This window comes from Arthrobacter sp. ERGS1:01 (assembly GCF_001281315.1).
In the GTDB taxonomy this organism is placed as follows: domain Bacteria; phylum Actinomycetota; class Actinomycetes; order Actinomycetales; family Micrococcaceae; genus Specibacter.
On sequence record NZ_CP012477.1, the window covers coordinates 342,727 to 399,609 of the forward strand.

At 67.0% G+C, this 56,883-nt stretch carries 52 protein-coding genes, 1 tRNA gene and 1 other RNA gene (2 of these 54 cut by a window edge); 26 read left to right on the top strand and 28 right to left on the bottom strand.

The annotated features are described in order from the left end of the window. Positions 1-476, top strand: partial view of a helix-turn-helix transcriptional regulator gene (locus AL755_RS01585; protein WP_054009423.1) — the 3' portion only. It extends 358 nt beyond the left edge of the window; the window shows 476 of its 834 coding nt (coding positions 359-834); its start codon lies beyond the left edge, outside the window; the stop codon is at positions 474-476. A gap of 80 nt (positions 477-556) precedes the next feature. Here AL755_RS01585 and recR read toward each other — a convergent pair whose 3' ends face one another. The 3 genes from recR to ffs form a co-directional block, all read right to left on the bottom strand. Then, positions 557-1,156, bottom strand: a complete 600-nt coding sequence (gene recR / locus AL755_RS01590) for a recombination mediator RecR (protein ID WP_054009424.1) — start codon at positions 1,154-1,156, stop codon at positions 557-559. A gap of 48 nt (positions 1,157-1,204) precedes the next feature. Then, positions 1,205-4,576, bottom strand: a complete 3,372-nt coding sequence (locus AL755_RS01595; protein WP_082368799.1) for a DNA polymerase III subunit gamma and tau — start codon at positions 4,574-4,576, stop codon at positions 1,205-1,207. Between the two features lie 70 nt (positions 4,577-4,646). Beyond that, positions 4,647-4,742, bottom strand: an RNA gene (gene ffs / locus AL755_RS22110) — signal recognition particle sRNA small type. A gap of 178 nt (positions 4,743-4,920) precedes the next feature. On the opposite strand from ffs, the gene AL755_RS01600 reads away from it, so the two are divergent. The 3 genes from AL755_RS01600 (at position 4,921) to AL755_RS01610 (ending at position 6,099) form a co-directional block, all read left to right on the top strand. After that, on the top strand, positions 4,921-5,133 hold the full coding sequence (locus AL755_RS01600) for a hypothetical protein (protein ID WP_054009426.1): 213 nt from the start codon (positions 4,921-4,923) through the stop codon (positions 5,131-5,133). 303 nt (positions 5,134-5,436) lie between these two features. Continuing rightward, positions 5,437-5,524, top strand: a tRNA-Ser gene (locus AL755_RS01605). A 95-nt stretch (positions 5,525-5,619) separates the two neighbouring features. Then, on the top strand, positions 5,620-6,099 hold the full coding sequence (locus AL755_RS01610; protein ID WP_054009427.1) for a glutathione peroxidase: 480 nt from the start codon (positions 5,620-5,622) through the stop codon (positions 6,097-6,099). Between the two features lie 43 nt (positions 6,100-6,142). Here AL755_RS01610 and AL755_RS01615 read toward each other — a convergent pair whose 3' ends face one another. Next, the gene (locus AL755_RS01615) at positions 6,143-7,030 is read right to left on the bottom strand and encodes a hypothetical protein (protein WP_054009428.1); all 888 of its coding nucleotides are present in this window, start codon (positions 7,028-7,030) and stop codon (positions 6,143-6,145) included. Positions 7,031-7,152: 122 nt separating this feature from the next. On the opposite strand from AL755_RS01615, the gene AL755_RS01620 reads away from it, so the two are divergent. Both AL755_RS01620 and AL755_RS01625 read left to right on the top strand, forming a co-directional pair. Next, positions 7,153-7,452 carry a type II toxin-antitoxin system VapB family antitoxin gene (locus AL755_RS01620; protein WP_054009429.1) on the top strand — a complete coding sequence of 100 codons (300 nt, stop codon included), beginning with the start codon at positions 7,153-7,155 and terminating at the stop codon, positions 7,450-7,452. Then, on the top strand, positions 7,445-8,263 hold the full coding sequence (locus AL755_RS01625) for a LytR C-terminal domain-containing protein (protein ID WP_082368800.1): 819 nt from the start codon (positions 7,445-7,447) through the stop codon (positions 8,261-8,263). Before AL755_RS01620 ends, AL755_RS01625 begins: the two co-directional genes overlap by 8 nt. Before the next feature lie 5 nt (positions 8,264-8,268). Here AL755_RS01625 and AL755_RS01630 read toward each other — a convergent pair whose 3' ends face one another. The 7 genes from AL755_RS01630 to AL755_RS01660 all read right to left on the bottom strand — a co-directional run bounded on the left by AL755_RS01630 (position 8,269) and on the right by AL755_RS01660 (position 15,209). After that, the gene (locus AL755_RS01630; RefSeq protein ID WP_054009431.1) at positions 8,269-8,895 is read right to left on the bottom strand and encodes a TetR/AcrR family transcriptional regulator; all 627 of its coding nucleotides are present in this window, start codon (positions 8,893-8,895) and stop codon (positions 8,269-8,271) included. A 45-nt stretch (positions 8,896-8,940) separates the two neighbouring features. Then, the gene (locus AL755_RS01635) at positions 8,941-10,203 is read right to left on the bottom strand and encodes a type II toxin-antitoxin system HipA family toxin (protein ID WP_054009432.1); all 1,263 of its coding nucleotides are present in this window, start codon (positions 10,201-10,203) and stop codon (positions 8,941-8,943) included. Positions 10,204-10,227: 24 nt separating this feature from the next. Beyond that, positions 10,228-10,434, bottom strand: coding sequence for a helix-turn-helix domain-containing protein (locus tag AL755_RS01640; RefSeq protein WP_054009433.1), 207 nt, complete (start codon positions 10,432-10,434; stop codon positions 10,228-10,230). A gap of 286 nt (positions 10,435-10,720) precedes the next feature. After that, the gene (kynU, locus tag AL755_RS01645; RefSeq protein WP_054009434.1) at positions 10,721-11,986 is read right to left on the bottom strand and encodes a kynureninase; all 1,266 of its coding nucleotides are present in this window, start codon (positions 11,984-11,986) and stop codon (positions 10,721-10,723) included. A 155-nt stretch (positions 11,987-12,141) separates the two neighbouring features. Then, positions 12,142-12,924 (bottom strand): carbon-nitrogen hydrolase family protein, encoded by a 783-nt coding sequence (locus AL755_RS01650; protein WP_054009435.1) that lies wholly within the window; start codon positions 12,922-12,924, stop codon positions 12,142-12,144. Positions 12,925-12,978: 54 nt separating this feature from the next. Continuing rightward, positions 12,979-14,322 (bottom strand): APC family permease, encoded by a 1,344-nt coding sequence (locus AL755_RS01655; RefSeq protein WP_054009436.1) that lies wholly within the window; start codon positions 14,320-14,322, stop codon positions 12,979-12,981. Then, positions 14,319-15,209, bottom strand: coding sequence for a carbon-nitrogen hydrolase family protein (locus AL755_RS01660; protein ID WP_082368801.1), 891 nt, complete (start codon positions 15,207-15,209; stop codon positions 14,319-14,321). Before AL755_RS01660 ends, AL755_RS01655 begins: the two co-directional genes overlap by 4 nt. Before the next feature lie 96 nt (positions 15,210-15,305). Here AL755_RS01660 and AL755_RS01665 point away from each other — a divergent pair, with 96 nt between their 5' ends. Then, on the top strand, positions 15,306-16,058 hold the full coding sequence (locus tag AL755_RS01665) for a FadR/GntR family transcriptional regulator (protein WP_082368856.1): 753 nt from the start codon (positions 15,306-15,308) through the stop codon (positions 16,056-16,058). A 31-nt stretch (positions 16,059-16,089) separates the two neighbouring features. On the opposite strand, the gene AL755_RS01670 is transcribed toward AL755_RS01665, so the two are convergent. Both AL755_RS01670 and AL755_RS01675 read right to left on the bottom strand, forming a co-directional pair. Continuing rightward, positions 16,090-17,460, bottom strand: a complete 1,371-nt coding sequence (locus AL755_RS01670) for an FAD-binding oxidoreductase (RefSeq protein WP_054009734.1) — start codon at positions 17,458-17,460, stop codon at positions 16,090-16,092. Between the two features lie 41 nt (positions 17,461-17,501). Further along, positions 17,502-18,854: an APC family permease gene (locus AL755_RS01675; RefSeq protein WP_054009437.1), complete on the bottom strand. Its 1,353-nt coding sequence runs from the start codon at positions 18,852-18,854 to the stop codon at positions 17,502-17,504. Positions 18,855-18,926: 72 nt separating this feature from the next. On the opposite strand from AL755_RS01675, the gene AL755_RS01680 reads away from it, so the two are divergent. Continuing rightward, positions 18,927-19,379 carry an OsmC family protein gene (locus tag AL755_RS01680; protein WP_054009438.1) on the top strand — a complete coding sequence of 151 codons (453 nt, stop codon included), beginning with the start codon at positions 18,927-18,929 and terminating at the stop codon, positions 19,377-19,379. A gap of 175 nt (positions 19,380-19,554) precedes the next feature. Further along, positions 19,555-20,814, top strand: coding sequence for an amidohydrolase (locus tag AL755_RS01685; protein ID WP_107503777.1), 1,260 nt, complete (start codon positions 19,555-19,557; stop codon positions 20,812-20,814). A gap of 310 nt (positions 20,815-21,124) precedes the next feature. Here the strand turns inward: AL755_RS01685 and AL755_RS01690 are convergent, their stop codons facing one another. Next, positions 21,125-21,970: a hypothetical protein gene (locus tag AL755_RS01690; RefSeq protein ID WP_054009440.1), complete on the bottom strand. Its 846-nt coding sequence runs from the start codon at positions 21,968-21,970 to the stop codon at positions 21,125-21,127. A gap of 146 nt (positions 21,971-22,116) precedes the next feature. On the opposite strand from AL755_RS01690, the gene AL755_RS01695 reads away from it, so the two are divergent. Next, positions 22,117-23,370 (top strand): alpha-L-fucosidase, encoded by a 1,254-nt coding sequence (locus AL755_RS01695; protein WP_054009441.1) that lies wholly within the window; start codon positions 22,117-22,119, stop codon positions 23,368-23,370. Here the strand turns inward: AL755_RS01695 and AL755_RS01700 are convergent. The 3 genes from AL755_RS01700 to AL755_RS01710 all read right to left on the bottom strand — a co-directional run bounded on the left by AL755_RS01700 (position 23,367) and on the right by AL755_RS01710 (position 26,398). Further along, complete coding sequence (locus tag AL755_RS01700; RefSeq protein WP_054009442.1) at positions 23,367-23,855, bottom strand: hypothetical protein; 489 nt, start codon at positions 23,853-23,855, stop codon at positions 23,367-23,369. The two genes, AL755_RS01695 and AL755_RS01700, sit on opposite strands and share 4 nt — an antisense overlap. 84 nt (positions 23,856-23,939) lie before the next feature. Beyond that, positions 23,940-25,577, bottom strand: a complete 1,638-nt coding sequence (locus tag AL755_RS01705) for an ABC-F family ATP-binding cassette domain-containing protein (protein ID WP_054009443.1) — start codon at positions 25,575-25,577, stop codon at positions 23,940-23,942. A 134-nt stretch (positions 25,578-25,711) separates the two neighbouring features. Further along, complete coding sequence (locus AL755_RS01710; RefSeq protein ID WP_237762449.1) at positions 25,712-26,398, bottom strand: NADPH-dependent F420 reductase; 687 nt, start codon at positions 26,396-26,398, stop codon at positions 25,712-25,714. 107 nt (positions 26,399-26,505) lie between these two features. Here AL755_RS01710 and AL755_RS01715 point away from each other — a divergent pair, with 107 nt between their 5' ends. After that, a complete protein-coding gene (locus tag AL755_RS01715) occupies positions 26,506-27,012 on the top strand; it encodes a MarR family winged helix-turn-helix transcriptional regulator (RefSeq protein WP_054009444.1) in 507 nt (168 codons plus the stop codon). Here the strand turns inward: AL755_RS01715 and AL755_RS01720 are convergent. After that, entirely contained in the window at positions 27,009-27,680 is a 672-nt protein-coding gene (locus AL755_RS01720; protein ID WP_054009445.1) for a GntR family transcriptional regulator, read from the bottom strand. The two genes, AL755_RS01715 and AL755_RS01720, sit on opposite strands and share 4 nt — an antisense overlap. Positions 27,681-27,809: 129 nt before the next feature. On the opposite strand from AL755_RS01720, the gene AL755_RS01725 reads away from it, so the two are divergent. Next, a complete protein-coding gene (locus tag AL755_RS01725) occupies positions 27,810-28,817 on the top strand; it encodes a 1-aminocyclopropane-1-carboxylate deaminase (protein WP_054009446.1) in 1,008 nt (335 codons plus the stop codon). A gap of 107 nt (positions 28,818-28,924) precedes the next feature. Here the strand turns inward: AL755_RS01725 and AL755_RS01730 are convergent, their stop codons facing one another. Beyond that, entirely contained in the window at positions 28,925-29,932 is a 1,008-nt protein-coding gene (locus tag AL755_RS01730; protein WP_054009447.1) for a sugar-binding transcriptional regulator, read from the bottom strand. 209 nt (positions 29,933-30,141) lie between these two features. Here AL755_RS01730 and AL755_RS01735 point away from each other — a divergent pair, with 209 nt between their 5' ends. From AL755_RS01735 to AL755_RS01750, 5 genes are all read left to right on the top strand, one after another. Next, positions 30,142-31,920, top strand: a complete 1,779-nt coding sequence (locus tag AL755_RS01735) for an ABC transporter ATP-binding protein (protein ID WP_054009448.1) — start codon at positions 30,142-30,144, stop codon at positions 31,918-31,920. Next, positions 31,920-33,665 carry an ABC transporter ATP-binding protein gene (locus tag AL755_RS01740; RefSeq protein ID WP_054009449.1) on the top strand — a complete coding sequence of 582 codons (1,746 nt, stop codon included), beginning with the start codon at positions 31,920-31,922 and terminating at the stop codon, positions 33,663-33,665. The genes AL755_RS01735 and AL755_RS01740 overlap by 1 nt, the downstream gene beginning before the upstream one ends. A 111-nt stretch (positions 33,666-33,776) precedes the next feature. Next, the gene (locus AL755_RS23570) at positions 33,777-33,920 is read left to right on the top strand and encodes a hypothetical protein (RefSeq protein WP_192841606.1); all 144 of its coding nucleotides are present in this window, start codon (positions 33,777-33,779) and stop codon (positions 33,918-33,920) included. Positions 33,921-34,017: 97 nt separating this feature from the next. Continuing rightward, entirely contained in the window at positions 34,018-35,049 is a 1,032-nt protein-coding gene (locus AL755_RS01745; RefSeq protein WP_054009450.1) for an LLM class flavin-dependent oxidoreductase, read from the top strand. Between the two features lie 301 nt (positions 35,050-35,350). After that, positions 35,351-36,976 carry a ribonuclease J gene (locus tag AL755_RS01750; protein ID WP_192841595.1) on the top strand — a complete coding sequence of 542 codons (1,626 nt, stop codon included), beginning with the start codon at positions 35,351-35,353 and terminating at the stop codon, positions 36,974-36,976. A gap of 229 nt (positions 36,977-37,205) precedes the next feature. Here AL755_RS01750 and AL755_RS01755 read toward each other — a convergent pair whose 3' ends face one another. The 5 genes from AL755_RS01755 to AL755_RS01775 all read right to left on the bottom strand — a co-directional run bounded on the left by AL755_RS01755 (position 37,206) and on the right by AL755_RS01775 (position 41,836). Next, positions 37,206-37,589, bottom strand: coding sequence for an RNA-binding S4 domain-containing protein (locus tag AL755_RS01755; RefSeq protein WP_192841596.1), 384 nt, complete (start codon positions 37,587-37,589; stop codon positions 37,206-37,208). 112 nt (positions 37,590-37,701) lie between these two features. Then, a complete protein-coding gene (locus tag AL755_RS01760; RefSeq protein ID WP_054009452.1) occupies positions 37,702-38,703 on the bottom strand; it encodes a sugar phosphate isomerase/epimerase family protein in 1,002 nt (333 codons plus the stop codon). Further along, complete coding sequence (locus tag AL755_RS01765; RefSeq protein WP_082368803.1) at positions 38,700-39,980, bottom strand: Gfo/Idh/MocA family protein; 1,281 nt, start codon at positions 39,978-39,980, stop codon at positions 38,700-38,702. Before AL755_RS01765 ends, AL755_RS01760 begins: the two co-directional genes overlap by 4 nt. A gap of 10 nt (positions 39,981-39,990) precedes the next feature. After that, positions 39,991-41,097: a Gfo/Idh/MocA family protein gene (locus AL755_RS01770; protein ID WP_054009453.1), complete on the bottom strand. Its 1,107-nt coding sequence runs from the start codon at positions 41,095-41,097 to the stop codon at positions 39,991-39,993. Between the two features lie 4 nt (positions 41,098-41,101). Next, positions 41,102-41,836, bottom strand: coding sequence for a sugar phosphate isomerase/epimerase family protein (locus AL755_RS01775; RefSeq protein WP_054009454.1), 735 nt, complete (start codon positions 41,834-41,836; stop codon positions 41,102-41,104). A 138-nt stretch (positions 41,837-41,974) separates the two neighbouring features. On the opposite strand from AL755_RS01775, the gene AL755_RS01780 reads away from it, so the two are divergent. From AL755_RS01780 to AL755_RS24430, 9 genes are all read left to right on the top strand, one after another. Beyond that, on the top strand, positions 41,975-43,234 hold the full coding sequence (locus tag AL755_RS01780; RefSeq protein ID WP_082368804.1) for an ROK family protein: 1,260 nt from the start codon (positions 41,975-41,977) through the stop codon (positions 43,232-43,234). After that, the gene (locus tag AL755_RS01785) at positions 43,231-44,313 is read left to right on the top strand and encodes a LacI family DNA-binding transcriptional regulator (protein WP_082368805.1); all 1,083 of its coding nucleotides are present in this window, start codon (positions 43,231-43,233) and stop codon (positions 44,311-44,313) included. Before AL755_RS01780 ends, AL755_RS01785 begins: the two co-directional genes overlap by 4 nt. A gap of 344 nt (positions 44,314-44,657) precedes the next feature. Next, complete coding sequence (locus tag AL755_RS01790; protein WP_054009455.1) at positions 44,658-45,965, top strand: ABC transporter substrate-binding protein; 1,308 nt, start codon at positions 44,658-44,660, stop codon at positions 45,963-45,965. A gap of 134 nt (positions 45,966-46,099) precedes the next feature. Further along, entirely contained in the window at positions 46,100-47,074 is a 975-nt protein-coding gene (locus AL755_RS01795) for a carbohydrate ABC transporter permease (RefSeq protein WP_054009456.1), read from the top strand. Beyond that, a complete protein-coding gene (locus AL755_RS01800) occupies positions 47,067-47,906 on the top strand; it encodes a carbohydrate ABC transporter permease (RefSeq protein WP_054009457.1) in 840 nt (279 codons plus the stop codon). The genes AL755_RS01795 and AL755_RS01800 overlap by 8 nt, the downstream gene beginning before the upstream one ends. 248 nt (positions 47,907-48,154) lie before the next feature. Then, on the top strand, positions 48,155-49,258 hold the full coding sequence (locus AL755_RS01805) for a Gfo/Idh/MocA family protein (protein WP_054009738.1): 1,104 nt from the start codon (positions 48,155-48,157) through the stop codon (positions 49,256-49,258). Positions 49,259-49,260: 2 nt separating this feature from the next. Then, positions 49,261-50,004: a ThuA domain-containing protein gene (locus tag AL755_RS01810; protein WP_054009458.1), complete on the top strand. Its 744-nt coding sequence runs from the start codon at positions 49,261-49,263 to the stop codon at positions 50,002-50,004. A 15-nt stretch (positions 50,005-50,019) separates the two neighbouring features. Further along, entirely contained in the window at positions 50,020-50,946 is a 927-nt protein-coding gene (locus AL755_RS01815) for a TolB family protein (protein ID WP_054009459.1), read from the top strand. A 74-nt stretch (positions 50,947-51,020) separates the two neighbouring features. Next, positions 51,021-52,366, top strand: a protein-coding gene (locus AL755_RS24430; RefSeq protein ID WP_445290182.1) for an IS3 family transposase whose coding sequence is annotated in 2 segments (ribosomal slippage) — positions 51,021-51,483 and positions 51,483-52,366 — 1,347 coding nt in all. Because the reading frame shifts where the segments join, the coding sequence is not laid out codon by codon here. A gap of 52 nt (positions 52,367-52,418) precedes the next feature. On the opposite strand, the gene AL755_RS01830 is transcribed toward AL755_RS24430, so the two are convergent. The 4 genes from AL755_RS01830 to aceA all read right to left on the bottom strand — a co-directional run. Then, on the bottom strand, positions 52,419-53,513 hold the full coding sequence (locus AL755_RS01830; protein WP_054009460.1) for a S1C family serine protease: 1,095 nt from the start codon (positions 53,511-53,513) through the stop codon (positions 52,419-52,421). Positions 53,514-53,593: 80 nt separating this feature from the next. Then, positions 53,594-54,298: a DsbA family oxidoreductase gene (locus AL755_RS01835; RefSeq protein WP_054009739.1), complete on the bottom strand. Its 705-nt coding sequence runs from the start codon at positions 54,296-54,298 to the stop codon at positions 53,594-53,596. 222 nt (positions 54,299-54,520) lie between these two features. Continuing rightward, on the bottom strand, positions 54,521-56,170 hold the full coding sequence (aceB, locus tag AL755_RS01840) for a malate synthase A (protein ID WP_054009461.1): 1,650 nt from the start codon (positions 56,168-56,170) through the stop codon (positions 54,521-54,523). A gap of 105 nt (positions 56,171-56,275) precedes the next feature. Then, positions 56,276-56,883, bottom strand: partial view of an isocitrate lyase gene (gene aceA / locus AL755_RS01845; protein ID WP_054009462.1) — the end only. The gene runs 715 nt beyond the window's last position; the window shows 608 of its 1,323 coding nt (coding positions 716-1,323); its start codon lies off the right edge, out of view; the stop codon is at positions 56,276-56,278.

Sequence of the window (56,883 nt, forward strand, 5' to 3'; positions counted from 1 at the left end):
TCCCGGCATTTGCCGTGGCCCCTGATTGGGGGATCGCCGGCTGGAACAACGCCTACGAGTTGCTGTACTCACGGATTGCCCACGTGGGCCCGGAGGAGCGGAACCTGTTGTGGCTGATCTTCACTGATCCGCAACTGCGCCGGATGCTGCCCGATTGGGAGGAGACGTCACGGCATTTCGTGGCCGAGTTCCGCGCCGAGGCCGGCCCCCGGCTGGGCTCCGCGGCACATACGGCGCTGGTGGCCAGACTGGAGGCCGCCAGCCCGGAGTTCGCCAGGATTTGGGCGGACCGGGACGTGGAGGGATTCGCCTCGCGGCGCCGCGTGTTCCGGCACCCTGCCGTGGGCGAACTCGTTTTTGAACAGCACCGGCTGGTGCCCTCGGATGCGCCGGAGCTGCACTTCGTGCTGTACGCGCCGACACCGGGCACCCCCACCCGGGAGCGCTTCGCCGAGCTCGCCGCCGGAACGGGATAGGCGCCGGCCCCACGCACACCGAACGTACAGCAGATGCCAATCCGCCGCGGCGGCATCGACATCTGCCGTACGTTCGATTTCTACGTCAGAGCGTTGCGGCGGCCCTCGAAGGCACGGCCCAGCGTGACCTCATCGGCGTACTCCAGGTCTCCGCCCACGGGCAGGCCTGAAGCCAGACGGGTCACGGCAATGCCGAGCGTCTTGAGCATGCGCGAAAGGTACGTCGCCGTCGCCTCGCCCTCAAGGTTGGGGTCGGTGGCGATGATGATTTCGGTGATTTGGCTGTCGTTGAGCCGTGTCAGCAGTTCGCGGATGCGCAGCTGCTCCGGGCCGATCCCGGCGATCGGATTGATGGAGCCGCCCAGCACGTGATAGCGGCCCCGGAAAGCACGGGTCCGCTCCACGGCCAGCACGTCCTTCGACTCCTCCACCACGCAAATCACGGTGGGGTCGCGGCGTTCGTCGCGGCAGATGTTGCACAGCTCCGCCTCGGTCACGTTGCCGCACACGGTGCAGAACTTCACACGTTCCTTGACCGTGACAATGGCGCGGACCAGCCGCTGCATGTCCTCGGTGTCCGCCTCCAAAATATGGAAGGCGAGCCGTTGGGCGGACTTGGGGCCGATCCCCGGCAGGCGCCCCAGCTCATCGATGAGCTCTTGAACTGCTCCCTCGTACACGGTGGCTCATTTCTGTTGTTTCAAAAAAGCGGTGGATGGCGGGCGCTGTCAGCTGCCGCCGTTGAGCGGGCGTTCCTCGATCAGCGCCCCGCCCAAAATACGTTCGACGGCGGCCTGGCCCACCACGCCCGATTCCTCGAGCGTGACGTCATCCGGGCTCGGCACGTCTTCAACGTAGGGGGTGTCGGCGGCGCGGGCCGGCGACTGGGCGCGTCCGGCCTTCGCCTCCGGGCTGTTGGCCAGGCGCTGGTACATGCTCATCTTGCCGCCGGGCGCCTCACTCGCGGCTGGCTGTTCCGCGGGCGCGGGCGAAGCCGGTGCCGCGGACACGCCCGACTCACGAACGGGCGCGGGCGCCGTCTGGGTTGATTGGGCCGGTGTCGACTGGGCCGGGGCCGCGGCTGCGGGCGGTTCGGCCTGCGCGGGAGCCTGCTGTGCCGAATCTTGAGGGGCCGAATCCTGGGGTGCCGGCTGGGCCCAGTCGGGGGCGCTGGCGGGCGCGCCCCAGCCGGGGTCGGCCACGCGGTTGCGCGACGTTGCTCCAAGGGACACGCCCCAGTCCTGCGGTGAGTCCTGTTGCGGTTCCTGCTGCGCCTGGGCCGCCAGCAATTGGCTCCGGCGCGGTACCGAGGGCTCCTCGGCGACCGGGGCCGCGGGTGTCTCCGCCGGCAGGTCCCATCCCGTGGTCCAGGCGGAGATGGGTGAAACCTTGGGCCGGTACGGCGCCGCCGGCTGCGCGGCTGCGCCGGCGGTTGGCTGGTCCATTGCTGCAGGAGCGGCGGGTGCGTCTACGGCGTGGGGTACCGGTTGCCGGGACTCCGCCTGCGCCCATTCCTCGTGCGGCATGGCATTGGCGGCGCCCGCGTTTTCGCGGGGAGGCTCGGGAGCCCAATCGTCATGCGGGGGCTCGTCGTCCCAGTTCGGTTCCTCGGGAATGGGTCCGTCCCAATCCGAGACCCGTGCCCCGGGGCGCGCGGGAGCGGCCGGGGTGGAAGCCTGCGCGGCGGGCTGCGGTGCTGCCGGCTGTGTTGCGACGGGCTCGGGAGCCGCGACGGGAGCTACGACCGGAGATACGACGGCGGCAACGGGTGCCACTGGCTCGACTGCAACGGCCGGCACGCTCGGTGCAGGTGCAGGTGCAGGTGCAGGTGCAGCTGCTGGTGCAGCCACGGGTGCAGCGGAAACCGGCTGGACCGGCGATGCAGCCGAGGTTGACGGTGTGCGCACCTCCCTGACGGGGGTGCGCCGGTCAGCCAGTCCTTTTGGGTTTGGCTCAGCGCTCGATCCCGGTGACGGGGCGTCGCCGGTGACGGGCACCAGCTGGCAGCTGATGCCGAGCGTGGTGTGGATGGCCTGGCGGAGGTTGTCCGCGTGGCCGCCGGCGGAAAAGGCCTCGATCAGGCCCGACGACGGCAGGCCAATGCGCAGCGTCTGCCCGTCGAAGGCCTGCGGCACCACGTTCTGGTTCACCATGGCCCAGGAAACCTTGCGGATGTTCCCCAGGTTCGTCAGGATTTCCGGCCAGGCCCGGCGAATGATCTCGATCCCGGTGCCACCGGAATTCGCGGGCGCGGGGCTCGCCGCAGGAGCTTGTTGGGCCTGCGTCTGTTGAGCCGGTGCCTGGGAAGCCTCGCTGGACGGTGCCTGCTGTGCTGCCGGTGCCTGGACGGATGCGGGGTCTTCCACTACGGCCGGAACCACGTCAGCCGGAACTGCTGCGACCGGCATGGGGGCGGCGGGGATCTGTTCCGCTGCTTGGGGTGCAACTGCTGCGGGGGCGGACTCGGGTGCGCTCCCGCGGGGCGCATCTTCCCAATCCGATGTCTGGCGGGGGCTAGGCGCGGCATCGAGATCGGCCCACGTCGCCTCGGCCGGTGCCGGTGCGAGATCGCCCCAGCTGGCGGCCGCCGTGGCCTGCGCAGCGGTTGCCCGATCCGAGGGTGCCTCGGGCGCCGGTGCGGCGTTGGCGACAGGTACCGATTGGGCTGCCGGGGGCTGGACAGCAGCGGGCTCGGCGGCAGGCGCAGCCGGAGCCTCGGATTCGGGCTTCACGGCCTGGTTGCGGTTGGCCACTTCGGCGCCGGCGGCCTCCTTGGCCTTGGCCAGCTGGGCGCGCACGGCAGCAAGCCCGCCACCCGATGACACCGGGGCGGCCGGGGCGGCAAAGGCGGGGGCCGGCGTCGAGCCCTGGGTGAAATCGGGGACAAAAGCGGGGGCAGGGGAGGAATCCGCGGCTGCTCCGGGCGTCCCGCCGTAGTTGAGACGGCGTTCCATCTGGTCCAGCCGGGCGGCCATGCCGCGGGCGGAGGAGTCCGCGCCCGGCAGCAGGAGGCGGGCGCCCAACAGCTCAAGGTGCAGGCGCGGGGAGGTGGCGCCCGTCATCTCATTGAACGCGGAATTCGTGACGTCGGCGGCACGCGAGAGCTCGGCGGCGCCCAGCTGGGCCGCCTGGTTCTGCATGCGGGCAATGAGCTCATCCGGGGTGCCGCGCAAAATGGCGTGCGCGCTTTCCGGCATGGCGGCCACGATGATCAGGTCGCGGAAGCGTTCCAGCAGGTCCTCCACGAACCTGCGGGGATCGTGCCCGGTCTGGATGACGCGGTCCACGGACTTGAACACCGTGGCGGAATCGCTGGCGGCCAGGGCCTCGACGACGTCGTCCAGCAGGGACGCGTGCGTGTAGCCAAGCAGGTCCACGGCAAGTTCGTAGTCCAGGCCCGCCGCACCGGCGCCGGCCATGAGCTGGTCCAGGACGGACAGGGAGTCGCGGACTGAACCGCCGCCGGCACGGATCACGAGGGAGAGCACGCCGGGGGCGACGGGCACGCTCTCGGCCTCGCACAGCTGTGCCAAATACGCCATGAGCGGTTCGGGCGGCACCAGTCGGAACGGGTAGTGGTGCGTGCGTGAGCGGATGGTCCCAATGACCTTGTCCGGCTCCGTCGTGGCGAAGATGAACTTGATGTGCTCCGGCGGCTCCTCAACAATCTTCAGCAGCGCGTTGAAGCCGGCGGACGTGACCATGTGGGCCTCGTCGATGATGAAGATCTTGTAGCGGTCGCGGATGGGGGCAAAGGTGGCGCGTTCGCGCAGGTCGCGGGCGTCATCCACACCACCGTGGCTGGCGGCGTCAATCTCGATGACGTCCAGGGAGCCGGCGCCGCCACGGGCCAGCTCAACACAGCTGTCGCAAGTGCCGCACGGGTGTGAGGTGGGGCCCTGGGCGCAGTTCAGGCAGCGGGCAAGGATGCGGGCGGAGGTGGTTTTTCCGCAACCGCGGGGCCCGGAGAACAGGTAGGCGTGGTTGACGCGGTTCTTGTCCAGGGCGGCCATCAGGGGCGCCGTGACGTGTTCTTGCCCAATCACGTCCGCGAACGAATCGGGACGGTAACGACGATAAAGGGCTGTTGGTGCGCTCACAGATAAAACCCTATCTAATCCGCCTGACAAAATGCCGGTCACTGCCGCAGATTGGGCAAATCTGGGGAAAAGTAAAGACCCCCCATGCACCCGCCAGAGCCCGCTTACCCTTGCTACCTTCCGGTCCTGGGGGAGTTCACAGGGTGACGCCACATGAGGGGCCGTCAGTTAGCTTACCCGACGGAGGCGGGAGGGGCGAATTCGGGGAAGGGCCGGGCATCCATACCAATTTTCAGGACGTGGTGGTACGTTCGCCACGTAGGGGCAACCGACCATACCTGCATATGGACGTTCCGGGCTGCTGGGCCCCTCGGCTGCCGGGGCGCAAGGAGATGATGACTGTCATGATCTATGGAATCTTCCAGTGGGTGTTCATGGTGCTGGCCTTTGTTTTTGGTATCTCCGCCCTGGTGCGCCTCGAGGCCTTCTCCACCAATTCCACCCAGCGTGTTCGCCACCATTCGGACCAGCAGATCCTGCTGTGGATCCTGTGCGTCGTGTTTGCCCTGGCCGGCTTTGCCGCGGCTGTCCTGGCGGTCCGCGCCGGCATGCGGTAACTTCGCCACGAAATATTTGGGTGCGGAATGTCACACGCACATGACAATGTTGTAAAGTTCTTGTTGTGGACATGTTGCGGCGGGAGCACCGTATATGTGGACACGGATGGGCGCCCCCGGCGTCCATCAACTGCATGAATGGTCTGCCTTCCGATGGACCGAACGTGAGATGAGGGTAGTAGGGCTTGAACGGGGCCCTACTACCCTTATTTCATGCGGTTTTCACCCGACGGGAAGTCTCGATTCGTGACTTCGGCACTTCGTCAGGTACTCTAGAACCTGCCGTGTTGACCACGGCAAGCTGGAGGATTCGCCTAGCGGCCTATGGCGCACGCCTGGAACGCGTGTTGGGTTAACGCCCTCGGGGGTTCAAATCCCCCATCCTCCGCCAGCATGAAAGCGGCTCCGAACTGTGGAAACACGGATCGGGGCCGCTTTTGTTTTCCCCGGCAAGTCCGACGCCGGCCACGGGTCTAAGATCGTGCTGTGACTACGCAGACCCTCAACACCATTCCCCTGACCCTCAACGACGGCTCGGCCACCACCCTCGGTGCACTGTCCACCAAGGCCGTCCTGGTGGTGAATGTCGCCTCGAAGTGCGGCTTCACCGCCCAATACGACGCCCTTGAGGCGCTTTACGAAAAGTACCAGGAGCAGGGACTGGAAATCCTGGGCATGCCCTGCAACCAGTTCGGCGGCCAGGAACCGGGCACCGCGGAGGAAATCGCCGATTTTTGCCGCAAGAACTTCGGCGTGACGTTCCCGCTGGCCGCCAAGGCCGACGTCAACGGCGACGACGCCCACCCCCTGTTCGCCGCGCTGACGAACCAGGGAGCCGAGCCCGTCAAATGGAACTTTGAGAAGTTCCTGGTCAACCACGACGGCGAGCTGCTGGCCCGTTTTGACTCTCCCGTCACGCCCGACGCCCCCGAGCTCGTGGCAGCCGTGGAGGCAGCGCTGGCTTAGCCGTCCTGCGCCTAATTAGTACTGCGCCTAATCCGTCCTGCGACTAACCAGTCACGGCGGCCAGCCACGCCTCCAGGAACGCCACGCCGGCGTCGTCGTGGATGACGTCCGGGCCCAGCCCGAGGTCCTCGGAGGTGAGGACGGGGTAGGACTTGGCCGGGACGCCGTCGGCCGGGCGGACATCGACGTGCTTGACGTCGTGATCGTTGTGGTGCAGCCAGTCGGCCATGGCGTAGTCGGTGCGGGAATCGCCCACCGTGCGCCACGCCGCCGGCACGATCCCCTGGGCGGCCAGCAGTTCCACGGCGCGGCTGGCGCCCAGGTCCTTGCCGAGCCTGATGGATTCAATGTCGGTAGAAATGATGGTCGGGTCCACCCGGAAATCAATGTTCCCCGCCTCATCCGGGGAATCGTGGTCCAGGCGCACGGCGCCGAGGCCGCAAGCTGCCATGAGCTTGAGGGCGTCGGCGTCAAAATCCTGCTGCTCAATCAGGTAGTCGGCGTTGTCCACGCCCACGTGCTGCTCCACCGAGACCATGGCGCGCTTGGTCTCGTCGAAGAACATGTGGTCGGAGTATTTTTCCGAGACCATGGCACGGATCGCCGTGCCGTACGCCGCCGGCACGGCGAGGTCCTTGTCCACATGGATCCGGCCGGGGCCCGCGGCCGTAAAACTAAACCACACGGCACCCTTTTCACAGATCGCATGGACCACGGCGCCGTCGGGCAGGCCGGCGGTGATCATCGGCGCCATGACTTGTTCGGCCACGAACGCATCGGAGCGGCCGGTGTTGAAAACCACGGGAATGCCCTCATTGACCAGGGCAATCAGGGCGGCAATGATGCGGGGCGTCACCTTGCGGGTGACGGGGCTCGCGATGGGCCCGTCAACGTCAAGGAGCAGGGCAAGCGGCGGTGTTTCAAGCGTCATAAACCCATGATCGCAGTCTTCTTTGGCCCGTGTGCACCGGAACTGTAACCATTTGGCAACACACGCCGCGGTTCGGCGGGGAGGAAGTTCCCTTGACGCCCGCTTGTCCCTAGTCTGAAGGGGTGATCTTCAAAGCAGTCGGCGACAAACGCCCCTACCCGGACCATGGATACATAACGCCCAAGGACTGGGCGTCCGTTCCACCGCGCCAAGTCCGGCTGGCCGAGCTGGTGACCACCAAGGCCCAGCTCGACCTTGAGGCGTTGCTGGCCGAGGATTCAACCTTCTTTGGCGATTTGTTTCCGCACGTTGTGCAATGGCACGGGACGCTCTATCTGGAGGACGGCTTGCACAGGGCCGTGCGCACCGCCCTCCACCAGCGGACCATTCTTCACGCAAGGGTATTGGTGATAGATGACTGAGACGCCACGGGACAATGATGTCCTGTTGACACGAGGGCAGGCACGCAAGGCCGAGCGCGAACGCAAACGCCAGGCCAAGGACGACGCCTACGAGGAACGGCTGGCCCGCAAGCGGTCCAAGGACGTGCAGTTTTGGCACGGCCACCACGTGGTGGACGCCAAGACCCTGGCGGCGGCGTTCCCGGAACCCGAATCTCCCGAGTACGAGTCCGGCGTGGTGCGCCGCCGCATCACCCACGCCGTCACCTTGGTGCTGTTGCTCGCCCTGGTGGTGACCGGCGTCGTGCTGGCCGGCATGGTCCAGCGGGGCCAGCTGGAACTGAATTTCGCCTTCCCCAAGACGGTGCCCGCCGCCGCGGTCTGCCCCACCGAGACGCTGAAATACCCGGCCAACAAAACCGTCACCGTCAACGTCCTCAATGCCGGCAGCCACGAGGGCATGGCAGGCAAGGTCGCCGCGGAGCTGAAGAAGCGCGGCTACAAGGTCAAGGACGTCGCCAACGGCGTCACGAAGTACGAGGCGCCCGTGGTGATCGTTTCCGGGCCTTCCGGCCACGCGGCGGCCTTCAACCTCCAGCACAATGTTGCCGGCTCCGACTATGTCCAGGACGACCGCAAGGACGCGAGTGTCGACTTCATCATGACCGGCGAGTACACCTCGCTGGTGGAGGCGGACAAGGTTTCAAAGAAGTCCGGCAAGTTGTCGTGCCCGCACCTGACCCCGGCGCCCACCAAGCACCCGGCCGCGCCGAAGAAGGCCCCGGCAACGCCGGCAGCCAAGCCTGCGGCCACCAAGGCCGCGGCGAAGTAGCAGCCTTAGCTGATGGTGACGGGACGGCCGTCGTCGTCGAACGCGGCGCCCACGCCGGCCTGGATGAACCGCACGGCTGCGGCCACCCGCTCCTCGTCGGGAGTGTCGGCGTTGCGCCGGGACGCGCTGGCCGTCAGCGAGCCGTGGATGAGCTGCACGAGCCCCTCGGCATCGGCCTCGGGCAGGAACCCCTGGTCCATGCCGTCGCGCAGGATGTCCGCGAGCAGCTGGTTCAGCTCACCGACGTGGACGGCCAGTTTGGCGAACGAGTCCTGTGAGAGCACGCTGCGCATGGCCGGTCCGGGCGGCAGGTGGCGGCGGGTGAGGTCCTCTAACTGCGCTCGGACGTACAGCGAAAGCCTGTCCACGGGGTTTTCCAGACCGCTCAGCTTGGCCCGCAACTCGGCCACGAAACGGCCGGTTTCATCCAGTGCGTAGGCCACCAGGAGCTGTTCCAGGTCGGCGAAGTAGTTGTAGACGGCGGTGCGGCCAACGCCGGCGGTCCGCGCGACGTCCGTCATGGTCAATCCCGGAAGGCCGTGGGTGAACAAAAGTTCGCCGAAGGCGTCGAGGATCTTGCGCTGCGTCTGCTCGCGCTGCGCCGCGTTGCTGGGGGCGGCTATTCGTGGCATAGAGACATTTTACCGTCATTTTGTCAGCAAAAGCACAGGCTCCTGTCAGCCGCCCATGGCGCGCCGCCGAATGTCCAGGACACGCACGACGGCGGCGCTCACGTCCCGCTCAAACGGCAGTTCCGCCTCAGTCAGGGCGGAGGCCGCCAACGCCTTGGCGATGCACTTTGCCGCCAGCCGCTCGGGCAGGTGCAGGCTCCGTCCGAACCGCAGCCAGTCGTTGCGGACAAGGCCCGTCCGGCTGCCGGCACTGCCGCCAATGGGCAGCGCCATGCCGGGGTCGCGGGACGGGTCGCCGTCCGTGAGATCCGTGAGGATTCCACCGGGCACGCCCGCGGCAAAACCCTGCTCAATCTCGGCCGCCAGCGTGCATTGCAGGTCATAGGCGGGGGCCACGAACCATTCGCCGTCGGGGTGCTGGACCACCGAGATGTTCTTGGCGTGCAGGTTGCCGTTGCCGGTCAGCCAGGCGAACAGGAACTGCAGGAACACGTTGCGGGCCGCCAGGAGCTGCGCGGCGCACACGCCCACGATGGCGGCAGCCACGGCTTCGGTGGGAACCGCGTATTTGCGCGAGGGCGGCAGCCCCAGCAGCTGGGCGCCGTCCTCCACGGCCAGCGGCCCGGCGGCGGACCTGTCGAAACGGGCCACCAGCAGGGCGGCCTGGCCAACGCCGTCGTGCACCAGGCGCGCACCGGCCACCGGAATGGCCAGCTTCCGGGCCTTGGTGAGCAGCAGATGTTCGGTCTCCACCTGGCGGGCGTGGCTGCCGTCATTGAACTTCAGGATGTAGGCCCGGGCGGGGTCCTTGTCATGGACGTAGGAGGCGGTGACCTTGTCCTGCAGACCGGAGAGCGCGGACGGATCCACGGGGCCGGGGATCGCGGCAAAGTCGGCGAACCGGACGGCGTCCATCGTCTTTGCCACCCGCAGAAGCGGAGGGACCTGCTCCCGGGTCTCCCCGGCGGGCACGATCTGTACGTCGCCCACGGGGTTTTGGCCGGCCGCGAGCAGCAGCGAAAACTCGTCGGTGATGGTGGTCTTCACGGCCCAGCGCAGCTTGGCCAGCCGCTCGCCCTCCGGCAACAGGCCGGCAAAGTAGGCCGGCACGGTGCCGTGGCCCAGCGTCACCGGCACGTCGAGGACGGGAAGCGTCGAGGCGATGGCGGGCCCGCCGGAACTCAGATACTGCGGCAGATAGGCGAAGACGACGCCGGTGCGGGCGTGGCGGGTCAGCGTGGCGGCCGCCCGGCCACGTTTGTAGACCACGGCCTGGTGGATCTTCTTGGCGTCCTCGGGATTCTTCACGCGCGCACTTTCACGGGCCGATTTTCATGGGCGCTGCACCGTCAGGTTCAGGCTCAGGCCCAGGGCGTTCGCCACGGCCGACAGGATGTCCAGGCGCACGGTTTCGCGCCCGTTTTCCAGGTCGCTGAGCACCCGGGTGGAAATGTCGGCCAGATCCGCGGTTTCGCTCTGCGTCAAGTTCAGTTCGCGGCGGCGGGCACGCAGCGTGGCGCCAAGCTGGGCTGCGTCCATTCTGTCTGTGCCTTCCGCGGGTTTGATGGTCGTGTACGCACCCGGCCGGGCACTCGCGGCGGCCGGACCCGGAGTCCCGGGCCGCTGCTTCACCGATTAACGTCATCCGTGGCTCCATCTTACGAGCAGCACGCGGTTTTTCTGCATGATCGTGCAGATATTTCTTGAAATCCCGGAATCTGGGGCAGCCCGGTTCGCGAAAACGGTGCCAACCCGCGAAAACGGTGCGACGCAGCACCTTCCCCGCGAGTTGGCACCGTTCTCGGCGACGGGGCCTCCCGGGCGCCTAGGTGACTTTCAGCCGTTCCCGGAACTGCGGCGCATCCCACAAGCGGTTGTCCAGGACGTCGAACAAGGCGTCCACGGCGTTCCAGACGTCGACGAAGCCCAGGTACAGCGGCGTGATGCCAAAGCGGAGCACGTGGGGTTCGCGGTAGTCGCCAATGACGCCGCGGGCAATGAGGGCCGCCATGACGGCATAACCCTCGGGGTGCTTGTAGCTGACGTGGCTGCCGCGGACGCCGTGGTCCAGCGGGGTGATGAGCTCCAGGGGGTGGTCGCCGCGGCGGGCCGCCACCAGGGAGATGAAAAGGTCGGTCAGTGCCAGCGACTTCGCCCGCACGGCGTCGATTTCCGCGGCCAGGCTCACGTCGAGCCCGCATTCCACCAGCGCCATGGACACGATGGGCTGGGTGCCGCACAGGAAACGGCCAATCCCGGATACCGGCTCGTAGGAATCCTCCATGGCAAAGGGCCGCGCGTGCCCCCACCAACCGGACAGCGGCTGCCAAAAACGGTCCTGGTGGCCGGCGTGGACCCAGATGAAGGCCGGGGAGCCGGGCCCGCCGTTGAGGTACTTGTACGTGCAGCCCACGGCGAAGTCCGCCCCGGAGTCTCGTAGGTCCACGGGCACTGCACCGGCTGCATGCGCCAGGTCCCACACCACCAGGGCGCCGGCGTCGTGCACTTTGGCGGTGGTGCCGGGCATGTCCCACATGGCGCCGGTGCGGTAGTTGACATGGGAAAGTGCGACGACGGCCACGTCGGGTCCCAGCGCGGCCGCGAGCGGCAGGGCGTCGTCCACGAGCCGCACGGAGTAGCCCTGGTTGAGGAAGTCCGCGATCCCCTCGGCCATGTAGATGTCGGTGGGAAAGTTGTCCCGTTCGGTCACGATCACCGTGCGGGCGGGGTCGGCGGCCTGCTGGATGCGCAGGGCGGCGGCCAGGGCCTTGAACAGGTTCAGCGATGTGGTGTCGGTGATGACCACCTCGCCGGGGCCGGCACCGATCAGCCCGGCGAGTTTGTCGCCAAGCCTGCCCGGCAGCTCAAACCAGCCGGCGGTGTTCCAGCTGCGGATCAGGCCGGTGCCCCATTCGTCCTCCATGACCCGGGTGGCCACGCCCAGCGCCGTGCGCGGGCGGGGTCCCAGGGAGTTGCCGTCCAGGTAGATGACGCCGTCGGGCAGCAGGAACTCGTCCCGGAAGCGGCGCAGCGGATCGGCGGCATCCGCGGCGGCGCAGGCGTCGAGGGTGGAGGGTGGAGCTTGGTCCATGGGGCGTCCTTGCCGTGGGGTGTGCGGGCCAGTCCCCAATCTATGGCCGCGCTTGGCCGCCGGTCAAGGATCCCGGCCGGCCCCGTGGCACGGGAAAACCGGGAGTCGGAATGCCGGGGTGCCTGGTGAAGAATCCTGCCGAAAGAGCCCGCCGCCTAGAAGATCCGGCGTTGGCGGTGGGTGGGGAAGTGTTCGCGGACCCCGGCAATGGCCGGAAGTGAGACGTCGGCCGCCAGGACTCCGGTCTCCTCGCCGAGTTCGGCCACCACGTCCCCCATCGGGCCGGCAAGCAGCGTGTTCCCCACCGAAACCGGCGGCGCCTGGCACACGCCGGCCACGTACAGGCTGTTTTCAATGGCCCTGGCCGCCAGTAGCGTCCGCCACTGGGCGGTCTTCAACTCTCCCGGCACCCACGAGGAGCACACCAGCAATACGTCCGATCCGGCGTCGGACAAGCCCCGGGCCTGCTCGGGGAAGCGGAGGTCGTAGCAGGTCATGAGGCCGAAACGCACGCCGTCGACGTCGAACACCACCGGTTCCGTGGACGGCGCTGGCGCCACGAAATCCGACTCGCGGAAACCCTGAGCATCAAATAGATGCACCTTCCTATAGGCAGCCAGCAGGGCGCCGTCGGGGCCGAATGCGGCCAGCGTGTTGTACGCCCGGGCGGGGTCGGGGGAGGATTCCACCATCCCCGCCACGACGGCAATCCCGTGCCGGTCCGCGATCCCTGCCAGCGCCGATCCCACCTCCCCGTCCAGGGGCTGCGCCACGGACGGGAAGGTGGAATCGATCATCTTCTTTTCATAGGTGGCGTATTCGGGGAAGGCCACCAGGCGGGCGCCGTCGGCCGAGGCCCGGGCGGCATGGCCGTCAATGGCGGCCAGATTGGCGGCAATGTTGGTGCCGGAGGCCAATTGGCCCATCGCGATGCGCACTTTTGCGTTCCTTTCCCTGTGGAGTCGAAGAGGGTGGGCGGTGTTGGAACGGGCCTAGACTACAGCTTCCTCCAGCTTGGCCATCTCCGGCGGGGCCTTGCGCAGCCCCTTGGTGATGAACAGCAGCACCACGATGCCCACGGCAAGCCAGGACAGGCCCAGCGTGACGGCGTGGATGTCCAGCTGCGAGAGCAGGTAACCGCAGACCACTGCGCCCACGGCCGGGACCACCACGTAGCTGACGGGGTTCAGCACGTTCCCGGCCCGGCGCTCGCGGACGTAGTGGAAGATCACCGAGACGTTGACCAGGGTGAAGCCCGTGAAGGCGCCAAAGTTGATGAACGACGTGGAGGTGGCCACGTCCAGGAAGATCGCGATCAGCCCGATGACGCCGGCAATGACGATGTTGGCGACGGGCGTGTGGTACTTGGCGTTGAGCCGGCCAAACACGGCCTTGGGGAGTACCGAGTCGCGGCCCATGGCGTACATGAGGCGGGACGCGCTGGCCTGCGCGGCCAGCCCGGAGGCGAACTGGGCGGCGACCAGGCCGGCCAGGAACACGGCGCCAAAGAACGTGCCGCCAATCTGCAGGGCGATCTCGCTGGCGGCCGACGCCGAATCAGCGAACGCGCCGCCGGGGTGCACCAGCTGGGTGAAGTAGGCGACCACCACGAAGATGCCGCCGCCAATCAGGGCGATCAGCATGATGGCCCGCGGCATGTTCTTCTTCGGCTCGATGGTTTCCTCGGTCAGCGTGGTGACGGCGTCGAACCCCAGGAAGGAGTAGGCGGCGATCGCGGCGCCGGCGCTGATGGTGCCCAGGCTGGAGCCGGCGTTGAAGAACGGTGCGGAGCTGGCCAGCCCGCCCACGCCGGCGGCGTGCACAACGTGGCCGATGGACAGGGCCACGAAGAACACGATGACCAGGATCTGGAACGCCATGAGCACGTAGTTGGCCTTGTCCGCGACCTTGATGCCCAGGATGTTCAGGGCCGTGGTGATGGCAATGAACAATACGATCCATACAGCGATGGGGATCGACGGGAATTGGGCGCTCAGGAACGAGCCGCCAATGAGCCAGATGACCATGGGCAGGAACAGGTAGTCCAGCAGGATGGCCCAGCCCACCAGGAAGCCGACGCGCGGGTCGATCGACTTGCGCACGTAGGTGTACGCCGAGCCGGCCACGGGGTAGGCGACGGACATGCGCCCGTAGCTGTGCGCGGTGAACAGCATGGCCACCATGGCCACGAGGTAGGCGGCCGGGGCGGCGCCGCCGGTGGTTTCGGCGATGATCCCGAAGATGCCCAGCACGATGATGGGGGTCAGGTAGGCCAGGCCAAAAAGCACCAGCGAGCGCAGGTTCAGGGTGCGGATCAGGGTTGCTTGGGACGTCATGAGATGCTCCTCGTTGAGCGGAGTGCGGGGGACCAGGTGGCCGGGTCGATCCGGCCCTGGTAGACGGGGAGCTCGATTGCGGGCTCTCCGGGGCGGAACTGCGACCACATGCGGTTCAGGCCGGCGGTTCCGTTGGAGCGGACCTGTTCGACGGCGGACAGGTCCAGTTGGGCGGTGAGGACGCTCGGGTCCGCCGATGCGGCCTCGGTGATGACGCGGCCCTCGGGGTCGACGACGATGCTGCGGCCCTGCCCCGTGGGACCGGCGCAGTTCACGCTCACCATGAAGACCTGGTTGGTGATGGCGTTGGCCCGGGCCAGCACCAGTTCCTGGGCCCGGTCCGGGGTGGTGGTCTTCACGACGTTGATGATGACCTCGGCGCCCATCCAGGCCAGCTGGCGGGTGACTTCGGGGAACCAGGCGTCGTAGCAGATGGTGAGCCCGGCCCGGCCAAATCCCGCCAGGTCCACCGTGACGAATTCGTGGCCGGGATCGTATGGTTCAAAGGGGCGCCAGGGGAAGATCTTGCGGTAAAAACCGGCCAGTTCGCCCTCGGGGGAGAGTACTAAGGAGGTGTTGAACAGCTGCCCTTCGGGGCCGCGCTCGCAGACACTGCCGGGGACCAGCCAGATGCCCAGCTCCCGGGCGATCTCCTTCAGGCCGGTCACGCGGGGGCCGTCCAGCGGCTCGGCCGAGGCCTGGAGCGCTTCGGTGCGCTGTTGGTCCGGGGTGCCGTCGCCAAAGAGGTGGAGTTCGGGGAAGACCACGAGCATGGCGTCCGGCTGGTGGGCCAGGGCGGTGCGCACCTCCCGGGCGAAGGCGTCCAGCGGCTCGCCAATGAGCCGCGGCGGGGCTTGTGCTGCGATGACGGGCAAGATGCGTTCCATGGGGTGCTCCAGGGTAGATGCTGTGACTCACCTCATAATAGATCATATTGATCCATTAGTGGAAGAGTCCATGGAAAGTCCCCTAAAGTGATCACCATGGGCATGGAATCATCAGTGGCCGGAGACGCCTCGCCGATCGACGACGCGGCGCTCGCCGGCCTGGAACGACGCAGCGCCATCGACGCCGTCCGGCTGCGCATCGGCACGGCGATCCTCCTTGGCCTGCTCAAGCCGGGCGAAAGGCTGCCCGACCAGCACGAGGTGGCCCTGGGTCTTTCGGTCAGCCCCATCACGGCCCGGCGCGCCCTGACCAGCCTCGCCGAGGAAGGTGTGGTGGTGCGCCGCCGCGGCCGCAGCGGCGGAACGTTCGTGGCGGACGCCCCGCCACGCGATGTGCTGGCCGCCCTGGCCGCGCCGCCGGCGGAATTCAGCCGGGTGCACCGCCTGGTGGATCGCCGCCTGTTGGGTGAATGCACCATGACGCACTACGCCGCGCTGAACATTTCGGTCGAGCAGGTGGCGCGGTTGGACGCCCTGACGGCGCGGATGGCTGCAGCCGGCAGCTGGAGCGATTACCACCAGCTCGATGAGGAGTTCCATCGCGAGGTGGCGGACGCCTCCGGCCTGGGCGGCGCCGTGGATGCCTACAACGAGGCCCTGGCGGACTTGTACGAGTACTTCATTCCTTATCCGATCGAGAGCCTGCACGCCTCAAACCAGGACCATATCCGCCTGGTGGCGGCGTTGCGAGAGGGCCGGGCCGCGGACGCCGTGGAGGTGTCCCGGCAGCACGTGGACACGCTGCACCGGACCATGTTCATGGGGCTGGCGAACGGCGGCACCTCCTAAGCGGCGCCCCTTAATCGGAACAGCCGCCGGCTCAGATCCCCTTGCCGGGGTTCAGGATGCCGAGCGGGTCGAAGACGGCCTTGATCTTGTGCTGGAGTTCCAGCGAGAGGGCACCCACCTCCTCTTCCAGCCAATCCTGCTTCAACAGGCCGATGCCGTGTTCGCCGGTCAACGTCCCACCCAGCCGTTGGGCCAGGTGGAACATCTCCCCGAGGGCCACCTTGGCCGGTCCCTCCGTGATGGATTCGTCGTTGCCGACCACCACCATCGGATGCAGGTTGCCGTCCGCGGCGTGTGCAATGACAAAGATTTTGACCCCGGTCCGCGTGGAGATTTCGGCGAGTCCCTGGACGGCCTCGGCCAGGCGCTTGCGGGACACGCCAATGTCCCCGATGGAGACGCGCCCCAGCAGTTGCAGGGCGGGAATGGCATTGCGCCGGGCGGCGACCAGCTCGGCCGCCCGGCCGGCGTCGTCGGTGTGTTCCACGGATGTGGCATACGGGGTGATCGCCTCGATGAGCACCTGTTGCTCCAGGAGGGCGCCGTAGCCGTCGGTCTGGGCCAGCAGGAAGGCGTTGCCCCGGCGGGCGTGGTCGGTGCCCATCATCGCATCGACGGCCGCCAGGGTGCCGCCGTCGATGAATTCCAGGATGGACGGCTGGATCCGGGCATCGATAATGGCCGATGCTGCGCGTGCGGCGGCCGGGGCATCGGCGAAATAGGCCGCCACCGTGGCGGTGTGCAACGGCTGGGGGCGCAGCCGTAACGTGGCCTCGACGACGACGCCGAGGGTGCCCTCCGAGCCGATGATCAGCGCGTTCAGGTCGTAGCCGCTGACACCCTTGATGGTGTTCCGGCCGGTTTTCAGGATCCGGCCGTCCGCCAGCACCACCTGCAGGGACAGCACGGACTCGCGGGTCACCCCGTACTTGGCGCACCACATGCCGCCGGCGTTGGTGGCCACGTTGCCGCCGATCGAGCAGATCGCCGTGCTGGCCGGGTCCGGGGCATAGAAGAGGCCGTAGGGGGCGGTGGCGGCATTGACCTCGGCGTTGAGCACGCCCGGCTGGACCACGGCCTGCTGCTCCACCGGGTCGATCGAGAGGATCTTGTCCATCCGGCTCACATCCAGCACCACGGAACCCGCCGTGGCGCAGGAGCCGCCGGCCAGACCGGTGCCGGCGCCGCGCGGCACGATCGGTACCCGGTAGTGGGTGGCGAGCCGGAGTGCCTGGACCACGTCGTCCGTCGATTCCGCATAGATGATCCGGTCGGGAATGCTGGCGGGCACATACCCCGACCGGTCGACGCCGCCGCGGGCCCGGTCCGCCGGATCGGTGGAGACATTCCGGCACGCGGCCAGCAGGGCGGTGACGCCGCTGTCGGAGGGGAGAGTCGTCATGGCTCCACCTTCGTCCATGCGGGGTGCGGCCGCAAGGGTTCCTACTCCCTGCGCGTCCGGCGCATGAACGCGGCCACCACGAGTCCCAGCACAAACCACGCGAGCCCCAACCAGAGTGCCAGTGGCGTGGCGGAGGCCAGCACCACCACCAACAGGGCCGCGCCGATGGCGGGGACCACCCCGTGGAGGAACCAGTTTCCGGGTTCCGGGGCCAGCTTCTTGACTAGGAAGTAGCCGATCACCGATATATGCAGCAGGATGAATGCGGTCAGCGCCCCGACGTTGACGGCCGAGCTGAGGATGTCCAGGCCGTCGCCGCGGGTGGCCGCCCACAGCGCCACCACGATGTTCCCGGAGGCGGTAAGCAGGATGCTGCGCACCGGCACGCCCGTGCGGACGGAGACCTTGGCGAGCCCGGCGGGCAGCCGCCGTTCGCGGGCCATGTCCATGATGATGCGGCTGCCAGCACCCTGCCCCACCATGGCGGCGAACGCGGCGCCGGCGGCCTTGGACAGGGCCAGCAGCCAATGCAGCCACTGGCCAATGCTGTCCCCGACGGCGTTGTAATAGGCGGCGCCCTGCAGGCCCGGATTGGCGGCAAGTTGGGCCGGGGTGGTGGGGGAGAGCAGGGCGCCCACATAGCTTTGCGCCACGAACAGGATGCCGGCGATGATCAGGCACAGGATGGTGGCCCGGCCGATCAGCCGGACGCCGCCCTTCGCCTCCTCGGCAAAGGTGGCCAGCGCGTCGAAGCCAAGGAAGGAAAGCACGGCCACGGAGACCGCCCCCAGCACGGCGATGAGCGAGAACCCGCCGATCCCCGTAAAAGGGCTCAGCCATGGACGCTCGGATCCGTGCACCGACAGGACATAGGCGCCGCAGGCCAGCACCACCAGCAGCACCGCCACTTCAAGCAGCACGACGCCGGTGATCACCTTTGAAGCCAGCTGCACCCCCGCGAGGTTCAGGGCCGTGGTGAGGACCACGGCTACGGCCACGAAAATCCAGATGGGCACGGCCGGGAACAGCGAATTCAATGCGATACCCGTGAACATATAGGCCACGGACGGAATGAGCAGGTAGTCGAGCAGGATCATCCAGCCGGAGATGTACCCGGCCCGGGGCCCAATCCCTTTCCCCGCGTAGGCGAACACCGCCCCCGCCCGGGGGATCTCCCGGGACATGCGCATGTAGCTGACGGCGGTGAAGGCCATGACCAGGGTCGCGATGACGTAGACGGTGGCCACCGCGCCGGACGACTTGGCATCCAGGGTTCCGAAGATCCCCACCGCCGCGGCGGGGCCGATGAAAACGAGGCCAAAGAAAATGAGCTGGCCCAGCGAAACACTGCGCCGGAGCGTTCCGGGGGCCGGGGCAGAAGCCTGTGCGTCCATGAGGATCATTGTGCCCCACCGCCGTGCCGTCGGGCATGGGACGCACCCGCCTGCTGGTGGCATGATGGGCGCATGAGCGAAAATGTTGATCCCACACTGCGGTCCGTCGAGCTGATCCGCACCGCCACCGCCCGCTATACGGCGCGCAACCCCGCGGGCGCCGAAATTGAATTTGGCCACGGGGAAGGCTTGCTGAGCCCCGTCGAACTGCTGCTGGCAGCCATCGCGGGCTGCTCCTCGATCGACGTCGACACCGTGACGGCACGCAGCAGCGAGCCCGTCGAATTCCGGGTCGCGGCCACCGGGCACAAGGTGGTCGAGGACGGTGCCAACCGCGTGGACGGGCTGCACCTGTCGTTCAACGTGGCCTTCCCCGACACGGCCGAAGGGCGGAAGGCGGCCGGCATGGTGGACCGCCTGGTGAACCTCTCGCATGAGAAGTACTGCACGGTGTCACGGACCGTGGAGCGCGGCACCGCCGTCACCCACGAGGTCCAGACGGCCGTCGTGGATGCCGCGGGCTGATCGCTGCGCCGGACCGGGCGCCAACCTCTGGACAGGCGGCCGGTCCGCTACTAGCGTTGCACCCGCGGGCCGTGCCCGCCGGTTTGAACTCGCACGCCATGAGGTGAAAGCCCGGGAAACGCCGTTGCTGAACCGCGAGAGTGAAAGCGGCCCGGCCAAGTAGTGAGGTATGCACATGTCAGACGCCAAAAAGGTTCTCTCCGCCCTCGAAGATGAGCTTGGGTGGCAACGTGAACTGTACAAGGACCTCCACCGGCATCCCGAGTTGAGCCTGCAGGAATTCGCCACGGCACAGCTCATCGAGCAAAAACTCGCCTCCTGGGGCTTTGCCGTCCAGCGCATCGGCGGCACCGGAGTCGTCGGCGTCCTGGAAAACGGGGCCGGCGCATGCGTCCTGGCCCGCGCGGACATCGACGCGCTTCCGGTCACAGAAGCCACCGGCTTGGACTACGCCTCGACGGCCACCGGCACGGACTCCGACGGATCGGTGGTGGGCGTCATGCACGCCTGCGGCCACGACATGCACGTCACTGCGCTCCTGGGCGCCGCGAAAGTGTTCGCGGACCAACGGGACGCCTGGACCGGGACGTACATTGCCTTGTTCCAGCCGGCCGAGGAGACGGCCGCGGGCGCCCGGGCCATGCTCGACGACGGACTCCTCACCAAGGTGCCCCGGCCCGACGTGGCGCTGGCCCAGCACGTGATGGCCACCGAGGCCGGCACCATCGGCACCACGGCCGGACCCATTCTCTCCGCGGGCGACTCGATCAAGATCACCGTCCACGGCCGCGGTGCCCACGGGTCCATGCCGCACAACTCCGTTGACCCCGTGGTGCTGGCCGCGTCAATCGTGTTGCGGCTGCAGACCATCGTGTCGCGTGAAACCATGCCGGGCGAGTTCGCGGTCGTGACGGTGGGGGCCTCCAATGCCGGTTCCAAATCCAATATCATCGCCGACCGGGCCGTGCTGCTGCTGAACGTGCGCACCTACGACACGGAACTGCGCGCACGGGTCATCGCCTCGATTGAGCGGATCGTGCGCGGGGAATGTGCCGTGTCCGGTTCGCCCAAGGAGCCCGAGTTCGAGTACTACGACCAGTACCCGCTGACCAGCAATGACGCGGACGTGAATGCCAGGGTCACACAGGCCTTCACCGCCCATTTCCCGGCCGGAGCGGTCTACCACACAGCCCCGGCGACGGCGTCGGAGGACTTCAGTCGGGTGCCTGACGCATTTGGCGTGCCGTATGCCTATTGGACCGTGGGGTCGGTGCCCGCCGACGTCTACCGCAAGGCCGTGGCTAAGGGAACCGTTGCGGCGGACATTCCCGCCAACCATTCCCCGTTCTTCGCCCCCGCCATCGATCCCACGTTGGGGGCCGCCACGCGGGCACAGGTAGTTGCCGCCTTCGCCTACCTCGCCAAGGGGGAGTGAGCGCACCCTCCCCGGCCGGGCGTGGTTCCCCGGCTGTCGGCAACTGAGGCTCTGGAGACATTGCGAATTCGGGAGCATGATGGAGGTAGGCGGAATCCGGCGGCCCAGCAAGGGAACCGTCCGCCAGCCGGATCGCATGCCGGCGCGGTTGAAGGAGTGGATGGACCATGGACATGGTGACACTTGGCTACATCATCGTGGGCCTGATCGTCGTGGCAGTGATCATGAGCATTTTTGCCATTTACGGCGGGCGCCACAAGCACGTCCACTAAGCGCAACCGGCCGCATTCCGACGGCGTTCCGGCTGGCCTCAGTGATTGCCCTCGGCAACGCGGGGCCCTGACGGTTGCGCCGTCGTCGTTCTTACCTTCTCGGCGACCCCGAGGCTTTCGCCAAAGTGCCCGGGAATTCCCACCAGGACCGGGCCGGTGCCGCGCCCTGCCACCATGAACCGGAACGTTTCGCCTGCACGGGGGACCGTGAACAGGCTGATCCCGCCAAGGCCAAAGGCGAGGAACCAGTCCTCACCGCCCGGATCCGGGGACTCCATGACGAATCCCTCGCCGGCCTTGGTGGAGATCCGCTTTTTCACCTTCGCCGAGACCTCACGCCAGGGCCGGGACGCCAGCGCGCGCTTGCGGCGGAAGCTGCGCCAGACGAAACCGGCAATCAGCACCGACCAAAACACCGGGATGCCCATCGCCATGCCGAGGAGGATGATCTCCGTCAGGGTCCCGCCGTCCGTGCCCGGGAGCGTCATCCAGCCGTGGTCCCCGGGGCTGTAGGCGAGGGTGACCACGGAGCCCACCGCCGGTGCCTCGGCGCAGGTGCTCTGGGTTGAATGGTGCCGGTGCTGGGCTTGGCCGGCAATGGCGTAATCCAGGCCCAGATCGCAATGCTGGTACCTGTTGCTCCAGTCCTCGGCGCTGGCCACCGTGGCCGGAACCTGCGGCCAGCCGCCCCACAGCGGTTGGCCAATGTGCCAGACGGCGGCGCACCACAGGATGGCCAGCACGGCCGTGACGATCGACCAGATGCGAACCCTGCGGGTCTGCCTCCTGCCCATGCCGTCAACCTCCCAGGCGGGGGTTTCGCCGTATGGGCTGCCGGTGACGGCCAGCTCAATTCCGGGGCCGAGCTGCACCTGCTGCGCCACGTGTCTCCTAGGGAAAGGTCCATGGCGGTTGGGCCGCCGAAGCAATTGTGCAACGGGTTTCTGCGTGATTGCCTTTGTGACGTGCCGGGGGGCGGTGTGTGGCTGCCGTTTCCTGTGCGCGGGACGGACCGTGAAAGGCTTGTTCCGTGGCGTATTTGACCCCCACCCCCGCACAGCTCGCCTGGCAAAAGGACGGCCTTGGCGTGTTCTTCCACTTTGGCGTCAACACCTTCCACGGGAAGGAATGGAGCGACGGGACGTTGCCGGCGTCGTCGTTCAACCCGGCCGAGCTCGACGCCGAACAGTGGGTGGCGGCCGCCCTGGATGCCGGCGCCAAGTACGTGGTCCTGACGGCCAAGCACCACGACGGCTTTTGCCTGTGGCCCACCGCCACCACCGACTACTCGGTGGCGTCCTCGCCGTGGCGGGACGGGCAGGGGGACGTGGTGGCCGAGGTGGCCGCCGCGTGCCGCAAGCTCGGCATGAAGCTGGGCCTCTACCTTTCCCCGTGGGACCGCAACGCCGAGTGCTACCCGGACCCGGCAGCCTATGACGAGTTCTACCTGCGCCAGCTGCGTGAACTGTGCACCAACTACGGCGAGCTGTGTGAGCTGTGGTTCGACGGGGCCGGCTCGCATGGCCGCGAATACGATTGGTCCCGCATTGCCGGGCTCATCGCCGAGCTCCAGCCCGGCGCCATGGTCTTCAACATGGGCGCCCACACCATCCGCTGGGTGGGAAACGAAGACGGCCTGGCCGCGGACCCCGTCGAGTACGTGGTGGACCAGACCGACTTCTCCAACTACACGGTCCTCGCCGCCAAGCTTGAGGAGGCGCTGTATTTGCCGCCGGAATGCGACGTCTCGATCCGCCGCGGCTGGTTCTGGCACCCCGACGACGAGCCCAAGGAGCTGGACCACCTGCTCGCCATCCACTACCGCTCCATCGGCCTGGGTGCCAACCTGCTGCTGAACCTGCCGCCGGACAACCGCGGGCTCATCCCGGACGCCGACGTTGCGCGTGTCAGGGAGTTTGCCGGTGAAGTCCGACGCCGGTTCCAGGCTCCGCGCCCGGCCACGCTCCGCACCGCCGGACCCGGCACCTGGGTGGCGGACTTCGAGCAGGAAACCACCCTTGACCACGTGGCGCTGGCGGAAAACCTGCTGGCCGGCCAGCGGGTCACCGGCCACCGCATCAGAACCAACGACGACCGCCTCCTGGTGGAGGCAGGGACCATCGGGGTGCAGCGAATCCACGTCTTCGAAGCCGTCACGGTCCGCTCGCTGACCATCGAACTGGACGGTGCCGGCCCGGTGCTGGACGCCGTCGCCGGCTTCAGCACCGGCGTGGAGTCCATCCCGGACATCAACTACCTGGCCACGACCGACGCCCCGGACTAGGACCGACCGGTCCGGCTTCGGTCCTGCTGCGGAGCGTGCCGGCGAAAACCGGGCTGCGTATAGCTGCGCGCCAGCACGGCCAGCGCCAGCGCGGCCACCAGCAGCCCGAAGTCACGCAGGGCCACGTCGTAGAAGCCCGGATACGTCACCAGGTTCACGATGATCCCGGCCAGCCACAGCGCCACCACGAACGCGGCGTAGCGGGGCCGCAACGCCACCATGATGCCGGCCGCAATCTCCACCACGCCGATGGCCAGCATCATGGTGTGCGGGCTGAACGGGGAGATCTGCACCAGCCACGGCGCCAGGTAGTGCTCCCAGTTGGTGAAGACGTTGAAGAACTTGTCCGCGCCCATGATCAGCGGGATCGCGACAAAGCCGGCCCACAACATCAAGAACGCCCCGTACGCCGGCTCCACCCTGGCCCGGTGCAGTGCGTGACCCCTGCCGGCCGCCGAAGCGGCGGGCATCGTGCTTGCAGCCATGACATCCTCCTTCTAAAAACTGGATTGATGTTTTTAGAATGCGCCCGAAGATGCGGCTTGTCAATGGATTTCCCGCTGGCGGCGCTAGAGGATTGCGACGCTGCCGTCGCGGACGTCCCAGCGGGTGTCGAGCCGGACGTTTTCGAGCAAGCGGCGGTCGTGGGAGACCAGCAGCAGGGCGCCTTCGTAGCTTTCCAGCGCCTCCTCAAGCTGCTCGATCGCGGGTAGGTCAAGGTGGTTGGTCGGCTCGTCAAGGACCAGCACGTTCACGCCGCGGGCCTGCAGCAGCGCCAGGGAGGCGCGCGTTCGTTCGCCGGGGGACAGGGCGTCCACGGGACTCGTGACCTGGTCGGCCTTCAAGCCAAACTTGGCCAGCAGCGTGCGCACCTCGGCCTGGTTCATCTCGGGCACCAGGAGCTCGAAGGCGTCGCCCAGCGGGGCGTCCTCCGGGAACTGGCTGCGGGCCTGATCGATCTCGCCGATCGCCACGCTGGCACCCAGGGAGGCGCCGCCTTCGTCCGGGGCCGTGCGGCCCAGCAGGAGCCGCAACAGCGTGGACTTGCCGGCGCCGTTGGGGCCCGTGATGCCGATCCGCTCGCCGGCGTTGACCTGCACCGATACGGGGCCAAGCGTGAAGCCGCCCTGGTGAAGGGTGGCCGCATTCAGGGTTGCCACGACGGAGCTTGAACGCGGTGCGGCGCCAATGCTGAACTGCAGCGCCCACTCCTTGCGCGGCTCCTCCACCTCGTCCAGGCGGGCAATGCGCGACTCCATCTGGCGGACCTTTTGGGCCTGCTTTTCGCTGGATTCGCTGGCGGCCCGGCGGCGGATCTTGTCATTGTCCGGGTTCTTCTTCATGGCGTTGCGCACGCCCTGCGAGCTCCACTCGCGCTGGGTGCGGGCGCGTCCCACGAGGTCGGCCTTCTTGTCGGCAAATTCGTCGTAGGCCTCGCGGGCGTGCCGCCGCGCGATGGCGCGCTCCTCCAGGTAGGCGTCGTAGCCGCCGTCGTACACGGCCACCTTGTTCTGCGCCAGGTCCAGCTCCACCACGGTGGTCACGCAGCGGGCCAGGAACTCGCGGTCGTGGGAGACGAGCACAACGCCGCCGCGCAGGCCCGTCACGAATTCCTCCAGCCGCGCCAGTCCGGCCAGGTCAAGATCGTTCGTGGGCTCGTCCAGGAGTACGACGTCGAAGCGGCTCAGCAGCAGCGCGGCCAGCGCCACGCGGGCGGCCTGCCCGCCGGAAAGTCCCGTCATGAGTGCCTCGGGGCCCACGTCGAGGCCGAGCTCGGCCAGGGTGGCCGGGATGCGGTCGTCAAGATCCGCGGCCCCGCACGCCAGCCAGTGGTCAAGGGCTGCCGCGTAGCGGTCGTCGTCGGCGGAATTGCCCGAGCCCAGCGCCTCGGCGGAGGACTCCATGGCCTCGGTGGCCGCCGTGGAACCGGTGCGCCGGCCAATGTAGCCGGCCACGGTTTCGCCGTCGATCCGCTCATGTTCCTGCGGCAGCCAGCCGATGAACGCGTCCTGTGGGGCCGTGCTGACGGTGCCGGCCTGCGGCTTGTCAGCCCCCGCCAGCAGGCGCAGCAGCGTGGACTTGCCGGCGCCGTTGGCGCCCACCACGCCCACGACGTCGCCCGGGGCGACGGTGAAATTGAGGTTGCTGAACAAAGTGCGGTGGGCGTGTCCTCCGGAGAGGTCCTTGGCCACGAGTGTTGCGGTCATGCCTCAATCTTAAGTTGCTTTGGCGGGGTCCCCGGACCGGTGCAGTGTCGCCCTGGCCCGTCTATGTTGCAGTTATTGGACCGATTTCGCCCCGGAAGACGCTTACCGGTCCAATAACTGCAACACAGACGGGGTCAGTGTGCCGGCTCCAGTTTGCCGCTCGCGGCCAGGTGCGCGGTCAGCTCGGATTCGACCCCCGCGCGGTCGTACCAGCCGGTGAAGATGGGCGTGCCCGGTTCAAAGGCCGTGCCGTTTGTCAGCGGCCCGGCGTCGACCGCGTCAAAGCCCAGGCGCTCAACGAACTCGCGCACCAGGGCGCCGGTGGCGTCGTCGTCCGTGGAAACGGCCAGCGCGCGCCGGTCGGCGGCACCCGCGGGGCGGGCGTCGAGTTCCAGCTCGTGGTAGCCGATGTGGTTCAGCGACTTGGCGAGCCGGGCGCCGGGAATGTGGGCCAGCACCATTTCCGAGCTCGACGGCGCATCCGCCAGCTCCGGCATCTCGCCGTTGGTGTCCTGCCAGTAGTTCATGGTGTCCACCACGTGCTTGCCGGCCAGCCCGGCCGGATCCAGCGTGCGGAACTTGTGCAGCGGCACGGACAGCACCACGAGATCGGCCTCGGCCATGACGCGTTCGGCGGTGACGGCTTCGGCGCCCGGGGCCATGACCTGGATGATCAGGCCAATGTTTGCGGGGTCTCCCGAGGCGGCAATGAGCACGCGGTAGCCGGCCAGCAGGGCCTGGCGTGCGACGCCGGTCCCCACCTTTCCGGCGCCAAGGATGCCGATGGTCTGCGGCTGGGTTCCCCCGGGCAAAGTTTCCACGTGCAATGTCTCCACCTTCGATGCTCCATCCATATACGTTGTAATACAGACGATCTTACTCTCATATTATCTGTTGTAAAGAGCAGTAATGCCTTATGATGGGTGGTATGAGTAACAGTTCCGCAGTGCAGACCCCCGCAACCAGCGCCCAAGAGGACTTTGGCTGGACCCTGGGCGTGCTGGTGCGCAACTACCAAAACTCCTCCAACGCCGTCATGGGTGAATTCCCGCACGGCGCCCGGGGCTACCAGGTGCTGGTGGCCGTGGTGGGCGGCGAACAGCCCAACCAGTTGGCGCTCGCCCAGCACCTGGGCATTGACCGCACCGTCATGACCTACCTGATTGACGACTTCGTGAAGGCCGGGCTGGCCGAACGCCGGCTCAATCCCGCCGATCGCCGGGCGCGGCTCGTGGTGGCCACCGACGCCGGCCATGCCGCCTTGGCGGATTTGCAGCGCCGCGTGGCGGAGGCCGAAAACACCGTCCTTGCGGCGCTGGACCCCGCCGAGCGCGAGGTCTTCCGGACCTTGCTGCGCCGCGTGGCCTGCGACGCCCCCGAAGCGGACGCCCACGACCTCGGCGCCTGCGAAGCCGTGGAGCAGATGCTCGGTTAGGGTTCGGCCGGCCCGTCGCCGGCAAGTCCGGCTCCCAGCGAGAGCCAGTTTTCCCGGCTTGCAAGCGCCGCGCCCTCGGCGTCGCCCAGCCCGGCGAGGCGGATGATCTCGGCATGCGCGGTGACCGAGTGGCGTCCGGAGGCGGAGCTGAAACGCTGCCGCTCCACCCGCCGCAACAGCGGGAGGGCCTGTTCCAGGACATCCGGAATCATGTCGTTGCCGCAGCCGTGCACAAAGACGGCGTGAAAGTCGTCGTCGGCGGCCAGGGCCAGTTCGACGTCGTCATGCTCCAGTGCCGCGGCAAAGTTGGCATTGGCCTCCGTCATGGCCGCAAGCGCCGGGCCGGCCATGTGCGGCACGGCGAGGCGCGCGGCCAACTCATGCATGGCCGCCACCACCTGCCGGGCGCTGGCGGTCGACGCCGGATCAAGCGGCGCAACCAGGGTTGCCCGGCCGGGCTGGGCGATGATCAGCCCGGCCCGTTCAAGCCGCAGCAAGGCCTCGCGGATGGGCGTGCGGCTGACCCCCAGCCAGGCCTCGAGCTCGGGATCCCGCAGCCGCTCGCCCGGGCCAAAAGTGCCGTCGATGATGGCGTCGCGAATGGACTCATATACGTCGTCGCGCAGCAGGGAGCGCTTGTGGATTCCATGGGGGGAAGGTGTGGGCATGGCCCTCATGCTAGCGCGGCAGTCGGAGGAATCGCTGAAAGTGTTGACATGCCACGCATGCAGCATGCAATATATTGCACAACGACCAGTGGTGTGATCCGCACCATGTCTTGGGTAAATGAGGACACCATGGCAATCACCGATTTTGAGCGCTACCCCCTGACGTTCGGCCCCAGCCCCATCCACGAGCTGCCGCGCCTGGGTGCGCACTTGGGCGGCGCGAAGATCTGGGCCAAACGGGAGGACTGCAACAGCGGGCTGGCCTTTGGCGGCAACAAGACCCGCAAACTTGAATACATCGTCCCGGATGCGATCGCCCAGGGCGCGGACACGCTGGTCTCCATTGGCGGCTACCAGTCCAACCACACCCGCCAGGTGGCCGCCGTCGCCGCCAAGATCGGCATGAAGGCCCGGCTCGTGCAGGAAAACTGGGTGGATTGGCCGGACCCGCTCAGCGACCGTGTGGGCAACATCCTGCTTTCGCGAATCATGGGCGCCGAGGTCACGCTCGATTCGGCGGGCTTCGACATCGGCATCCGCAGCAGCTGGGAGCAGGCCATCGCGGAGGTTCACGACGCCGGCGGCAAGCCGTACCCCATCCCGGCCGGCGCCTCCGAACACCATCTGGGCGGACTGGGCTTCGCCAACTGGGCCTATGAGGTTGAGCAGCAGGAAAAGGACCTGGGCGTCTTCTTCGACACGATCATAGTCTGCACCGTCACCGGCTCCACGCATGCCGGCATGATCGCCGGGTTCGCCGGCCAGGACCGCCCCCGGCGCGTGATCGGCATCGACGCCTCCGCCACCATTGAGAAGACCCGTGCGCAGGTGGCCCGGATCGCCCGGCACACCGCCGAACTGATCGGCCTGGGCCGCGAACTGCGGGACGACGAGATCACCGTGCTGGAGGGCTGGGCCGGCGACTACTACGGCATCCCGGTGGAATCGACCATGGAAGCCATCCGGCTGTCGGGATCCCTCGAGGGGATGATCATCGACCCCGTCTACGAGGGCAAGTCCATGGCCGGACTGATCGAGCTGGTCAGCACCAGGGACATTCCGGATACCAGCAACGTCCTGTACGCGCACCTGGGCGGGCAGCCGGCCCTGAACGCCTACAGCGGACTGTTCCGCTAAAGCAGGAGCGCCCGCTCCGTGAATGACAGAGCCAGGAACGACGGCGGCACCCGGGTGAGCCGGGCGCCGTCGGACTTTGTCCGGTCCCGGCAGATCCCGGCCCGGCCCTAGCCGAGGTTGGCGAGCAGCTGACGGGCGGTGGATTCGTCGGTGACGAGTTCGTTGACGAAGCCGCCGCGGATGGCCGCGGCCAGCGGAACCACCTTGGCCGGCCCGGCCGTGACCATCATGCGGCGCCGGATCTTCAACAGGTCATCCAGCGTGATGCCGATGAGCCTGTCGGTCACCTCCGACTTCACCTCGCGGCCTTCGTGGTCAAAGAAGTGCCCGCACAGGTGCGCGGCGGCGCCGGCGGCCTCAAGGTCCGCGAGTGCGCCGGGGGAGACGGGGCTGTAGGTTCCGGTGCCGTCAAAGCGCTGCATGGAGCCCAGGCCGAGCAGGGCCAGGTCGCTGCGGGGGCCCAGCTCAAGCCCGTACGCCACCTCGGGCGATTCGAGCGCCTTGAACCGGGCTGCGGGATCGCGGTAGAGGAAGTTGGCGGGGACCGGGATGAAGTTCCCGCCCAGCTGCTGGCAAATGTGCTCGCCCACGTGGATGCGTTCATCCCCGGAACGGTCCAGCCGGGAAGGGCAGGCCAGCAGGTCGATGACCGTCAGCTCCGCGTGGACGCCGGGGCTCAGCGACTTGGCCACGGACGACAACGTCCGGCTGGCCGCCACGCCCAGCTGCCGCACGCCATCGAGGTGGGTTTGCAGGTACCTGGCCGCCACGTAGCCCAGGCGGTTGTTCTTCTCGTACAGGGAGCGGGGCCGGTCCATGGAGATGACGCAATCGTCAAGGTTGAACGCGGTCCGCAGCGTCGCCTCGAGCTCCGGCATCCGGTCCACGGGCGGGCCGATCCGGATCTGCACCACGCCGCGGCGCTTGGCCTCGGCCAGCAGCCGCGAGACGGTGGCCCGGGACAGGTTTTCCGACGACGCGATCTCCAGCTGGGTGGCACCGGAGACGTGGTAGAGGTGGGCGATCTTTTGCACCAGGTGGTCGTGGCGCATGGCGTGGTCGGTGGACAAAACGGTGCGCCCCTTCCGGTGGTTGTTGATGGTGAGCCTACCCATGATTCTAGAAGATCGAAGCGGTGTTGGCAGGTTGCCGCCCCTTCCTGCCGAAAAGACCTACCAATCGGTGCACATTGTGGGCTAGGGTAACTAATTGTGAGATAGATACCGCAGCCACCCAAGCCGCCCGCAGATCGCGCCGCCGTCCCGCGGCCCGCTGGATCGCGTCCGGACCGCCTGCCAATCCACCATTTATTTAGAAGGCCCTCGTGCGCTCATTTCCCTATTCCGACGCCGGATCTCCCGACCTCCGCTCCCCGTCCCGCTACCTGTGGTGGCTGGCCCGGGCGCAGCGGGCCACCCTCGCCATGGGCATCTTCTACGGCTCCGTCTGGACCTTGTCCCAGGCGTTGATCCCGTACGCCCTGGGCCAGGCCGTGGACCTGGGGATCGTGTCGAAGGACTTCCCCGGCCTGCTCTGGTGGGTTGGCGTGCTGCTGGCCCTGACGGTGGTGCAGGCGGTGGCGTCCACGCTGCGGCACCGCTCGGCGGTCAGCAACTGGATGCAGGCGGCGTACCGGTCCGCGCAGCTCATTGGCCACAAGGTCACCCGCAGTGGCGATGCGCTGCCGCAAAAGTTCTCCACCGGCGAGGTGGTCTCCACCTCCGCCTCGGACGCCATGCGCATCGGCGAAATCTATGACGTGTCCGCCCGGCTGGCGGGCTCCGTGGTGGGCTACCTGGTGGTCTCGGCGCTCGTGTTTGCCTCGTCCTGGCAGCTGGGCCTTGTCGTGTTGCTGGGCGTGCCGTTGTGCGGCGTCATGCTCTTGTTCGTCATCCGGCCGCTGCAGGCCCGGCAAAAGGAGCAGCGCGAGGCGTCCGGAAAGATGACCGCCCTGGGTGCGGACACCGTGGCCGGGCTGCGCGTGCTGCGCGGCATCGGCGGCGAGCACATCTTCGTCCAGCGCTACCGGGAACGGTCCCGGGAAACCCAGCTGGCCGGGAACAAGGTGGCCTATTCGCTGGCCGACCTCGACGCCGCCCAGGTCCTGGTGGTGGGTGCGTTCAGTGTCGCGTTCACCTGGATCGGTGCGCTGCAGGCGTTGAACGGGCAGATCGAGACCGGCCAGCTCGTGGCCCTGTACGGGTACGCCGTTTTCCTGGTGTCCCCGATCCGCACGGCCGCCGACGCCGTCTCCCGCTTCATCCGCGCCAACGTGGGTGCCCGCAGGATCATTGACGTCCTGGCCACGCCGTCGGCCGTGGACGACGACGGCGCCACGGCCACCGCGCCGTCGTCACCGGCCGTCCTGGTGGACACCGCCTCCGGCGCCCTGATTCGCCCCGGCGCCCTGACCGGCGTCGTCTCCGCGGACCCCGCGGCGTCCGCCGATCTGGCCCGGCGCCTGGGCCGCTTCGAGGACGCCGTGCTGCGCGAGGCCACCGTGCGGTGGGGTGGTGCCGCGCTGCACCTGGTGCCGCTGCGCGAGGTGCGGGGCCGCATCGTGGTCTCCGACGCCGAGCCGCAGCTTTTCACCGGAACCCTGCGGGAGGAACTTGATCCCACGGGGCGGCACAGCGACGCCGAGATCATGGACGCCATCGACGTGGCGAGCGCCGACGACGTCTTTGACGGCCTGGAAGACGGGCTCGACGACGAGGTCACCGAAAAGGGCCGCGGCTTCTCCGGCGGCCAGCGCCAACGCCTGGCGCTGGCCCGCGCCGTGCTGACCGAGGCGGAGGTGCTGGTGCTGATCGAGCCCACCAGCGCCGTGGACGCCCACACCGAATCCCGGATTGCCACCGCGTTGCGGCACTCCCGGGCCACGGAAAACAACACCACCGTGGTGGTCACGGTCAGCCCGCTCATGCTGGGCGCCATGGACACAGTGCTGTTTCTGGACGGCGGCGAACTGCGCGCACAGGGCACCCACCATGAACTCATGAAGACGGTGCCGGAATACCGCAGCGTGGTGATTCGCGGCGAGGGCATGGACGGGCACGGCTACGAAGGAAACAAGAACATGAGCAGCGAGGGGCAAAGGTAATGGCCGGACAACAACTTCCCGTGGCGGATTCCGCCCAGGTCAAGGCCGAGGGGCTCCGGCTCATGCGCCAGCACCGGCGCCCGTTGGGCTTCGTGGTGGGGCTGTACGTGCTTGCCGCAGTCGCCGGCCTGGCCGGGCCGTACCTGCTGGGCCGCCTCGTCGATGCCATCACCAAGGGCACCTCGCCGGGGTTCGTGGCGGTCGTTGCACTGACCCTGTCCGGTTTCGTGGTGGTCCAGACGCTGCTCTCCCGCTGGGCCCAGCGCACGGGCATGGTGCTCGGCGAGAAGGTCTTCGCCCAGCTGCGCGAGGAATTCATGGAGCAGGTCACCTCGCTGCCGTTGTCCACCGTTGAGAAGGCCGGCACCGGCGACCTCGTTTCCCGCACCACCAACGACGTCGACGCCGTCTCCCACACCGTGCGGTTCGGCGTGCCGCAGGTGCTGGTCTCCGTGGCAACCATCGCGCTGACCGTGGCCGCGGCCGTGTTCACGAGCCCCGTGCTGGCGCTGGCCCTGCTGGTGGGCGCACCGCTGCTGGTCCCCGTGACCCGCTGGTACCTGAAGCGGGCCACCCCCGGATACCTGCGTGAACGGGAGGGCTACGCCGTGCTCAACGGCGCCATCACCGAGACCATCGAGGGTGCCCGGACGGTCGACGCGCTGAGCCTGGGCGCGCACCGCCGTTCCCGCATTGATGCCGCCCTGCGCCGCTGCTTCGAGGCCGAGCGGTACACGTTGAGCCTGCGCACGGTGCTGTTTCCGGCCGCCGAGCTTTCCTTCTGGCTCCCCGTGGCGGCAGTGCTGCTGTGGGGCGGCTGGCTGGCCTCGGAGGGAACCGTCAGCGCCGGCATGGTGGCCACCGTGGCCCTGTACGCCATGCAGCTGATCGACCCCGTGGACACGCTGATCATGTGGATCGACGAGATCCAGGTGGGCGCCTCCTCGCTGGCCCGCATCGTGGGCATCCGCAACGTGGCGACCGACAGGACCGCCACCGACGCCGTCCCCGCCGACGAAACCCTGCTGGTGGACAAGGTTCGCTACGCCTACCGGGAGGGCCATGACGTGCTGCACGGCGTGGACCTGACCCTCGTGCCGGGGGAGCGGCTGGCCATGGTGGGCCCCTCGGGTGCCGGCAAATCCACGCTCGGCCGGCTGATTGCCGGCATCCATCCGCCCACGGGCGGCTCCGTCACGGTGGGCGGGGTCCCGCTGGTGGACCGGCCGCTGGACGAGCTGCACGGCGAAGTGGCGCTGGTTACCCAGGAACACCATGTCTTCGTGGGCACGCTCGCGGACAACCTGCGCCTGGGCAAGTCCGACGCAACGGAGGCCGAGCTGGAAAAGGCCCTGGCCGACGTCGGCTCCCTCGGCTGGGCGCGTGCCCTGCCGCAGGGACTGGCCACCGAGGTGGGGTCCGGGGCGCACACGCTGACCCCCGGCCAGGCCCAGGAGCTGGCGCTGGCCCGGCTGGTGCTGGCCGATCCGCACACGCTGGTGCTGGACGAGGCGACGTCGCTCATCGACCCGGCCGCGGCCCGCGACCTGGAGTACTCGCTCAGCGCCGTGCTGAGCGGGCGCACCGTGGTGGCCATTGCGCACCGGCTGCACACGGCGCACGACGCCGACCGGGTGGCGGTGGTGGAAAAGGGCCGGATCTCCGAGCTGGGCTCCCATGAGGAGTTGCTGGCCCTGGACGGCGCCTACGCCTCGCTGTGGAATTCGTGGCGGCGGGACGAATAGTCCGGCACGGTCCCTACTTCCCGGCGAGAAAGGGGCGTAACGTTCAAGGAGGGGGCAGTTGGGGCCACGGGGCCCCGGCCGGGACAGCACCATTCGCCGAAGGAGATCCCCATGCCTGACAAACAACAGTCACACCAGCATGAACACAAGAAGATGGACAAGGGCCACGCCATCAAGGCCAAGCGGGCGGAGAAGAAGGCCCGGGGTGCCGCGGACGAGTCCGCCGATCCCGTAGCCCACATCAAGAAGCACTAAATCGGATGGTGCCGAGCGTGGACGCCCCGATGCCCGCGCCGCCAAGGTGCATGCATTCGCATGGAATAGCGTGCGGCGCGGGTGCGTTGTGCCGGGCATGAAACGTATTGGCTTTTTGTCCTTCGGGCACTACGGCACGGGCCGCGGCTCACAAACCGCGTCGGCCCGCGACGCCCTCCACCAAGCCGTCGACCTTGCGGTGGCCGCCGAGGAGATCGGCATTGACGGGGCCTTCTTCAGGGTGCACCACTTTGCCCGTCAGCAGGCCGCCCCGTTCCCGCTCATGGCCGCGATTGCCGCCCGGACCAGCCGGATCGAAATCGGCACGGGCGTCATCGACATGCGCTACGAAAACCCTCTGTACATGGCCGAACAAGCCGCGGCGACGGACCTGATCAGCGATGGCCGGCTGCAGATCGGCGTGAGCCGCGGTTCACCCGAACCCGCCCTGAACGGCGCGGCCGACTTTGGCTATTTCCCGGAGGACGGCGAGACCACGGCGGACATGGCCCGGCGGCATACGGCGTCGTTCCGGCACGCAATCAGCGGTGCCGGGGTGGCCGAGCCGGGCGAACATGCCTACATGGGTGGCGAACGGCTGCTGCGCATTGAACCGCAGTCGCCGGGGCTGGCCCAGCGAATCTGGTGGGGCGCCGGCTCCCGGGCCACGGCCGTGTGGGCGGCGCGGCAGGGCATGAACCTGATGAGCTCCACCCTGCTGACCGAGGACACGGGCGTGCCGTTCGACCAGTTGCAAGCCGAACAAATCCAGCTGTTCCGCGACGAATGGGCCGCCGCGGGCCACTCCTTCACCCCGCGCGTCTCCGTCAGCCGCAGCGTCATCCCCATTGTCGATGACACCGACCGCATGTACTTTGGGCTGCGCGCCCAGGCCGACAGCAAGGACCAGGTGGGCATGATCGACGGCCTGCTCTCTCGCTTCGGCAAGAGCTACATGGGCGACCCGGCGGAGATCGCCGCCGAGCTCGCAGCCGATGAAGCCGTGCATGCCGCGGACACGCTCATGCTCACGGTGCCAAACCAGTTGGGAGTTGCCTACAACGCCAAGATGCTCGAGAACATCGCCCAGTACATTGCCCCGGCGATCGGTTGGCAGCCGAACCTCTAAATCCCAGCCCGGTGACTGAGCCTGTCGAGATCCCGGTCAAGGTTGCCGCCGTCGTTCTTCAATGGACGACGGCGGCATTTGCGCGCCTGCGCCGGTGGCGGGTGCTGGGCTTTCCGACCGGGCCGCGGTGCTAAAATCAGCTGAGAGACCACTCAAACTTTTTCGCGATCGCAAGCCAACCGTGGCTGCACAAATCGCACAAGATGGCAGCGAACATCCGCAGCCAACCGCCCACCACTAGAGTCTGGAACCCATGAGAAGAACTGAACGCCGGACCCCGCCCGCCCTAGCAGATGGGGCAATGCGAATTGTCGCCCTCGGCGGCTTGGGGGAAATCGGCCGCAACATGACCGTGTTCGAATACGCCGGCAAGCTGCTGATCGTTGACTGCGGCGTCCTCTTCCCCGAAGAGCACCACCCCGGCGTGGACTTGATCCTGCCCGATTTCTCCTACCTGAAGGACCGCTGGGCGGACGTGGTGGGCCTGGTGCTCACGCACGGCCATGAGGACCACATCGGCGGTGTCCCGTACCTGCTCAAGCACCGCGGCGACATCCCCGTCATCTCCGCCAAGCTGACCCTGGCCTTCCTGAAGACCAAGCTCGACGAGCACCGCATCAAGGGCAAGCTGGTCACCGTCAAGGAAGGCGACCGCCGCAAGTTTGGCCCGTTCGACGTCGAATTCCTCGCCGTCAACCACTCCATCCCGGACGGTTTGGCCGTGGCCATCCGCACGCCGGCCGGCCTGGTGCTGGAAACCGGCGACTTCAAGATGGACCAGTTCCCGCTGGACCGCCGCATCACCGACCTTGCCGGCTTTGCCCGCCTGGGCGAGGAAGGCGTGGACCTGTTCATGCCCGACTCCACCAACGCCGAAGTTCCGGGCTTCCTGGCCGCCGAGGCCGATCTGATCCCGGCCATCGACCAGGTCATGCGCACGGCTCCGCGCCGCGTGGTTGTCTCCAGCTTTGCCAGCCACGTGCACCGCATCCAGCAGATCATCGATTCCGCGCACAAGTACAACCGCAAGATCGCGTTCGTGGGCCGCTCCATGGTCCGCAACATGACCACCGCCCGTGAACTGGGCTACCTGAAGATCCCGCGCGGCATGCTGGTCGATGCCAAGGAACTTGAGCGCATGGCCCCCAACAAGGCCGTGCTCATCTGCACCGGTTCGCAGGGTGAGCCCATGGCCGCACTGGCCCGCATGGCCAACAGCGACCACCAGATCAACCTGACCGAGGGCGACACCGTCCTGCTGGCCAGCTCCCTGGTGCCCGGCAACGAGTCCTCGATCTACCGCCTGATCAACGACCTCACCAAGCAGGGCGCCAACGTCGTCCACAAGGGCAACGCCAAGGTCCACGTCTCCGGCCACGCCAGCGCCGGCGAGCTCGTGTACTGCTACAACCTGGTCCGTCCCAAGAACGTCATGCCGGTGCACGGTGAATACCGCCACCTGAAGGCCAACGCCGAGCTGGCAATCCGCACAGGTGTCGAGCCGAAGAATGCCTTCATCGTCGAGGACGGCACCACGATCGACCTCAAGGACGGCGTTGCCCGGGTGACCGGCAGCGTTCCCGCCGCGTACGTGTACGTGGAGAACATGGTTGCCGGTGCGGCCACGGAGGAGTCCCTGCAGGACCGCATCCGCCTGGCCGAGGACGGCGCCGTCACCGTCCTGCTGATCGTCAACCCGGACAACGGCCACATCGAAGAGGACCCCGAGTACTTCGCAGTGGGCTTCAACCTCACCGAGAAGGATCTGGAGAAGGCCACCGGAATCGTCGAGAAGACCATCTCCGGCCTCCGCGGCGAGAAGACCGGGCACGGCGCCGAAAAGGCCATCGCCGACGCGCTGCTGCGCTGGTCGGACCGTGCGCTGCGCCGCAAGCCGGTGTATACCGTCATCATCGTCGAGGCTTAATCCTCTTTGCCCGTTGAGGGCCCGGATGGTGCCCGCATTCCTTGCCGGATGCGGGCACCATCCGGGCCCTTCGTGTTTGGCCCGCAAAAGCCTTTGGGATTGTGCCATGGTTTTACGGCACGGCTGTGCGGGTAAAGCGTTGCGTGCCCGCGGGCGGCGTGCGGTGGGTGCCGCCGTCGGCCTTCGGAACGACGGCGGGACCCCCGGCAGCCTCGATCGTCGGGGCGGGTCAGTCCTCGCCGCGGAGCTTGTCCATGGCGCGGCGGTCCTTCTTGGTGGGACGGCCGGTGCCGCGGTCGCGCTGGGGGAGTCCGAGCTTGGGCAGCACGGGTTGGGCCGGTGTGTGGTCGGTGAAACAGTGCGACGCCGCCTCGGCGCCGACCCGCTTGTTGATCAGCCGGCGGACCTCCAGGATCCTGTCGTAGCCGGGCTGGCGGACGCGGATGGTGTCGCCGGGAACCACGGTGTGGGCGGCCTTGGCGGGGGCGTCGTTGAGTTTCACATGCCCGGCACGGCAGGCAGCCGTCGCGGCGGAGCGCGTTTTGTAGGCGCGGATGGACCACAGCCACGCATCGATGCGCACCGAGGCGGGCGCGGTCTTCGGAATGCTCATGATGGAACCCACTCTATCCGTGGGGCTCCACGAAAAATGCCACCGTTCCCGCTTTTCGCCACCGGAATACAGGTGGCGAAAAGCGGGAACGGTGGCAGAAACCCTCCCGTTGCTAGGCCTGGTTGCTGAAGGCGGCGTCGAAGGAGAGCTCGGACGGCGCGAAGTTGAACTTCTTCAGCGCCGCCAGGGCCTCGGGGGCGCCCTGCAGGCGGTCCATGCCGGCGTCTTCCCACTCGATCGAGATGGGGCCGTCGTAGCCGATCGCGGTCAGCGCGCGGAAGGATGATTCCCACGGCACGTCGCCGCGTCCGGCGGAGACGAAGTCCCAGCCCCGGCGGGGGTCGCCCCAGGGCAGGTGCGAGCCCATGACCGTGTTGCGGCCCGTCATGCGCAGCTTCGTGTCCTTGCAGTCCACGTGGTAGATCCGGTCCTTGAAGTCCCAGATGAAGGAGACCGGGTCGATGCCCTGCCACATGAAGTGGGAGGGGTCCCAGTTCAGCCCGAACGCCTCGCGGTGGCCGATCGCCTCCAGCGTGCGCACCGTGGTCCAGTAGTCGTAGGCGATCTCGGAAGGGTGCACCTCGTGGGCGAAGCGGACACCGCATTCGTCAAAGGCGTCCAGGATCGGGTTCCAGCGGTCCGCGAAGTCCTGGTAGCCGGCGTCGATCATGGCGGCGGGGACGGGCGGGAACATGGCCACGTACTGCCAGATCGAGGAGCCGGTGAAGCCGACCACGGTCTTCACGCCCAGCGCCTGCGCCAACCGTGCCGTCAGTTTCATTTCCTCCGCCGCCCGCTGGCGCACCCCCTCCGGGTCCCCGTCGCCCCACACCTTGGAGCCAACAATCGCCTGGTGGCGGAAGTCGATCGGGTCATCGCACACGGCCTGGCCCTTGAGGTGGTTGGAGATGGCCCAGACCTTCAGCCCGTACCGCTCCAAAACGGCGAGCTTGCCGGCCACGTAGCCGGGCTCGTCCCAGCGCCACGGGTCCAGGTGGTCGCCCGAACAGGCAATTTCCAGGCCGTCGTAGCCCCAATCGGCGGCCAGCCGGGCCACTTCCTCGAACGGGAGGTCGGCCCACTGGCCGGTGAACAGGGTGTACGGGCGGGTCATGAAAAACTCCTGGCGGGGGTGGCTGACGGGGAGGTGGATGTGGCGGGCTCAAGGGTTTCGGCGGTTTCGGCAGTTTCGACAGGCTCAACCACCGCTGTGGCGGGCCCGGTGGTTTCGACAGGCTCAACCACCGGGAGGGTGGCGCCGCCGGCTGCGGAGGATGCCTCGATGGCGGCCAGCACGCGCTGCACGCCCAGGCCCTCCTCGAACGACGGCGACGGGTTGGTGCCGTTCTCGATATGCAGCAGGAAGTCCCGGATTTGGTGGGTGAAGCTGTGCTCCCAACCAATCACGTGCCCCTGCGGCCACCAGCCTTCAATGTAGGGGTGTTCGGGCTCGGTGACAAGGATGCGCCTAAATCCCTGCACCTGGACGGGTTCGGTGCCGTTGAGGAAGTACAGTTCGTTGGGGTTTTCCAGGTTGAACGTCAGGGATCCGTCGGTGCCGTACACCTCAAGGCGCAGGGCGTTCTTTTGCCCGAGAGCCACGCGGGACACATCCACGTTGGCCACCGCGCCGCCGGCCAGGGACAGCGTGGCCCAGGCGGCGTCGTCTACCGTCACCGGCTCGGGACCCTCCGGTCCGGGACGAGCGGTGACGAAGGTGTGCAGGCGCCCGGAGACGTCCGTAACGGTGTCCCCGAGCAGGAACTGGACCTGGTCGACGGCGTGCGAGGCAATGTCGCCCAAGGCGCCCGAGCCCGCGGTTTCCTTGCGCAGCCGCCAGGTCATGGGTGCTTCCGCATCCACCAGCCAGTCCTGCAGGTAGGAGGCGCGGACCTGCCGGACGGTGCCGAGGCGGCCTTCGGCGATGAGCTCACGGGCCAGGGCCAAGGCCGGAACGCGGCGGTAGTTGAAACCCACCATCGAGCGGACGCCGGCGGCGCGGGCGGTCCGGGCCGCGGCCACCATGGCCTCGGATTCGGCGAGCGTGTTGGCCAGCGGCTTCTCCACGAGGACATGCTTGCCGGCGGCCAGGGCTGCCGTCGCAATCTCCGCGTGGAGCCAGCCGGGGGCGCAGATGTCGACAATGTCGATGTCGTCCCGGGTAATGACCTCCCGCCAATCCGTGGCCGATTCGCTCCAGCCGTACTTGCGCGCGGCCGCGGCGACGGCCGTTGCATCCCGGCCCACCAGGACCTTTTGCTCAAAGTCGGGCACGTCGAAGTGGTTGGCCACCGTGCGCCAGGCATTTGAATGCGCCTGGCCCATGAAGGCATAGCCGATCGCGGCGACGCCCAGCGGGCGGCGGGCGGCGGGGATGTGGGGGGAGGTCATTGCGGGATTCCTAGAGGGTTGCTTCGGTGGGGTTCCAGTCCGAGGGCAGGGCCGGGGACGCCGGCGCCGTGCTTTCGACGGCGACAAACTCGCCGCTGTCCACGGATTCGGCAATCGAGACCATCGCATCGAGCACGTGGTACGCCAGTTCGCCGGGGACCCGGTGCGGGATGCCGGCACGGATGGAGCGGGCCATGTCCAGCACGCCCATGCCGCGCCCGTTGGCGGGGCCCTCCGCCGCAACAGCGGTCCACTCGTCCTCGCCGGCCTTGCAGAACTTGATCTCGCCGTCGAAATTGTTCGGATCCGGCAGCGAGATGGTGCCTTCCGTGCCCGTGATCTCCACGAAACCCATGCGGGATTTGGGGGACTCGAAGCTGAACACGCTGTGCGAGGAAGCCCCGGACTCGAACTGGGCGATCGCGCTCACATGGGTGGGAACCTCGACGTCGAACACCTCGCCGGCCTTGGGACCGGAGCCGATGGTGCGGGTGGGGAAGGCGGTGGAGCCGACGGCGGCCACCTTGGCGATGGGGCCAAAGGTCTGTACGAGGGCGGTGAGGTAGTAGGGGGCCATGTCGAACAGCGGGCCGGCGCCCTGCTGGAACAGGAAGGCCGGGTTCGGGTGCCAAGACTCGGGGCCGGGGGACTGGAACATGGTCAGCGCGGTCAGCGGCGTGCCGATTTTGCCGGCGTCGATGAGGCGCCGGGCCGTCTGCAGGCCCGCACCCAGGAAGGTGTCCGGTGCGCAGCCAAGGCGCATGCCCGCGGCCGCCGCCTCCTTGAGCAGGCCCAGCCCGCTGTCCCGGTCCAGCGAGAACGGCTTTTCCGTCCAGACGTGCTTGCCGGCGCGGACTGCGGCCGTGGCAACCTCCACGTGTGCCGCGGGAATGGTCAGGTTGACCACGATTTCGACGTCGGGGTGGTTCAGCGCCGTGTCGACGCCGCCAAATGCCTCGATGCCGTACTCGGCCGCACGGGCGGCGGCGGCGTCCTCGAAGAGGTCCGCGACCACGAGGACCTTGACGTCCGGGAACGTGGTGAGGTTGTCCAGGTACTGCTTGCTGATGTTGCCGGCGCCAATGACGGCGACGCCCACGGGTCCGCTCTTGCTCATGGGATCAGGCCTTTCCGGCGTTGAGGAACGCCAGGCTCTGGGAGATGCCGTCAAAGATGTCCCCGGCGTAGTCGTCAAACTCGACCACGCCGACTTCGAGGGACTTCGCCGCACCAATGACGTCCCAAATGGGTACCTCGCCCTGTCCGGCGGGAAGCTGGGCCTTCGTGTCGTTGGTCAGCGGGCCGTCCTTGATGTGGATGTACTTCACGCGCTCACCGAGGCTCGTGAGGATGTCGACGGCATTGGCGCCGCCCACGGACACCCAGTAGGTGTCCACTTCCAAGACCAGTTCCGGGTCCAGCAGCGTGTCGAGGTATTCAAGGGCCGTGGCGCCGTTGATGGTGGACTCCAGCTCCCAGGCGTGGTTGTGGTAGCCCACCCGGACGCCGTACTCGGCACCCTTCTTGGCTGCGGCGTTCAGGCCGGCCGCAATCTTCTCGACGTCCTCGGCGCTCTGCCACTGCTCTGCCGGGATGAAGGGATCGATGACGGTGGTGATGCCCAGCTTGTTGGCGGCGGCAAAGATTTCATCCTGGTCGGCGCTCAGCAGCGGCGCATGGCCGGACGGTGCGGCAATGCCGTGCTCGCTCAAGGCCGCGTGCAGGGCGTCGGCCGTGGCCACGAAGTTGTAGGGCTCCACCTTGGTGAAGCCGAGTTCGGCCACGCGGGCAATGGTGCCGGCCAGGTCCTCTTCCAGGGGCTTCCGGACCGTGTAAAGCTGCAGGGAATACGTCATTGGGTTACTCCTGAAGGGTAAGAGCGGGTGTTTACTCAAAGCTAGGGGAACTTATGTCGATCGTCAAGCAAAAGTGTATGAATTATTCCCAACTTGGCGCATTGTGACAGATAGAAGCCCGTGTGTTATTTATAGGGGATGCCAAAGTCACCAATTCAGCCCCCGTCCGCACCCATAGTCGGCGCGGGTTCCGGCACGGGGACGCCGGCGCCGGGACCGGCCCCGGTCGGCACCTCGCGTGCGGGGGATGTCTTCCAGCTGCTGCGCGACGGCCACGCCCGCACACGCGCCGAACTGGCTGACATCACCGGCCTGGCCAGGTCCACCGTGGCGGCGCGCATCGACGCTCTCGCCGCCGCCGGCCTGATCGGCCCGGCAGGTGAGGCGGTCTCCTCAGGGGGGCGGCCGCCGTCGCGCTTCGCCTTCGCACCCACGTCCCGCGTTGTGTTGGCGGTCGACGTCGGCGCAACCCACGTGCTGGTGGGCCTGAGCGATCTGGGTGGCAAGGTCCTGTGTGAACTGCGCGAATCCATCGACATCTCCGCCGGGCCCATTCCCGTGCTCGATGACATCCTGGCCCACTGCGAAGCCCTGCTGGTGCAGGCCGGCCGGCACGAACGCGAGCTGGTGGGCGTGGGGATCGGCCTGCCCGGACCCGTGGAGCACTCCAGCGGCAAGCCGGCCAGCCCGCCCATCATGCCCGGCTGGGACGGCTTTGACGTTCCCGCCTATGTGCAAAAGCGGTTCGCCACCGACGTCCTGGTGGACAATGACGTCAACATCATGGCGCTGGGGGAGCGGGCAATGTATTGGCCGGACGCGCAAAACCTGCTGTTCATCAAGGTGGCCACGGGCATCGGCGCCGGCATCATCAGCGGCGGGCTGCTCCAGCGCGGGGCCGACGGCACTGCCGGGGATATTGGCCATGTGCGGGTGCCGCGCGGCGGGGACGTGCTGTGCCGCTGCGGCAATTTCGGATGCCTCGAAGCCATGGCGTCCGGCCCCGCGGTCGCTGCATCATTGCGGGCCGGCGGCGTTCCGGCAGCCACGGGAGACGACGTGCTGGAACTGGCCCGGCGCGGAAACCTGACCGCCATCGCGGCCATGCGCCAGGCCGGCCGCGACGTCGGCGATGTCCTGGCCGCGTGCGTCAACCTGCTCAACCCCTCCGTCATCGTCATTGGCGGCGGGCTGTCCTCGGCCGGCGAATACCTGCTGGCCGGCGTGCGTGAAATCGTCTACCAGCGCTCCCTGCCGCTGGCCACGGCCCGGCTGCGCATTGTGCAGTCCATGGCCGCGGACAAGGCCGGCGTCTATGGCGCCGCCCGCATGGTCATTGACCACGTCCTGGCCCCGTCCGGGGTGGAGCGCCTGGTGCTGGAGAGCCAGTCCTCGTGACCCAGGCAGGCGCGGATTCCGGCGGCAAGGTCACGATTGCGGGCCTGGCCGGGCGCCTTGGCATGTCCAAGGCGTCGGTCTCCTATGCGCTCAACGGCCAGCCGGGGGTCAGCGACGCGACGCGTGCCCGGGTGCTGGCCCTGGCCGCCGACCTTGGCTGGTACCCCAGTTCAAGCGCCCGGGCCCTCTCGCAGTCCCGCAGCGGGACCGTCGGGATCGTGCTCTCCCGGGAGGCGGAAGATGTTGGGTCCGAGCCGTTCTACATGAACGTGCTGGCCGGCATTGAATCGGTCTTGAGCTCCCATGAAAGCAATCTTCTTTTGCGCATGGTGGCCCCGGGGGTGGGCGCGGGGCGTGACCTGGACGTCTATCTGCGCTGGGCAGGCGAACGCCGCGTGGACGGCGTGATCCTGTTTGACCATTTCCATGACGATCCGCGCCCGCCCCTCCTGGACTCGCTGCGGCTGCCCTATGTACGGCTGGGTGCCCCGGAGGACGCTGCCACCACGGCAAATTCCGGCAACACCACCGTGTCCCAGAGCGTTGACGCCGGCACGCTGGTGGAGGCCCTCCATGACCTGGGGCACCGCCATATCGCCTATGTTTCCGGCCCGTTGGCGCTCACCCACGAGACCGCCCGCAAGGCCGCGATCCTCGGACACGCCCGGAGGCTGGGCATGACCGCCGTGTCCACGCCGTCGGACTACACGGCCGACGACGGCGGCACCGCCACGATCGCCGTCGTCGCGGGGCTGGTGCCGGGGGCCGACGACTTCCCGACGGCCATCATCTTTGGCAACGACCTCATGGCCATGGGCGGCCTGGTTGCGCTCAAGCGGCTGGGCCTGAAGGTCCCGGGCCAGGTGTCGGTGCTGAGTTGGGACGATTCGATCCTGTGCCGCTTCAGTTCCCCGTCGGTGGCCGCCCTGGGCCGGGACACCATGGATCTTGGCCGGCGCTCGGCTGCCCTGCTCCTGGAGATCATCGCCGGCCATGCCCCCGGGAACCGGCTGTCCCCGGCCGGTACGCTGCTGGCACGCGACAGCCTGGGGCCCGCCCCGGCCCGCGGCGTCGCATAACTCCCGGTAAGGGGTTTCCCGGCACCCAATTTCATAACAAGTCGGTAACATCGGCCCATTGCTGAACCGGTTCAGTTAGACTCGTCACATTCAATACCCGTCATTTTGCCCCTGCTATTCGGCGTTTGTTTCCCGCCGGTGACCAGGGGCTCTCGGCATTGCCCTCCAGTGAAATTTGATCTGTTGGCGATACGTAAATAAGTCGAAAAATACTTACAGACTTTTGATTGACGTTCGTCATAAGTTCGCCTAGGTTTGGTTTCACGTCGAGGTTCGGGATTGCCCGAACGCCACAAGACAGCACAATTCGGGTAGTTCATACCAACGACAAGGAAGTCACCGAAGTGAAAATTCGTACTTTTGCAGCAGCGGCGGCAATAGCGGCCTTAGCTCTCACGGCCACCGGCTGCGGCGGATCCAACGCAGGCTCCGGTTCAACCGACGGCGGCGGCAAGACACTCACCTACTGGGCCAGCAACCAGGGCACCAGCCTGGACAACGACAAGGCGGTGCTCACGCCGCTGCTGACCAAGTTCCAGGAGGAGACCGGCATCAAGGTCAACCTCGAGGTCATCGGCTGGAACGATCTGCAGACCCGCATCCAAACCGCCGTCACCTCCGGCCAGGCGCCGGACGTGCTGAACATCGGCAACACCTGGGCGGCCTCGCTGCAATCCACGGGCGCCTTCATGCCGTTCGATTCGGCAGCCTTTGATGCGATTGGCGGCAAGGACAAGTTCGTCAAGACTGCCATGGACACCGGCGGTGTAGCCGGCCAGGATCCCACCTCCGTCCCGCTGTACGGCCTGGCCTATGGCCTGTACTACAACAAGGCCATGTTCAAGGACGCCGGACTGACCCCGCCCACCACCTGGGAGGAAATGGCCGCCGACGCGAAGAAGCTCACCACGGGCGGCAAGTACGGATTCTCGCTGGCCGCGGGCAGCTACACGGAAAACTCCCACTTCGCCTTCATCAACGCCGCCCAGAACGGCGCCGACTTCTTCGACGCCGCCGGCAAGCCCACCTTCACCTCCGACGGCATCGTCGACGGGATCTCCCGCTACCTTGACCTGATGCAAAGCGACAAGGCCGTCAACCCGTCCAACGCCCAGTACGACAACGCCACCCAGGCCATCAACGACTTCGCCAACGGCAAGTCCGCGATGGTGCTCAGCCAGAACAACGCCGACAGCTCCATCGCCTCCCAGGGCATGAAGAACAGCGACTACGGCGTGGTGGCCTTCCCCGCCCCGAGCGGCGGCAAGCAGATCGCCACCATGGTGGCCGGCATCAACATGTCCATCTTCAAGAACACGAAGAACAAGGACGCCGCCCTCCAGTTCGTGAAGTTCATGACCAGCGAAGCCACCCAGGCAACCCTGGACAAGCCCTTCGCCGCACTCCCCGTGCTGGCCGGAGTCAACCCCAGCTTCACCGACAACACCGAAGAAGCCAAGACCTTCGCCGACATCTACGCCAACAAGTCCAAGCCGCTGCCGCTCGTGGCCGCCGAGGACCAGTTTGAAAGCACCGTCGGCAAGGCCATGAACCAGATGTTCGCCACGATCGCCTCCGGCGGCACCGTCTCCAAGGCCGACGTCAAGGCCGCACTCACCACCGCCCAGCAGGAAGTAGAAGCAGCGGGCTAGTCCCCACGCCCTCCCCACGCGAATCCGCTGGCGCGGCTTCGCGTGGGGCCCCTCGGGCGCGTGGGCCCAACAACCGGATCCCACCATCTGCCCACTTCATACTTCATGTCTTCCCAGAAAGGTGAGTGTCCGCAGTGTCTGCAACCACCGCCACAAAGAAGTCCGGCCCCCCGGCAGGCGCATCCGGGGAAAAACCCCGCAAGGTTCGCCGCGCAGGGTGGTGGCTGCCCTACGCGCTCCTCGCCCCGGCCGTCGTCTTCGAACTAGTCATCCACGTCATCCCCATGGCCACCGGCATCTGGATGAGCTTCCTCAAGCTCACCAAAATGTTCATCGCCAACTGGGGCAACGCACCGTTTGTCGGCTTAAAGAACTACCAAATCGCCCTCGATTTCAACTCAGCCGTGGGCGGCGGGCTGCTAAAGTCCTTTGCCATCACCGCCGCGTTCACCATCCTCGTGGTGGGCATTTCCTGGGGACTCGGCATGGCCGCCGCCGTCGCCCTGCAAAAGACGTTCCGCGGCCGGGCCATCTTCCGCACCCTGTTCCTGATTCCGTACGCCCTGCCCATGTACGCCGGCGTCATCGCCTGGAAGTTCATGCTGCAAAAGGACACCGGCGCCCTCAACCACCTGCTCTATGACAATCTCGGAATGCCCGGGGACAAGCCGTTCTGGCTGATCGGCGACAACGCGTTCGCCTCCGTGGTCATCGTGGCCATCTGGCGCCTGTGGCCCTTCGCGTTCCTGATGCTGATGGCCGGCCTGCAGTCCATTCCCACCGACGTCTACGAGGCCTCGGCCGTGGACGGCGCCAAGCCGATGCGCCAGTGGTGGGCCATCACGCTGCCCATGCTGCGCCCCGTCAACATGGTGCTGGTGCTCGTCATGTTCCTGTGGACCTTCAACGACTTCAACACCCCGTTCGTCTTGTTCGGCGGCTCCCAACCCCCGGCCGGCGACCTGATCTCCTTCCATATCTATAACGCGTCGTTCCTGACCTGGAACTTTGGCTCCGGCGCGGCCATGTCCGTGCTCCTGCTGTTGTTCCTGTTGGTGGTCAGCGGCATCTACCTTCTCGTCATGAACCGGAGGAACCGCCGTGCATGAAACCAAGGGCACCAAACTCTTCAGGATCATCACCATCACCGTCCTGAGCATCTTCACCATCATCCCCGTTTACGTCATGGTGATTTCCGGCATGAAACCGCTCAAGGACGTGCAGGGGGCGTTCTCCTGGTGGCCCAGCACGCTGACGATCCAGCCGTACATCGACATGTGGAAGACCGTGCCGCTGGCCAGCTACTTCGTCAACTCGGTCGTTGTGTCCGGCGTGGCCACCGTGCTCTCGCTGATCATCGCGATCTTCGCCTCCTACGCGATCTCCCGTTACAGCTTCCGCGGCCGCGCGCTGTTCTCCACCACGGTGCTCTCAACACAGATGCTCCCGGGCGTCTTGTTCCTGCTGCCCTTGTTCCTGATCTTCGTGAACATCAACACGAACTTCGGCGTCCAGCTCGTGGGAACCCGGCTCGGCCTGATCATCACGTACCTGACGTTCTCGCTGCCGTTCTCCATCTGGATGCTGGCCGGCTACTTCGACGGCATCCCGCGGGAACTCGACGAGGCCGCGAAGGTGGACGGTTGCGGTCCCATGCGCGCCCTGATCCGGGTGATCCTGCCCGCCGCCCGTCCCGGCCTGGTCGCCGTCGCGATCTACAGTTTCATGACCAGTTGGGGCGAGGTCTTGTTCGCCTCCGTCATGACGACGGACGCCAACCGCACCCTGGCCGTTGGTTTGCAGCTGTACTCGACGCAAACCAACGTGTACTGGAACCAGATCATGGCCGCCTCCGTGGTGGTCAGCATCCCCATCGTGATCGGCTTCCTGCTCCTGCAAAAGAACTTCGTAGCGGGGCTGACCGCCGGCGCCGTGAAGTAACCAGCTGAAGTAACAACGTGAAGTAACGACTCGAACGATGCCCGCTTTTGCCGTAGTCACGGCAAAAGTGGGCATCATTGTTTCGTTTGTAAGTCGGGAGATGCGGAAGGTCGCATGAACATTCGATGTGAAAATATGACAACTTTTGATTGACCGCGATCAGAAGCTCCACTAGGTTTTAAGTGCCGGTGGAAATCTTCCTCCGCCCGAAAATCCTCCCCGTTCACGACAAGATAAAGGTGTCCTCGTTGACCACTCCACTGATCCCTGCCCCGACAACCCTGAAAGTCGGCGTGGTGGGCGTCGGCTGGGCCGGCCAGCAACACATCAAGGCCTTTAGCAACGTCGACGGCGTCGAAGTGGTGGCCGTGGCCGGCATGGAGGCCGGGCTTTTGGCGCAGCTGCAAACCGAGTTCGGCATTCCGCACGGCTTTGCCCGGTGGGAGGAGCTGCTTGAACTGGAGGGCTTGGATGCCGTCAGCGTGGCGGTTCCCACCTTCCTGCACGCGCCCATCACGATTGCCGCCCTGGGACGCGGGCTGCATGTACTGAGCGAAAAGCCGCTGGCCCGCAACGGCGAGGAAGGCGCGGCCATGGTCGCCGCCGCCCGCGAGGCCGGCCGCGTACTGGATGTGGTCTTCAACCACCGCCGCCGCGGGGACGTCAAGAAGCTCAAGGCCATCATCGACGACGGCGAATTGGGCCGCCCCTACTACGCCAAGGCGTCCTGGCTGCGCCGGCGCGGCATCCCCACGCTGGGCAGCTGGTTCACCAATCCGGAGCTGGCCGGCGGCGGACCCCTTGCCGACATTGGCGTGCACGTCCTGGACTATGCGCTGCACCTTTTGGGTGAACCCAAGGTCGTCTCGGTCTCGGCGTCCACCTACTCCGAACTGGGCACCCAGGGCCGCGGCGGCGATGCCAACTACATTGCGGCCGCGTCCAACCACAAGTTTGAAGTGGAGGACTTTGCCTCCGCCTTCATCCGGCTCGAAGGCGGCGTCACCCTGGTGGTGGAGGCCGGCTGGGCCAGCTACCGCGATCCCGCCGACCTCATGGACTTCCGGGTGTACGGGACCGAAGGCGGCGCAGAATTGCGGGCAGCGCATTCGCACCAGATTTCCGATTCGGGCCTGCGCGTCTTCACCGACAAGGGCCAGGCCAACGCCGACTACCTTGCCGAACCACTGGAGGACGGCAACCACCAGGCCGTGGTGGACGAATTCGTGGCGGCCGTGCGCGGCGGCGAGGACGTCTGGGGCCGCTACGACGGCTCCGTGGCCCTGAGCCGGGCCCTGATCATTGACGCATGCTACAAATCCGCCCTCGAACAGCGCGAAGTGAGGCTCTGACCATGGCTGAAAAGCTGAACATCCTGGTGTGGAACGAAGGCGTCCATGAGCTCAGGAACGAACCGGCCACGATCGGTGACATGTACCCGAACGGCATGCACGGCGCCATCGCCGAGGCCTTGGGCGCCCACCACCCGGACGCCACCATCTCCACGGCCACGCTGGCCGATCCGGAGCACGGCCTGAGCGAGGAAACACTGGCCAACACCGACGTCCTGCTGTGGTGGGGGCACATCGCGCACGACGACGTCGCCGATGAAGTGGTGGAGCGGGTGCAGCGCCACGTCCTGGGCGGCATGGGCCTGGTGGCGCTCCACTCGGCGCACTTCGCCAAGATCTTCACGAAGCTGCTGGGCACCACGTGCTCGTTGAAGTGGCGCAATGAGGGAGAACGCGAGCTGGTGTGGACGGTCAAGCCGTCGCACCCCATCGCGGCCGGCGTCGAAAGCCCCATCGTCATCCCCGAACAGGAGATGTACGGGGAGCTCTTCGACATTCCGGAACCCGACGACCTGATCTTCATCAGCTCTTTTGCCGGGGGAGAGGTGTTCCGCTCCGGCGTGACGTTCTCGCGTGGGAAGGGCCGGATCTTCTACTTCAGCCCCGGCGACCAGGAGTACCCCGTGTACCACCACCCGCAGGTGCAGCGCGTGCTCGCCAACGGGGTGGGCTGGGTGGCCCAGCCCGGCCGGCACCGCGCCCAGCCCGTGGTGACGAACCCGGCCCGGGAATACTTCCCCAACTAGAAGAACGGCGGGCACATGGCACGGCAGTTGCGGGACGGCCAGCGGGCCGAACTTTGGGTGATAGATGTGGACACAGCGGCGGCAACACTCCGGCTTAGCAGTGACACGCTGCTCTTCGAGGCGCCCAATTGGAGCCCGGACGGCGCTTCGTTGGTCCTCAACGGGGACGGCCGGCTGTTCCGCCTGGGCGTCGACGACGGCGATCTCGAGGAGATTGCCCTGGGTGGAGCCGGGGAGATCAACAATGACCACGTGATCAGCCCCGACGGGCGCACCGCCTACGTTTCCAGCGAGGACGGGCACATCCATGCCGTGCCCCTCGGCGGCTCGCTGGGCGACAGCTCCCAGGACGACGGCGGCGCCCGGCGCGTCACGAACGACCACGGCGGCGGATTCCGGCACTATCTGCACGGGGTCTCCCCGGACGGGCAGCTGCTGGCCTACATCGGGCTGTCCGTCGACGGTGCCGGGATGGTGCGGACCAACGTCCACACCATCCCGGCCGCCGGCGGTCCCGATGCCCAACTCACGGACGATTCTTTCCCCGACGACGGTGCCGAGTTTTCCCCCGACGGGCAGTGGATCTACTTCAACTCCGAACGCGGCTCCGCGGAACCGGGTCACGCACAGCTTTTTTGCCTGCCGGCCGGTGGCGGAACCCTCGAACAACTGACCTTCGACGAGCGGGTGAACTGGTTCCCGCACCCCTCACCGGACGGAACCCGGATTGCCTACGTCAGCTTCCCGCCGGGCACGCTGGGGCACCCGGCGGACGTCGACGTCGTCGTGCGTGTGCTGGAGGCGGACGGGACCGTGCGGGATTTGGCCCACGTGTTTGGCGGCCAGGGCACCATGAACGTCCCCAGCTGGGACCCGACCGGGCGCCGGATTGCGATTGTCGCCTACCCTCTCCAAACGCTCCCGCCACTCGAAAGCTCGTGACGGGCCCTCGCGCTTGAACTGCTCCCCGAAAGTTGGACTGATTAATTCGGTTCCTTACTTTCGGGGAGTTTTTTATGGATTCGCGGAGTTCGTTGAGTGCTCGGCAGCGGGTTGCTGCCATAGGGTTGTTCGAGGAAGGCTTCGGCTATGGTGCGGTTTCTTCTCGGCTGCAGGTCAGCAGGGATGCCTGTAAGCGCTTGGAGCAACGTTTCAAGATTTGGGGTAGGGCCGCTTTGGATAGACGACCGGCTGTGCCAGCGTATTCATTTGAGTTCAAGATCAAGGTGGTTCGTCAGTTCCTCGCTGCTGAAGCAACATCGACGGAACTGGCCCAGTTGTATCACTTGAGTTCGCCGAAACTCGTTCAAAGCTGGGTTCGGCGGTATCGCCAGGACGGTGAGGACGCTCTCAAGCCCCGGCCGAGGGGCCGCCCACACACCGCCGTGGACCAATTGCCTACCGAGGTTAGCGAGCTTGAGAAGCTGCGCCTTGAGAACCAGCGGTTGCAGGCCGAGAATGCCTACCTAAAAAAAGTACGGGCCCTGAGGAACCAACCACCGCGTTGAAGGTTAGCGCCGTGATCGCCCTCAGGGCCTCTCACCCCTTGCCCCTGCTCCTGGCCGCGGCCGGGCTGCCCCGCTCTACGTTCTTCCACCGCCAGGCCGCGCTCACGGCCCCTGACCGGCACGCAGAACTCCGTGCCCGGATCCACGAGGTCTTCACCGAGGCCAAGGGCCGCTACGGGCACCGACGCATCCATGCGTTCCTGCGCCGCCAGGGATGGCAGGTGGCGAAGAAGACCGTGTTAAAGCTGATGCGCGCCGAGAATCTGGTCTGCAAGGTCCGCAGCAGTCGCCGCAGGTATTCCTCCTACAAGGGCCAGGTCGGCAAGATCGCTGAAAACCTACTCAAGCGCCAGTTCGTCACCGCGGCACCGAACCTGACGTGGGTGACCGATGTGACCGAGTTCAAGGTCGCGGACCGCAAGGTCTACCTCTCCCCGGTCATGGACCTGTTCGACCGCTCCGTGGTCTCCTTCGCGGTCTCCGAGTCGCCCAACACGGCCTTCACCAACCGATCGCTCAGCGAGGCGATCAGCACTCTGGGACCGGGTGAGGCACCAATGGTGCACTCGGACCAAGGATTCCAGTACCAACACGCCAGCTGGCAGAAGCTGCTCAGCAACGCCGGCATGACCCAATCGATGTCCCGCAAGGGCAATTGCCTGGATAACTCAGTGATGGAGAACTTCTTCGGACACTTAAAAGAAGAGATGTTCCACCACCAAGAACACACCAGCCCCGAAAGCTTCATCACTGAACTCGAGGACTACATCCGCTGGTACAACAAAGACCGCATCTCGTTAACACTCGAGTGCCTGAGCCCGATGGAATACCGGGCCCAGGCACTCGCTACCTAGACTCTTATTTACCAAGTCCAACATTCGGGGACCAGTTCACGCTGGTGGGTCCCTAGGGTATGGCTCCGAGGGTGATGGTGGTGGAGGCGCCGACACCGTCGCGGACGTAGCTAACCGTCACCTTGTCCCCGGCTTTGCGGGCCAGGGTGATTGTGGCGAGCACTCCAGTGTCTGCCGCCGGCGCTCCGTCGAGATGTGTGATGACGTCGCCTGCGCGCAGCCCGGCCGCTGCCGCGGGACCGCCCGGAGCCACCGATTGCAGGTACAGCCCGTTCTCGACACCGAACCGGGCGGCCGCGCTGGGCGGCAGCGGGGCGGCGGCTAGCCCAAAGTACGGGTAGGCGACCTTGCCGGTGTCGATGAGCTGGCCGGCGATGCGGGCCGCCAGGTTAATGGGCACCGCAAAGCCGATGCCAACGCTGCCGCCGCCGGCCGCGCCACCGTCAGTTGGCACGGTGGCTATGGCGGTGTTGATGCCCACCAGTTTGCCCGCGCAGTTGACCAGGGCGCCGCCGGAATTGCCGGGGTTGATGGAGGCATCGGTTTGGATGGCGCCGACCAGCGTGGCTGTTGCGCCGTTGTCGCTGGGAACGGGAACATTACGGCCCAGGGCGCTGACAATGCCACCGGTGACGGTGCTGGAAAGGCCCAATGGAGCGCCGAGCGCCACCACGGGCTGGCCCACCAAAACGGCGGTGGAATCGCCCAGGGCGATACTGGGCAGCGGCTTGGGGGCGGTCACCTTCAGGACGGCAAGATCGGACTTCGGGTCGCGCCCCACCAGCTGGGCGGTGGCGCTGTGGCCGTCACTGAACACCACGTCGATCTGCCCGCCGTTGGCCGCGGCCGAGATGACGTGGTTGTTCGTCAGGATATGCCCGTCCGGGCGCAGGATGACCCCGCTGCCAACCCCGCTCGCCGGCCCGTTTTGGATGGACACGGTCACGATCGTGGGTAACACGGTGGCGGCGACCTGAACGGCGTCGCACGTCCCCGACGCCGCTGCCGCGGGAGCGTTCGAGCGGGTCAGCTGCCCTCCGGCCACCCCTCCCGCCGCCCCGGCCACGAGGGCCAGCGCTGCAGCGCCCGAGACGAGCGATGCCGTCCGGTGCCGCTTGAACCATGGGGCTGGCTGGGGGGTGACCATGGGCAGGCTCCGATCAGAAAAGCCGCGGATAGTGGCTATTCCACCATGCTACGACACTCGCCGCCAGTGCCCGGAGGCGGCTAGATGGCGCAGCCGTCGGGGCCGCACACCTCGGCGTCGGAGCCGCCCGTGCTGACCATGGTCAGCGGGTTGGCTTCCTTCCACGCCTCCTCGAGGGCCTGCGTGAACAGTTCGGCCGGCTGGGCGCCGGAGATGCCGTACTTGCGGTCGATGACGAAGAACGGTACGCCGCTCACGCCCAACGCGCGGGCCTCGGCGAAGTCGTTGCGGACGTCGTCGGCGTACTTGTCGGTGTCGAGGGCCTCGTTGATTTCAGCGGCATCCAGGCCGGCCGTTGCGCCAACGCGCACCAGGAACTCGCGGCTGCCAATGTCCTCGCCGTGCTCAAAGTGGGCGGACAGCAGGGCTTCCTTGATGACGTCGCCCTTCCCGTGGGCGGCGGCCAGGTGCAGCAGCTGGTGGGCGTTGAAGCTGTTGGCGACCACGACGTCGTCGAACTTGTAGTCCAGGCCCTCGCCCTTGGCCTGCTCGGTGACGTGGGTGAACATGCCGGCGACCTGCGCCGGGTCCATGCCCTTGCGCTCGCTGAGGTAGCTCAGCTCGGTGCCGTCGTAGTGCTCGGGGATGGTGGGGTCCAGCTGGTAGCTGCGCCACTGCACGTCCACGGAGTCCTTGTGCGGGAACGCGTTCAGGGCGGTTTCAAAACGGCGCTTGCCAATGTAGCACCAGGGGCAGGCCACATCGGACCAGATCTCAATCTTCATACTGGCGGCAACGGATGCCATTCGCGGATTATTCCGTGGTGTGCGGGAGGTCTCGCTCCCCAGCCGCTCCCACTGCTCGCAAGCTCGCAGCGGGTCCCTCGCGGCCGTGGCCCCAGGCTCGACCACCAGTGATCGAGCTTGTCGAGATTGAACTAAGGCTGGTCCACCGGGACCCGGATCTCGGGCCTGCAGTGGCGTCGCGTCCGGTGGAACCAGCCAAACTTAGGCGGCGGCCAGTTCGCGCGCCCTGCCGGTGGCCCGTTCGGGCGTCTCGTGCAGGTAGTTCGTGTAGGCCGTGAGCGTCAGGAAAGGCGGGAATTCCTCGCCGAGGGCCACCGTCTCGAAGATCTCCAGGGCGTCGTCGAACCTGTCGCCATCGAAGCGGGGCAGCCTGCCGAACTCCTCCGCCAGCATTTCGGTGACCCAGTCGAAGGTGATGAGTTCGCCTTGGTCGGTGATGGCCTGGCTGTGGATCCACTGCCAGATCTGCGAGCGGGAGATTTCCGCGGTGGCGGCGTCCTCCATGAGGTTGTTCAGGGCGACGGCGCCGTGGCCGCGCAGCCAGGACTCGATGTACTGGATGCCCACCCAGATGTTGTCGCGGATGCCCGCTTCGGTGATCCGGCCTTCCGTGCCGGCAATGTTCAGCAGGGCCCTGTCGTCGGGTTCGACGTCCTCGCGCAGCCGGTTGAGCTGGTTCGGGTTCCAGCCCAGGACGGCGTCGAAGACCTCCATGGCGACGGGGACCAGGTCCGGGTGCGCCACCCAGGAGCCGTCAAAGCCGTCGTCGGCCTCCCGGGTTTTGTCCGCCCGGACCTTGGCCATCGCGTTGGCATTGGCCTCCGGATCCCGGCGGTTGGGCACGAACGCGGCCATGCCGCCAATGGCCATGGCGCCGCGGCGGTGGCAGGCGCGCACCAGCTGTTCGGTGTAGGCGCGCATGAACGGTGCCGTCATGGTGATCTGGTTGCGGTCCGGGAGCACAAAGCGCGGGCCCCGGGTGCGGAAGTTCTTGATTACGGAGAACAGGTAGTCCCAGCGGCCGGCGTTCAGGCCCGCGGCATGGTCGCGCAGTTCGTAGAGGATCTCCTCCATTTCAAAGGCGGCCGTGATGGTTTCGATCAGGACTGTGGCACGGATGGTGCCCTGCGGGATGCCGAGCAGGTCCTGGGCTTGGATGAAAATGTCGTTCCAGAGGCGGGCCTCGAGGTGGTTTTCGATCTTCGGCAGGTAGAAGTAGGGTCCCTTGCCCTGGGCGATCAGCCGGCGGGCGTTGTGGAAGAAGAACAGGCCGAAGTCGACCACTCCGCCGGCCATCGGCTTGCCGTTGATGAGCAGGTGCTTTTCCGGCAGGTGCCAGCCGCGCGGGCGGACCACGATGGTGGGCAGATCCTCCGCGGGAGCCAGGCGGTATTCCTTGCCTTCGGCGCTCGTGAAGTCGATGCGGCGTTCCAGGGCGTCGATGAGGTTCAGCTGCCCGCGGATCACATTGCCCCAGGTGGGTGTGGAGGCGTCTTCCATGTCGGCCAGCCAGACCTTGGCGCCGGAGTTCAGTGCGTTGATGGTCATCTTCGCATCGACCGGGCCGGTGATTTCCACGCGGCGGTCCTCCAGCCCGGGCGCCGGCGGGGCCACCCGCCAGTTGGGGTCCTCCCGGATGGGGGAGGTGTGGCTGAGGAAGCGGGGGTCGCTGCCGCTGAGGATCTGGCGGCGGCGCGTGTGGCGGGCGGCCAGCAGGTCATGGCGGCGCGCCGTCGTCGTGCGGTTCAGGGCTGCGATGAAATCCAGGGCCTCGGGGGTGAGGATTTCCTCCTGGCGGGGGATGGGCTGCGCGTTCAAGGTGATGCCGTTGATGCTGATGGGTGAGTTCATGGGAATCGCTCCAGGTCTGGGCGGCCTGTGTTGCAGTTGTTGGACGAAAAGGGCCCGAATCGGCGGATTTTGGTCCAACAACTGCAACACAGACGGGGGGAAAGGTTAGTGGAACTGCTGGGCCTCGGTGGAGCCTGCCAATGCGAGGGTGCCGCTGTTTGGGTTCAGCGCGCTCGCCACCAGGTCGAAGTAGCCTGTGCCCACTTCGCGCTGGTGCTTGGTTGCGGTGTAGCCGCGTTCTTCAGCGCCAAATTCGCGCTCCTGCAGTTCGACGTAGGCGCTCATCCCGTCCCGGGCGTAACCGTGGGCGAGGTCAAACATCGAGTAGTTCAGGGCATGGAAGCCAGCCAGGGTGATGAACTGGAACTTGAAGCCCATGGCGCCGAGTTCACGTTGGAACTTGGCGATCGTGGCGTCGTCCAAATGCTTTTTCCAGTTGAACGACGGCGAACAGTTGTAGGCCAGCATCTGGTCGGGGAACTGCGCGCGGATGCCGTCGGCAAACTTCTTCGCGTGTTCTAGGTCCGGGGTGCCGGTTTCCATCCAGATGAGGTCGGCATACGGAGCGTACGCCAGGCCGCGGGCAATGCACGGTTCGATCCCGTTGCGCACATTGTAGAAACCTTCCGCGGTGCGCTCTCCTGTGATGAAAGGCTTGTCGCGGTCGTCAACGTCGGAGGTGATCAGGGTGGCGGCCTCGGCGTCCGTACGGG

Excerpts from the sequence above, each read along its gene's own strand:
- AL755_RS01600 (WP_054009426.1), top strand. The coding sequence starts at position 4,921 with ATGATCTATGGAATCTTCCAGTGGGTGTTCATGGTGCTGGCCTTTGTT.
- AL755_RS01615 (WP_054009428.1), bottom strand. The coding sequence starts at position 7,030 with ATGACGCTTGAAACACCGCCGCTTGCCCTGCTCCTTGACGTTGACGGG.
- AL755_RS01625 (WP_082368800.1), top strand. The coding sequence starts at position 7,445 with ATGACTGAGACGCCACGGGACAATGATGTCCTGTTGACACGAGGGCAG.
- AL755_RS01630 (WP_054009431.1), bottom strand. The coding sequence starts at position 8,895 with ATGCCACGAATAGCCGCCCCCAGCAACGCGGCGCAGCGCGAGCAGACG.
- AL755_RS01640 (WP_054009433.1), bottom strand. The coding sequence starts at position 10,434 with ATGGACGCAGCCCAGCTTGGCGCCACGCTGCGTGCCCGCCGCCGCGAA.
- kynU (WP_054009434.1), bottom strand. The coding sequence starts at position 11,986 with ATGGACCAAGCTCCACCCTCCACCCTCGACGCCTGCGCCGCCGCGGAT.
- AL755_RS01655 (WP_054009436.1), bottom strand. The coding sequence starts at position 14,322 with ATGACGTCCCAAGCAACCCTGATCCGCACCCTGAACCTGCGCTCGCTG.
- AL755_RS01660 (WP_082368801.1), bottom strand. The coding sequence starts at position 15,209 with ATGGAACGCATCTTGCCCGTCATCGCAGCACAAGCCCCGCCGCGGCTC.
- AL755_RS01665 (WP_082368856.1), top strand. The coding sequence starts at position 15,306 with ATGGGCATGGAATCATCAGTGGCCGGAGACGCCTCGCCGATCGACGAC.
- AL755_RS01670 (WP_054009734.1), bottom strand. The coding sequence starts at position 17,460 with ATGACGACTCTCCCCTCCGACAGCGGCGTCACCGCCCTGCTGGCCGCG.
- AL755_RS01675 (WP_054009437.1), bottom strand. The coding sequence starts at position 18,854 with ATGGACGCACAGGCTTCTGCCCCGGCCCCCGGAACGCTCCGGCGCAGT.
- AL755_RS01680 (WP_054009438.1), top strand. The coding sequence starts at position 18,927 with ATGAGCGAAAATGTTGATCCCACACTGCGGTCCGTCGAGCTGATCCGC.
- AL755_RS01685 (WP_107503777.1), top strand. The coding sequence starts at position 19,555 with ATGTCAGACGCCAAAAAGGTTCTCTCCGCCCTCGAAGATGAGCTTGGG.
- AL755_RS01700 (WP_054009442.1), bottom strand. The coding sequence starts at position 23,855 with ATGGCTGCAAGCACGATGCCCGCCGCTTCGGCGGCCGGCAGGGGTCAC.
- AL755_RS01705 (WP_054009443.1), bottom strand. The coding sequence starts at position 25,577 with ATGACCGCAACACTCGTGGCCAAGGACCTCTCCGGAGGACACGCCCAC.
- AL755_RS01715 (WP_054009444.1), top strand. The coding sequence starts at position 26,506 with ATGAGTAACAGTTCCGCAGTGCAGACCCCCGCAACCAGCGCCCAAGAG.
- AL755_RS01720 (WP_054009445.1), bottom strand. The coding sequence starts at position 27,680 with ATGCCCACACCTTCCCCCCATGGAATCCACAAGCGCTCCCTGCTGCGC.
- AL755_RS01725 (WP_054009446.1), top strand. The coding sequence starts at position 27,810 with ATGGCAATCACCGATTTTGAGCGCTACCCCCTGACGTTCGGCCCCAGC.
- AL755_RS01730 (WP_054009447.1), bottom strand. The coding sequence starts at position 29,932 with ATGGGTAGGCTCACCATCAACAACCACCGGAAGGGGCGCACCGTTTTG.
- AL755_RS01740 (WP_054009449.1), top strand. The coding sequence starts at position 31,920 with ATGGCCGGACAACAACTTCCCGTGGCGGATTCCGCCCAGGTCAAGGCC.
- AL755_RS23570 (WP_192841606.1), top strand. The coding sequence starts at position 33,777 with ATGCCTGACAAACAACAGTCACACCAGCATGAACACAAGAAGATGGAC.
- AL755_RS01745 (WP_054009450.1), top strand. The coding sequence starts at position 34,018 with ATGAAACGTATTGGCTTTTTGTCCTTCGGGCACTACGGCACGGGCCGC.
- AL755_RS01750 (WP_192841595.1), top strand. The coding sequence starts at position 35,351 with ATGCGAATTGTCGCCCTCGGCGGCTTGGGGGAAATCGGCCGCAACATG.
- AL755_RS01755 (WP_192841596.1), bottom strand. The coding sequence starts at position 37,589 with ATGAGCATTCCGAAGACCGCGCCCGCCTCGGTGCGCATCGATGCGTGG.
- AL755_RS01760 (WP_054009452.1), bottom strand. The coding sequence starts at position 38,703 with ATGACCCGCCCGTACACCCTGTTCACCGGCCAGTGGGCCGACCTCCCG.
- AL755_RS01765 (WP_082368803.1), bottom strand. The coding sequence starts at position 39,980 with ATGACCTCCCCCCACATCCCCGCCGCCCGCCGCCCGCTGGGCGTCGCC.
- AL755_RS01770 (WP_054009453.1), bottom strand. The coding sequence starts at position 41,097 with ATGAGCAAGAGCGGACCCGTGGGCGTCGCCGTCATTGGCGCCGGCAAC.
- AL755_RS01775 (WP_054009454.1), bottom strand. The coding sequence starts at position 41,836 with ATGACGTATTCCCTGCAGCTTTACACGGTCCGGAAGCCCCTGGAAGAG.
- AL755_RS01780 (WP_082368804.1), top strand. The coding sequence starts at position 41,975 with ATGCCAAAGTCACCAATTCAGCCCCCGTCCGCACCCATAGTCGGCGCG.
- AL755_RS01810 (WP_054009458.1), top strand. The coding sequence starts at position 49,261 with ATGGCTGAAAAGCTGAACATCCTGGTGTGGAACGAAGGCGTCCATGAG.
- AL755_RS01815 (WP_054009459.1), top strand. The coding sequence starts at position 50,020 with ATGGCACGGCAGTTGCGGGACGGCCAGCGGGCCGAACTTTGGGTGATA.
- AL755_RS01830 (WP_054009460.1), bottom strand. The coding sequence starts at position 53,513 with ATGGTCACCCCCCAGCCAGCCCCATGGTTCAAGCGGCACCGGACGGCA.
- AL755_RS01835 (WP_054009739.1), bottom strand. The coding sequence starts at position 54,298 with ATGAAGATTGAGATCTGGTCCGATGTGGCCTGCCCCTGGTGCTACATT.
- aceB (WP_054009461.1), bottom strand. The coding sequence starts at position 56,170 with ATGAACTCACCCATCAGCATCAACGGCATCACCTTGAACGCGCAGCCC.